The sequence below is a fragment of the Sedimentibacter sp. genome (assembly GCF_033447055.1).
Taxonomy (GTDB): domain Bacteria; phylum Bacillota; class Clostridia; order Tissierellales; family Sedimentibacteraceae; genus Sedimentibacter.
The window spans coordinates 1-57,671 of sequence record NZ_JAWQJF010000061.1; the positions used below are offsets into that span (position 1 = coordinate 1).

Annotated in this window: 51 protein-coding genes and 1 pseudogene (1 of these 52 running past the window's edge); 35 read left to right on the forward strand and 17 right to left on the reverse strand. The window is 31.4% G+C overall.

The annotated features are described in order from the left end of the window. The coding region (gene yedE, locus SA378_RS03775) for a YedE family putative selenium transporter (protein WP_318524652.1) at positions 1–1,039 on the reverse strand (1,039 nt) is incomplete at its 3' end. A 197-nt stretch (positions 1,040–1,236) separates the two neighbouring features. Here yedE and SA378_RS03780 point away from each other — a divergent pair. The 9 genes from SA378_RS03780 to SA378_RS03820 all read left to right on the forward strand — a co-directional run bounded on the left by SA378_RS03780 (position 1,237) and on the right by SA378_RS03820 (position 7,896). Next, positions 1,237–1,965 (forward strand): LytTR family DNA-binding domain-containing protein, encoded by a 729-nt coding sequence (locus tag SA378_RS03780; RefSeq protein WP_318524653.1) that lies wholly within the window; start codon positions 1,237–1,239, stop codon positions 1,963–1,965. Then, complete coding sequence (locus SA378_RS03785) at positions 1,955–3,247, forward strand: sensor histidine kinase (protein ID WP_318524654.1); 1,293 nt, start codon at positions 1,955–1,957, stop codon at positions 3,245–3,247. The genes SA378_RS03780 and SA378_RS03785 overlap by 11 nt, the downstream gene beginning before the upstream one ends. A gap of 117 nt (positions 3,248–3,364) precedes the next feature. Then, the gene (locus SA378_RS03790) at positions 3,365–3,763 is read left to right on the forward strand and encodes a hypothetical protein (protein ID WP_318524655.1); all 399 of its coding nucleotides are present in this window, start codon (positions 3,365–3,367) and stop codon (positions 3,761–3,763) included. 26 nt (positions 3,764–3,789) lie between these two features. Further along, positions 3,790–4,182, forward strand: coding sequence for a hypothetical protein (locus SA378_RS03795; protein WP_318524656.1), 393 nt, complete (start codon positions 3,790–3,792; stop codon positions 4,180–4,182). After that, complete coding sequence (locus SA378_RS03800; protein WP_318524657.1) at positions 4,157–4,423, forward strand: hypothetical protein; 267 nt, start codon at positions 4,157–4,159, stop codon at positions 4,421–4,423. Before SA378_RS03795 ends, SA378_RS03800 begins: the two co-directional genes overlap by 26 nt. Before the next feature lie 112 nt (positions 4,424–4,535). Next, positions 4,536–5,258, forward strand: coding sequence for an MBL fold metallo-hydrolase (locus SA378_RS03805; protein ID WP_318524658.1), 723 nt, complete (start codon positions 4,536–4,538; stop codon positions 5,256–5,258). 338 nt (positions 5,259–5,596) lie between these two features. Beyond that, positions 5,597–6,421 carry a transporter substrate-binding domain-containing protein gene (locus SA378_RS03810; RefSeq protein WP_318524659.1) on the forward strand — a complete coding sequence of 275 codons (825 nt, stop codon included), beginning with the start codon at positions 5,597–5,599 and terminating at the stop codon, positions 6,419–6,421. Between the two features lie 67 nt (positions 6,422–6,488). After that, entirely contained in the window at positions 6,489–7,178 is a 690-nt protein-coding gene (locus SA378_RS03815) for an amino acid ABC transporter permease (protein ID WP_318524660.1), read from the forward strand. Then, on the forward strand, positions 7,165–7,896 hold the full coding sequence (locus SA378_RS03820) for an amino acid ABC transporter ATP-binding protein (RefSeq protein ID WP_318524661.1): 732 nt from the start codon (positions 7,165–7,167) through the stop codon (positions 7,894–7,896). Before SA378_RS03815 ends, SA378_RS03820 begins: the two co-directional genes overlap by 14 nt. A gap of 147 nt (positions 7,897–8,043) precedes the next feature. On the opposite strand, the gene rbsB is transcribed toward SA378_RS03820, so the two are convergent. From rbsB to SA378_RS03850, 6 genes are all read right to left on the reverse strand, one after another. After that, entirely contained in the window at positions 8,044–8,964 is a 921-nt protein-coding gene (gene rbsB / locus SA378_RS03825) for a ribose ABC transporter substrate-binding protein RbsB (RefSeq protein WP_318524662.1), read from the reverse strand. Positions 8,965–8,999: 35 nt separating this feature from the next. Further along, positions 9,000–9,947, reverse strand: coding sequence for a ribose ABC transporter permease (rbsC, locus tag SA378_RS03830; protein WP_318524663.1), 948 nt, complete (start codon positions 9,945–9,947; stop codon positions 9,000–9,002). Beyond that, a complete protein-coding gene (locus SA378_RS03835; protein WP_318524724.1) occupies positions 9,948–11,423 on the reverse strand; it encodes a sugar ABC transporter ATP-binding protein in 1,476 nt (491 codons plus the stop codon). 67 nt (positions 11,424–11,490) lie between these two features. After that, positions 11,491–11,907 (reverse strand): D-ribose pyranase, encoded by a 417-nt coding sequence (gene rbsD / locus SA378_RS03840; RefSeq protein WP_318524664.1) that lies wholly within the window; start codon positions 11,905–11,907, stop codon positions 11,491–11,493. A gap of 4 nt (positions 11,908–11,911) precedes the next feature. Next, complete coding sequence (locus SA378_RS03845) at positions 11,912–12,946, reverse strand: LacI family DNA-binding transcriptional regulator (protein WP_318524665.1); 1,035 nt, start codon at positions 12,944–12,946, stop codon at positions 11,912–11,914. A 163-nt stretch (positions 12,947–13,109) separates the two neighbouring features. After that, positions 13,110–13,742 carry a flavodoxin family protein gene (locus SA378_RS03850; RefSeq protein ID WP_318524666.1) on the reverse strand — a complete coding sequence of 211 codons (633 nt, stop codon included), beginning with the start codon at positions 13,740–13,742 and terminating at the stop codon, positions 13,110–13,112. Between the two features lie 136 nt (positions 13,743–13,878). On the opposite strand from SA378_RS03850, the gene SA378_RS03855 reads away from it, so the two are divergent. Beyond that, the gene (locus tag SA378_RS03855) at positions 13,879–15,336 is read left to right on the forward strand and encodes a DUF4118 domain-containing protein (protein WP_318524667.1); all 1,458 of its coding nucleotides are present in this window, start codon (positions 13,879–13,881) and stop codon (positions 15,334–15,336) included. Continuing rightward, entirely contained in the window at positions 15,336–16,025 is a 690-nt protein-coding gene (locus SA378_RS03860; protein WP_318524668.1) for a response regulator transcription factor, read from the forward strand. Before SA378_RS03855 ends, SA378_RS03860 begins: the two co-directional genes overlap by 1 nt. A gap of 29 nt (positions 16,026–16,054) precedes the next feature. Here the strand turns inward: SA378_RS03860 and SA378_RS03865 are convergent, their stop codons facing one another. The 3 genes from SA378_RS03865 to SA378_RS03875 are packed head-to-tail and all read right to left on the reverse strand — an operon-like array spanning position 16,055 to position 18,560. Continuing rightward, on the reverse strand, positions 16,055–16,705 hold the full coding sequence (locus SA378_RS03865; protein ID WP_318524669.1) for a TrkA family potassium uptake protein: 651 nt from the start codon (positions 16,703–16,705) through the stop codon (positions 16,055–16,057). Between the two features lie 12 nt (positions 16,706–16,717). Next, positions 16,718–18,061, reverse strand: coding sequence for a TrkH family potassium uptake protein (locus SA378_RS03870; protein WP_318524670.1), 1,344 nt, complete (start codon positions 18,059–18,061; stop codon positions 16,718–16,720). 19 nt (positions 18,062–18,080) lie between these two features. Continuing rightward, complete coding sequence (locus tag SA378_RS03875; RefSeq protein WP_318524671.1) at positions 18,081–18,560, reverse strand: hypothetical protein; 480 nt, start codon at positions 18,558–18,560, stop codon at positions 18,081–18,083. 183 nt (positions 18,561–18,743) lie between these two features. Between SA378_RS03875 and SA378_RS03880 the strand changes: the two genes are divergently transcribed. The 7 genes from SA378_RS03880 (at position 18,744) to addA (ending at position 31,463) form a co-directional block, all read left to right on the forward strand. Beyond that, a complete protein-coding gene (locus tag SA378_RS03880; protein WP_318524672.1) occupies positions 18,744–19,184 on the forward strand; it encodes an FMN-binding protein in 441 nt (146 codons plus the stop codon). A 217-nt stretch (positions 19,185–19,401) separates the two neighbouring features. Continuing rightward, positions 19,402–20,931: a histidine ammonia-lyase gene (gene hutH, locus SA378_RS03885; protein ID WP_318524673.1), complete on the forward strand. Its 1,530-nt coding sequence runs from the start codon at positions 19,402–19,404 to the stop codon at positions 20,929–20,931. A 242-nt stretch (positions 20,932–21,173) separates the two neighbouring features. After that, a complete protein-coding gene (locus SA378_RS03890) occupies positions 21,174–21,749 on the forward strand; it encodes a sigma-70 family RNA polymerase sigma factor (RefSeq protein ID WP_318524674.1) in 576 nt (191 codons plus the stop codon). Positions 21,750–21,767: 18 nt separating this feature from the next. After that, a complete protein-coding gene (locus SA378_RS03895) occupies positions 21,768–23,054 on the forward strand; it encodes a DUF4349 domain-containing protein (protein WP_318524675.1) in 1,287 nt (428 codons plus the stop codon). A gap of 286 nt (positions 23,055–23,340) precedes the next feature. Then, on the forward strand, positions 23,341–24,357 hold the full coding sequence (locus tag SA378_RS03900) for a 3'-5' exoribonuclease YhaM family protein (RefSeq protein ID WP_318524676.1): 1,017 nt from the start codon (positions 23,341–23,343) through the stop codon (positions 24,355–24,357). 72 nt (positions 24,358–24,429) lie between these two features. Further along, entirely contained in the window at positions 24,430–27,828 is a 3,399-nt protein-coding gene (addB, locus tag SA378_RS03905) for a helicase-exonuclease AddAB subunit AddB (protein WP_318524677.1), read from the forward strand. Further along, complete coding sequence (addA, locus tag SA378_RS03910; protein ID WP_318524678.1) at positions 27,828–31,463, forward strand: helicase-exonuclease AddAB subunit AddA; 3,636 nt, start codon at positions 27,828–27,830, stop codon at positions 31,461–31,463. Before addB ends, addA begins: the two co-directional genes overlap by 1 nt. A gap of 53 nt (positions 31,464–31,516) precedes the next feature. Here the strand turns inward: addA and SA378_RS03915 are convergent, their stop codons facing one another. Both SA378_RS03915 and SA378_RS03920 read right to left on the reverse strand, forming a co-directional pair. Next, positions 31,517–31,756 (reverse strand): hypothetical protein, encoded by a 240-nt coding sequence (locus SA378_RS03915; RefSeq protein ID WP_318524679.1) that lies wholly within the window; start codon positions 31,754–31,756, stop codon positions 31,517–31,519. Between the two features lie 65 nt (positions 31,757–31,821). Continuing rightward, positions 31,822–32,514 (reverse strand): hypothetical protein, encoded by a 693-nt coding sequence (locus SA378_RS03920; RefSeq protein WP_318524680.1) that lies wholly within the window; start codon positions 32,512–32,514, stop codon positions 31,822–31,824. Positions 32,515–32,731: 217 nt separating this feature from the next. Here SA378_RS03920 and SA378_RS03925 point away from each other — a divergent pair, with 217 nt between their 5' ends. Both SA378_RS03925 and tsaD read left to right on the forward strand, forming a co-directional pair. Then, positions 32,732–33,046 carry a hypothetical protein gene (locus SA378_RS03925; protein ID WP_318524681.1) on the forward strand — a complete coding sequence of 105 codons (315 nt, stop codon included), beginning with the start codon at positions 32,732–32,734 and terminating at the stop codon, positions 33,044–33,046. Positions 33,047–33,202: 156 nt separating this feature from the next. Continuing rightward, complete coding sequence (tsaD, locus tag SA378_RS03930) at positions 33,203–34,222, forward strand: tRNA (adenosine(37)-N6)-threonylcarbamoyltransferase complex transferase subunit TsaD (RefSeq protein WP_318524682.1); 1,020 nt, start codon at positions 33,203–33,205, stop codon at positions 34,220–34,222. A 108-nt stretch (positions 34,223–34,330) separates the two neighbouring features. Here tsaD and SA378_RS03935 read toward each other — a convergent pair whose 3' ends face one another. Continuing rightward, entirely contained in the window at positions 34,331–36,247 is a 1,917-nt protein-coding gene (locus tag SA378_RS03935; RefSeq protein ID WP_318524683.1) for an ABC-F family ATP-binding cassette domain-containing protein, read from the reverse strand. Positions 36,248–36,493: 246 nt separating this feature from the next. Here SA378_RS03935 and glmM point away from each other — a divergent pair, with 246 nt between their 5' ends. Further along, on the forward strand, positions 36,494–37,840 hold the full coding sequence (gene glmM / locus SA378_RS03940) for a phosphoglucosamine mutase (protein WP_318524684.1): 1,347 nt from the start codon (positions 36,494–36,496) through the stop codon (positions 37,838–37,840). A 64-nt stretch (positions 37,841–37,904) separates the two neighbouring features. Here the strand turns inward: glmM and SA378_RS03945 are convergent, their stop codons facing one another. Continuing rightward, entirely contained in the window at positions 37,905–38,405 is a 501-nt protein-coding gene (locus tag SA378_RS03945) for a 2'-5' RNA ligase family protein (RefSeq protein ID WP_318524685.1), read from the reverse strand. A gap of 215 nt (positions 38,406–38,620) precedes the next feature. Between SA378_RS03945 and SA378_RS03950 the strand changes: the two genes are divergently transcribed. Further along, positions 38,621–39,205 (forward strand): TVP38/TMEM64 family protein, encoded by a 585-nt coding sequence (locus tag SA378_RS03950; protein ID WP_318524686.1) that lies wholly within the window; start codon positions 38,621–38,623, stop codon positions 39,203–39,205. On the opposite strand, the gene SA378_RS03955 is transcribed toward SA378_RS03950, so the two are convergent. Continuing rightward, entirely contained in the window at positions 39,202–40,896 is a 1,695-nt protein-coding gene (locus tag SA378_RS03955; protein ID WP_318524687.1) for a BTAD domain-containing putative transcriptional regulator, read from the reverse strand. The genes SA378_RS03950 and SA378_RS03955 overlap by 4 nt on opposite strands. A gap of 262 nt (positions 40,897–41,158) precedes the next feature. On the opposite strand from SA378_RS03955, the gene SA378_RS03960 reads away from it, so the two are divergent. The 6 genes and pseudogenes from SA378_RS03960 to SA378_RS03985 all read left to right on the forward strand — a co-directional run bounded on the left by SA378_RS03960 (position 41,159) and on the right by SA378_RS03985 (position 47,429). Continuing rightward, positions 41,159–43,183, forward strand: coding sequence for a urocanate hydratase (locus tag SA378_RS03960; RefSeq protein WP_318524725.1), 2,025 nt, complete (start codon positions 41,159–41,161; stop codon positions 43,181–43,183). 9 nt (positions 43,184–43,192) lie between these two features. Then, positions 43,193–44,084, forward strand: a pseudogene (gene ftcD, locus SA378_RS03965) (glutamate formimidoyltransferase). A 53-nt stretch (positions 44,085–44,137) separates the two neighbouring features. Beyond that, positions 44,138–45,385: an imidazolonepropionase gene (hutI, locus tag SA378_RS03970; RefSeq protein ID WP_318524688.1), complete on the forward strand. Its 1,248-nt coding sequence runs from the start codon at positions 44,138–44,140 to the stop codon at positions 45,383–45,385. A gap of 1 nt (position 45,386) precedes the next feature. Then, complete coding sequence (locus tag SA378_RS03975) at positions 45,387–46,001, forward strand: cyclodeaminase/cyclohydrolase family protein (RefSeq protein WP_318524689.1); 615 nt, start codon at positions 45,387–45,389, stop codon at positions 45,999–46,001. 72 nt (positions 46,002–46,073) lie between these two features. Then, positions 46,074–46,511, forward strand: a complete 438-nt coding sequence (locus SA378_RS03980; RefSeq protein WP_318524690.1) for a HutP family protein — start codon at positions 46,074–46,076, stop codon at positions 46,509–46,511. A gap of 18 nt (positions 46,512–46,529) precedes the next feature. After that, positions 46,530–47,429: a selenium metabolism-associated LysR family transcriptional regulator gene (locus SA378_RS03985; RefSeq protein WP_318524691.1), complete on the forward strand. Its 900-nt coding sequence runs from the start codon at positions 46,530–46,532 to the stop codon at positions 47,427–47,429. A gap of 228 nt (positions 47,430–47,657) precedes the next feature. On the opposite strand, the gene SA378_RS03990 is transcribed toward SA378_RS03985, so the two are convergent. Beyond that, positions 47,658–48,242 carry a Fe-Mn family superoxide dismutase gene (locus tag SA378_RS03990; protein WP_318524726.1) on the reverse strand — a complete coding sequence of 195 codons (585 nt, stop codon included), beginning with the start codon at positions 48,240–48,242 and terminating at the stop codon, positions 47,658–47,660. Between the two features lie 164 nt (positions 48,243–48,406). Here SA378_RS03990 and polA point away from each other — a divergent pair, with 164 nt between their 5' ends. Genes polA through SA378_RS04005 form a run of 3 tightly spaced genes read left to right on the forward strand, consistent with a single transcriptional unit; the run spans position 48,407 to position 52,378 of the window. Then, positions 48,407–51,130: a DNA polymerase I gene (polA, locus tag SA378_RS03995; protein WP_318524692.1), complete on the forward strand. Its 2,724-nt coding sequence runs from the start codon at positions 48,407–48,409 to the stop codon at positions 51,128–51,130. Beyond that, complete coding sequence (gene coaE / locus SA378_RS04000) at positions 51,117–51,749, forward strand: dephospho-CoA kinase (RefSeq protein ID WP_318524693.1); 633 nt, start codon at positions 51,117–51,119, stop codon at positions 51,747–51,749. Before polA ends, coaE begins: the two co-directional genes overlap by 14 nt. A gap of 2 nt (positions 51,750–51,751) precedes the next feature. Then, on the forward strand, positions 51,752–52,378 hold the full coding sequence (locus SA378_RS04005; RefSeq protein ID WP_318524694.1) for a hypothetical protein: 627 nt from the start codon (positions 51,752–51,754) through the stop codon (positions 52,376–52,378). A gap of 30 nt (positions 52,379–52,408) precedes the next feature. Here SA378_RS04005 and SA378_RS04010 read toward each other — a convergent pair whose 3' ends face one another. Continuing rightward, complete coding sequence (locus SA378_RS04010) at positions 52,409–52,894, reverse strand: hypothetical protein (RefSeq protein WP_318524695.1); 486 nt, start codon at positions 52,892–52,894, stop codon at positions 52,409–52,411. 359 nt (positions 52,895–53,253) lie between these two features. Here SA378_RS04010 and SA378_RS04015 point away from each other — a divergent pair, with 359 nt between their 5' ends. The 4 genes in view from SA378_RS04015 to fsa are tightly spaced (at most 2 nt apart) and all read left to right on the forward strand, a layout consistent with a single transcriptional unit that may run on beyond the window. Further along, positions 53,254–55,404, forward strand: a complete 2,151-nt coding sequence (locus tag SA378_RS04015; RefSeq protein WP_318524696.1) for a DUF5693 family protein — start codon at positions 53,254–53,256, stop codon at positions 55,402–55,404. Continuing rightward, on the forward strand, positions 55,401–56,453 hold the full coding sequence (csaB, locus tag SA378_RS04020) for a polysaccharide pyruvyl transferase CsaB (protein WP_318524697.1): 1,053 nt from the start codon (positions 55,401–55,403) through the stop codon (positions 56,451–56,453). The genes SA378_RS04015 and csaB overlap by 4 nt, the downstream gene beginning before the upstream one ends. 2 nt (positions 56,454–56,455) lie before the next feature. Further along, the gene (locus SA378_RS04025; RefSeq protein WP_318524698.1) at positions 56,456–57,232 is read left to right on the forward strand and encodes a WecB/TagA/CpsF family glycosyltransferase; all 777 of its coding nucleotides are present in this window, start codon (positions 56,456–56,458) and stop codon (positions 57,230–57,232) included. Positions 57,233–57,234: 2 nt separating this feature from the next. Next, positions 57,235–57,671: the 5' portion of a fructose-6-phosphate aldolase gene (gene fsa / locus SA378_RS04030; RefSeq protein WP_318524699.1), read on the forward strand. Its footprint extends 208 nt past the window's final position; 437 of the gene's 645 nt are visible here — the first part of the coding sequence; it begins with the start codon at positions 57,235–57,237; its stop codon lies beyond the right edge, outside the window.

A 57,671-nucleotide genomic window follows, 5' to 3' on the forward strand; every position in this document is an offset into this window, starting at 1 on the left:
CTATTTGTCCGTTTGGAGTTGGGCCTTTTCCGCTTGAAGCAAGAGCAAAATTATGACATATAGCTGCTCCAACAATCATACCAACAACAGAAACAGCTGAATCTGAATTACCTTCTCCAGATAATATTAACTGTCTCAAAGGACATCCACCTAACAATACTGAACCCCAGCCAACTAAAACCATTCCTAAAAAGTTCCACAATCCATCAGTGTGAGCTACAGGTTGATTTGCAAAACCTAAATTAAAATTGCCTGTTACAATATTTCCGACAGTACTTACTACGATAATCGAGATAAAGCCTAACAGTAAATAATTTTGGTTAAACATAATTTTATCTCTCGTGCCACCAACCATGCAAAGCCTTGTTCTTTGTGCTAAAGCACCAACTATAAGTCCTGCTGCTAAAGCAATAAAAATTGAAGCATGTTGACTTCCCGGACCTTCCTTGCTGAAAAATAAAAATGCAGGAGCAGCCATTAAAAGAACCATTAAACAAACAGCAAATACAGGCATTATATAGCCATCAAATGTTGAAGTTTTATAATTTCTTTTGAGAGTGAAGCCCTTGTTTAAAAATATAATACCTACACCTATTCCAATAAAGAAACCAAACAATGCAACAACTGCATTTAAATCTCCTCCGCCGATTCTCAGTATCATTCTCAGCGGGCATCCTAAAAACATAAGTGAACCTACCATTACTGCCATACTTAGAAAAAATCTTGTTATTGGAGAAGATCCTCCTTTAGCTTGAAAATCTTTGCCGGCAATAGAACTGAAAAATGCCCCTAAAATTAATCCGATTATTTCCGGTCTTATGTATTGAACAACTTCTGCCCGATGAAGACCTAAACCTCCTGCTATGTCTCTTTCAAAACATGCAATACAAAATCCCATATTTTTAGGATTGCCAAAAACTACTAGCAAGACTGCCAATATTCCAACAACGCTTCCTGCAAAAACAATACCTTTTTTACTTTCGAAAAAAGGCATTGTTTCTTCCTGTTCTTCTTTTAAATCAATGTCTTCCTTACCCATAATATCCTCCTAGTATATATAATTCCAACACTTGTATTATATTTCACAATTTTAGTAAAGTAAAATAGAAAAAAGTTTGATTCGGCACCTAATGTATAAGAAAATTTTATACAAAAATTAACTAGATGAAAATAAATATGAATTATGATATAATTGCTACTGTAAAATGGAAAATTTTTATATAAGTGGGGATGTTTATGTTAAAAATTGCAATTTGCGACGATGAAAAAATAATATGTCAGCAATTTGAAGATATTTTGGCAGATATAAGCAAAAATATCAATGAAAATTTTGAGGTTGAAGTATTTTATTCAGGGGAAGAATTATGCAGGTATCTTAATAAGGGTAATCGTTTTAGCTTGATATTTTTAGATATTGAATTGCATGAAATAAATGGTGTCGAAGTAGGGAAAAAAATTCGTGAAGAAATGAACGATGAATCTACCCAAATTGTATATGTTTCAGGCAAGGAAAGTTATGCAATGGATTTATTTGAAATCAGACCTTTAAATTTTCTAGTAAAGCCTGTCAGCAAGGTAAAAATTGAATCTGTAATTATAAAAGCAATCAAACTTCAGGAAAAACATAATAATTATTATGAGTACAAGAACGGAAGTGTTAATTTCAGCGTTCCAATAACAGATATATTGTACTTTGAAAGTGAAGGAAGGAAAGTCAATATTGTTCTAATTGATGAAGTCAAGAGTTTTTACGGCAAATTATCAGAAGTTGAAAAACAATTAAATGTTCAGGATTTTATAATGATACATAAATCATATTTAATAAACTTTAACCATGTTATAGAGTATACATACGATTATGTAAAAATGTCAAACAAGGAATTATTGACAATAAGCCAAAATAGCAGAAAAGCAGTAAGAGAACATCTGCTTTTAAGAAAGCAGAGGTTCTGTCATGACAAATAGTGTTACGATTGTATATTTAATTACCAATGCATTTTGTACGTATACTATGTTCAGATTTATGGGAGTTTTTTTTGGCAGAGAAGAAACAGATAAGAAAATCGAGTTTGCATCATATATGCTGTACTACTTTGTAATATGTCTTTTTTACCTGGCATATAATAAGCCTGTATTAAATATTTTATCTAATTTAATTATGTTTTTTTTGCTCACATATAATTATAAGTCAACCATAAAAACAAGGTTGATTGCAACTGTATCAGTTTATACAATTCTTATGATCATAGAAACTGTTGTTATATTGTCATTAAATTATTTTAATATAAGCATTATTTCTCAAAATTCGGATATTGAGATTATTGCAGCTTTAATAATTATGAGAATAATTTCTTATATAATAGTGTTATTTTTATCAAACTTTAAAATGGTAAAAAACAATATGAATGTTTCTTTTCTCCATTGGCTTTCCATATTTGTAATACCTTTCGGAACTTTAATATCAGCACTTATGTTGATTGCAAAAGTTCATGCTGATAATTTGACAGGGATAATAATAAGCATTGTAATTTTATTTGTTATTAATATTTTTGTTTTCTACCTTTACGATGAATTAATGAGATCATATGATGAAAAAGTTGAAAGGGTATTGCTTTTAGAACAAAACAATGCTTATTTAAAACAGTTGGACATTATTAATCAATCACAGGAAAATTTAAAAGTTTTAAGACATGATATAAAAAATCATGTATTGTCTCTCCAGTCACTTATAGAAAATGATGACAATGAAGGTGCTGTTGAATATCTGAAAATTTTGGTTAATAATACTAATTATTCAGATGAATATTCTAAATCCGGAAATCCTGAAATTGACAGTATTTTAAACTATAAAATAAATAAAGCAAATATATTCGGAATAAAAACTGATATCAACCTGAACGTTCCGGAAAAATTAAATATAAGACCCTTTGATTTAAGTGTTATTTTAGGCAATTTAATGGATAATGCCATAGAGGCAGCTTCAAAATCAAAAGATGAAAAACAAATAAATGTTTCTGTGGATTTTGACAGAAATGTACTTTATATAAATATTTCAAATTCGTTTGATGGAATATTAAATTACAAGAATGGCAAATTATCAACTACAAACATGGATAAGGAAAATCACGGATTAGGGTTAAGCAGCATCCGAAAATCAGTGGATATGTATAATGGAACAATGGAAATTCACCATAATAAAAAGAAGTTTTATGTTGATGTTCTTATTTATAATAATTCTTTGGCTTAGCAGTAAAAATGTAAGTTATTACATAAATTCATATTAATTATTACACTTCTTCGCACAAGGCATAATTTTATGATATTATGACAAGTGATATTATTTGAACTATTGGAGGAATAACTTGTGAATTTAAATGAATATTTTAAAAAGATATATACAATCGCTTTCAGATTGACAGGTGAAGAACTTCAAGCAAGCAATATGGCTATTCTTGCAATAGAGCGTACTGCAACAATAAATTCTTCTGAAAATGTTTCTTCAAATATGCTTTTGTACACAGCTAAAGAGGTGTGTAGAATATTCTTGCTTGAATTCGAAGAGCAAAATGAACAATACATAACAACAATTGAACCGATGCAGAATGCATTACTTTCTCTTGAACCATTAAACAGGGCAACAATTGTATGGAGAGATATATTGGGGTTTAAAATAGATGATTTAGCTCTCACAGTAGACTGTTCAAAACAAGAGCTGTACCGTGAACTTAATAATGCACGCATGCAGATAAAAATGCAATTGTAAAGATTTTATATTTGCGGAGGTGTAATATGAAAACAAGAAAATTAATAAATATTTTATTGATTACAGTTATGTTATGCCAGCTTTGTGTGACTTCATGTTCTGATAATAATAAAGAAGATGAAATTGAAACACCAATAACAGAAAATGAAATTAATGAAAATGAAATACCTAAAGCATGGGAAATGAATTTATCATCCTATGATGTAGATGTTCCTTATGAATTACCAAATTATACTCCTAATGTTGAAAAATACGAAATTAATCAGGATTTGTCTAATTTATTTAATGCAGGACAATATTCAGGATTTACGGAAGAACAAACAAAATTAATTTATGAAGATGGGTTTGTTGCTTTAATGCCAAGCTATGATTCTCTTAAAATGCATCATATTTATGAATACTTCTTGGGATTTAATTGACATAACATTTGGGGATTACTTTAATTTAGGATATGATACGGCTGCTGTTTTGGAGAAAAATAAAAGCGGTGAATACAGAGTTGGAATTTATAATTTTGTAGGTTTCGGTTTTGAAAATATGAAAACAAGCAATACTTTCAATAATGTTGAATCTATTAATACAGTCAATGAAAGCAACAAAAACTATATTGAATTAAATTTCTTTGGCTTAAAAAGCAATATTAAATTGAATTATAATTAGTGAGGGGAATAAGAAAGCAGCAAAAGCAGATTCAATTGATGCATTGCGATACGAGTAAGTTTATATTATACTATAACTGCAGAAATTAATGTTTAATATACAGGAGAACAAAATGATTATAAAATTAACAGACAGAATATACTTTATGCCTCATAATGTGGAAACGGACAGACCTATTTTAGGTTATATAAAAGGCGACCAATATTCTTTAATGGTTGATGCCGGAAATTCAAAAAAACATGTTGATGAATTTATGGATGGAATTTCTAAATTAGGACTTCCATACCCGAATTTTGTTGCCATAACTCATTCCCACTGGGACCATACCTATGGACTATTCAGTGTAAATGCAGTATCCATAGCATGCAAAAAAACAAATGAGTATTTAAATGAAATGAGCAGCTGGGAATGGACAGATGAAGCAATGGATGAAAGATTAAAGAATGGTGAAGATATTGAATTTTGCGATACAATGATTCGCAAAGAATATTATAACAGAAAAGAAATTTGTGTTAAAACTGCGGATATTGTATTTGATGAAAAATTGTCTTTGGATTTAGGAAATATAAGTTGCGAGCTGTTGAAATTAGACAGTTCTCATGCTGAAGACTGCGTTGTTGCATATGTGCCAAAAGAAAAAATATTATTCATAGGTGATATAATCAGCGAAGATTTCCATCACGGAGAACCAGTTTATTATAAAGACAAACTATATAGTTTAATTAAAACATTTAAAGAACTTGATTTTGAAACGGCTTTGTTTGGTCACATGGAGCCATTTGCGAAGAAAGATTTAATAAGCTGGCTGGAAAATCTTGATGTGACAGTAATTTAATAGATCCTTCATTTTATTCGTATAAAATAAATATGGTTTATTAATAATAGACAGTTATTGCTGTCTTATTTTTATTTTTGATTATTACAGAATGTTAAAATTATCATTTCAAAAATAGGGTAAATACTTTTTTATGCAAGACAATGCACGCTTTTTCGTGTGGGAGGAAAGTACAATAAGAAATAAACAGTATTTATTCCAATTTATTACTAAAGCATAAGAATACATTCTTAGAATAAATATATAATTATACGATAATATGAAAAAATATTTGACAATACATACTAAAAGTGCTAATATACCTTTATGTTAAAAAGACATAAAACTTGGAGGGAAAAATGAAAAAAATAATATCTATATTATTAATTATGACTATGGCATTTGCATTATTAACAGGTTGCAGTACAGAAAGCAAAACAGAACAGCCAGCTGAAAACAATGCAAATCAAGCACCAGTTGCTGAAGAGAGCAAAGATGAGGACAATACATTGGTAATGTATACTAATGCAGAATTTCCACCTTTCGAATATTTTGAAGGTGAAAATATAGTAGGTGTTGACGTTGATATAGCTAACGAAATTGCAAAAGATTTAGGCAAGGAATTAGTTGTCGAGCATATAGATTTTTCAAGCATTATACCAGCTGTTTTAAATGATAAAGCGGATTTTGGCGCAGCAGGAATGACAATTACTGCCGAAAGACAAGAACAAGTAGATTTTTCTATAAGTTATGTAGAATCAATCCAGCATATAATTTATAAAAAAGATGCCGAAGTTAAAACTATGGAAGATTTAAAAGGCAAGAAAATAGGAGTACAGCTTGGTACTACAGGAGATCTTGCAATATCAGATGCTGTAAATTTAGAAGATGGTGATTTATACAATTCCGGAGCAGAAGTAAAAACATATAAAAACGCATTAGAAGCATCTCAGGATTTGCTTGCAGGTAGACTTGATGCAGTAGTTATTGATAAACTTCCAGCTGAAGAAATTGTAAACAACAATGAAGATCTTGGAACGGTTGTGTTCGGAGATATAAGTGAAGCATACGGCATATGTGTTAAAAAAGGAAATGAAGAATTACTGAATTCAATAAATACAACACTTCAAAGATTGCTTGACGAAGGCAAGATTGAAGAATTCATAGCAAATCATTCGAAGTAATGTTATAGTTTCAAAAGGCGATAACTGCTTATGGCATTATCGCCTTTTTAATAAAGGGAGGAAAAAAGTGGAGGACTTTATAAATAGTTTTAATAAAACATTTGTAATTGAAGGAAGATATAAGTTATTTGTTTCAGGTATTAAAAATACAATTTTTATTGCTTTTTTTGCTACTTTAATAGGAATAATAATAGGAGTTTTTATTGCAATAGTAAAAACCAATGCTAAGAATAACAAAAAGTTTTTTGTATTGGATAAATTATGCAGCTTTTATGTAACTATAATAAGAGGAACACCTGTTGTTGTACAATTATTAATTATGTATTATACAATTTTTGTAAATATTGATAACAGTATTTTAGTTGCTATATTAACTTTTGGTTTTAATTCCGGAGCTTATGTTTCGGAAATAGCACGCGCAGGAATTGAGTCCGTAGATAAAGGTCAAATTGAAGCAGGAATGTCCTTAGGTTTGGACAATAAAAAGACAATGATATTTATAATTTTTCCACAAGCTTTAAAAAACATATTGCCTGCTTTAGGCAATGAATTTATTGCATTATTAAAAGAGACCGCTGTTGCTGGTTATGTTCCTATTATTGACTTAACCAAAGCAGGTGATATAGTGAGAAGTAGAACATGGGAGCCTTTTTTTCCATTGTACTCTGTAGCTTTGTTTTATCTCATAATGGTAATTGGTTTATCTTCAATACAGAAAAGGCTGGAGAGGAGGTTGTCTGAAAGTGATAGAAATTAAAAACATAAGAAAAAGTTTTGGAAACAATGAAGTATTAAAAAATGTAAGCACTAAAATAAACAAAGGTGACAAAGTTGTAATTATTGGACCATCAGGCTCAGGAAAAAGCACTTTGCTAAGATGCATGAACCTTTTAGAAACTCCTAATTCGGGCAGTATAATTTTTGAAGGACAGGATTTAACTGATAAAAAGTGTGACATAAATAAAATAAGACAGAAAATGGGAATGGTTTTTCAGCACTTTAACTTATTTCCACATTTAACAGTTATGGAAAATATCACATTGGCACCTATAAAGTTAAACCTTCAGACAAAAGAAGAAGCAGAAGATAATGCTATTATACTTTTGGAAAGAATAGGGCTTGCTGACAAAAAAGATGAATACCCATCAAAACTTTCAGGGGGACAAAAGCAAAGAATAGCAATAGTGCGTTCTCTTGCGATGAAACCTGACATAATGCTTTTCGACGAACCGACATCCGCTCTTGACCCTGAAATGATAGGGGAAGTGCTTAGACTTATGAAAGATCTTGCTTTAGAAGGAATGACAATGGTTGTTGTAACTCATGAAATGGGTTTTGCAAAAAGTGTTGCTAACAGAGTTTTGTTCATGGACAATGGGGAAATATTAGAAGAAAATAACCCGCAGGATTTCTTTACAAATCCTACACATGAAAGAACTAAAGAATTTCTTTCTAAAATATTATATAATATTTAAAACAAAACAAAAATCCTGAATATAAATGTTTAGGTTTTCTGTCCATAAAAAAATACCTCCAAATAGATAATCTAATTTTAATTAATTAGACTGTCTACTTTGGAAGTATCATATCAAAATAAAGGATATTTGTCCTGATAATTATTTTTATTTTTTAACAAGTTGTAAATTTACAGGTATTATACTTTCTACTTGTTCATTGTTTAATATTTTTACTGCTGTTTGAATACCAAGTGAGCCTATTTCTTTTGGAAGCTGTTCTACAGTAGCAGCCATTTCACCGCTTTCAACTGCAGCCTTTGCATCATCTGTTGCATCAAATCCAACAACTAATATATCTCTTCCGGAAGATTTTATTGCTTCTATTGCACCCAATGCCATTTCATCATTGTGAGCAAAAACAGCATCTATTTCAGGTTGTGCCTGAAGAATATTTTCCATTACTGACAATCCTTCAGCTCTATCAAAATTAGCAGTTTGTTTTGCTACTACCTCAATATCGCTTTGTGCAATTGCAGAGTTAAATCCCTCGCCCCTGTCTCTGGCAGCTGATGCACCAGGAGTACCTTCTAATTCAACAACTTTTCCTTTGCCCCCTAATAATTCTATTACATACTCCCCAGCAAGTTTTCCCCCAGCTACGTTATCTGAAGCAATGTGAGAAACAACTTCACCGCCGCTAGCACTTCTGTCTAATGTAATAACAGGAATTCCAGCTTTGTTGGCAGCTTCAACTGCACTCTTAACAGCATCAGAATCAGTAGGGTTAATCATGATAACATCTACGCCTTGGTTAATTAAGTCCTCTACGTTGGACATTTCAGTAGCAGAGTCGTCCTGAGAATCAAGTGTAACCAATGTAACACCCAGCTCAGCAGCCTTTGCTTTTGCACCTGCCTCCAGATCAACAAAGAAAGGATTATTCAATGTTGAAATAGCAAGACCGACTGTTTTGGGCTCCTCTTTGGCTGCTGGTTCCTCATTGGTTGTTGTATCTTGTGTGCTGCATCCAACTATCAATGACAACAACATGATAGAAACAACCAGTAAGCTTAAAAACTTTTTCATAAATTTTTCCTCCATATATTATATTTTTTTATTTATTACCTTGAAGATTTTTGCTTTCTGTCCAATAAAACTGCAATTAGTATAACTATTCCTTTAGCCACATCCTGATAGTAGGATGAAACTTGCATAAGATTAAGGGCATTATTTAAAACACCTATTATTAAAGCGCCAATGGCAGTACCTGCAATTGTACCAATTCCTCCTGCCATACTTGTTCCTCCTAGTACAACAGCTGCAATAGCATCAAGTTCATATCCTGAACCTGCAGTTGGCTGCGCAGAACCCAATCTTGCTGTAATCAAGATGCCTGCAAGTGCAGCCATCATACCTGATACGGCATAAACAAAACGCTTTACCCTGACTGTTTTAATTCCAGAATACATTGTTGCTTCTTCATTTGACCCCGTTGCATATATGTACCTTCCTATGCGAGTATGATTCAAGATGTAATATGCAAATAAAAATACTAAAATCATTATATACACAGGAATTGGTATTGGGCCGATAAATCCTGTTCCTATTTCGGAAAATAATTCAGCATCTGAAGTATTTCCTATACTTATTGGCCTTCCTTGTGTAAATACAAGTATAAAACCTCTTAAGAGAGTTAAAGTTCCCAATGTTGCAATGAAAGGCTGCAAGCCTCCGAAAGTAATCAAAGTCCCATTTAAATATCCGATGAATGTTCCTAAAAGCAGAGCAGCAAGAACAACCACAATAACATTTGTTCCTGATGAAATCATTGTTGCAGCTATAGCCCCGCAAAATCCAAGTACAGAACCAACGGATAAATCAATTCCGCCAATTAAGATGGCAAACGTCATTCCGGTGGCGATAACAGCATTTATAGAAGTTTGCCTTAGTACAGTCAATATATTTCCCCAAGTAAGAAATCTTGGATTTAACACTGCCACTACTATAGAAGTCACAAGAAGAACAATCAGCGGTTTATTTTTAAGTATTTTTTTTATATATGTATTCAATTAATTCACATCCTTTCCTACTGCAAGGGCCATAATGCTTTCCTGTGTTGCTTCATGTCTGTTTAAGAATCCGGAAACTTTACCTTCATGCATAACCATAACCCTGTCACAAATTCCAAGAATTTCTGGAATATCAGAAGAAACAATGATTATACTCATACCTTCAATTTTAAATTTGTTGATAAGGTCATAAATTTCTTTTCTTGCTCCAACATCAACACCTCTGGTTGGTTCATCCAGAATAAGTATTGTAGGATTTGTCATTAAACTCTTTGATATAGATACTTTTTGCTGGTTACCTCCGCTTAAAAATCTTAATAATTGGTTGGTTCCTGCAGTTTTAATAGACATCTTTTCTACATATTCTTTTGATAAAATTTCTTCTTTACCTTTATAAATAAAGCCAAGTGGACCTTGAAACAATTTAAGGGAAGACAAAGTAATATTTTCTCTGACATTCATCTCACTGATAATTCCATTGGATTTTCTATCTTCGGTAACATAAGCGATACCAAGATGTAAAGAATCCATTGGAGAATGAATTTTCACTTTAACACCATTTAAGAAAATGTCTCCTTTAGAATAAGGATAAATTCCATAAATAGTTCTCATGAGTTCTGTTCTTTCAGAACCCATCAGACCGGCAACTCCTAGCGTCTCGCCTTGTTTAAGAACAAATGAAATGTTTTTTACAAATTGATTTGACAAATTTTCAACCTTTAATATATCTTCTCCTATTCCAGTTTCAATTCTTGGATACTGCTCACTTAATTTTCTTCCAACCATCATTTCAATTATTATATCTTCATCAATATTTTCGATTGCTTCTTCGCCAATAAGTTCACCGTCTCTTAACACGGTCACATCATCACATATTCGAAATATTTCCTGCAGTCTGTGGGAAATGTATACTATGCTTTTTCCATTATCCTTTAAATCTGTGATAACATTAAACAACTTTTCAGTTTCAGTTGGTGTTAAAGCCCCTGTTGGCTCATCCATTATAATAACTTTTGCATCAATTGATAAGGCTTTAGCTATTTCTACAAGCTGTTGTTTACCAACACTTATGTTTTTGACAAGCTCCTTTGAATTTTCATTTAAGCCTAACTTATCCAGCCAAAATTGCGCATTCTCAAAAAGATTTTTCCACAATATTCTTCCTCTTGATGAAACAGGTTCTCTGCCTAGAAATATATTTTCACCTATTGAAAGATCTTGGACCAAGTTTAACTCTTGATGGATTATAGCAATTCCTGCTTGCTGAGAAGAACGTGTGTCATTGAATGTTACAGACTTATTATCCAGGTATATTTCTCCTTCAGATTTTAAGTAAACTCCGGTAAGGATTTTCATTAATGTGGATTTGCCTGCTCCGTTTTCTCCAACAAGTGCCATAACTTTACTTTTATATATATTAAAATTTACATCTTTTAATACGTTTATGCCGGAAAAGTTTTTTGAAATATGTTTCATTGATACTACTATGTCTTTCACATAATCACCGCCTAGTGTCTAATAATTAATACGTTGAATCTCTAACTTAAAATGTTACGCCAGAAACAAGAATGATGTTAGCAAAAGATTTATATTCGCCTGTTCTTATAACGGCTCTAGAATAATGAGTTTTTTCTTTAAATTCTTCATGAGGTATATATTCAACTGATATTTTTTTGTTTTCTTTTTCTTCAACTTTTTTGAATATATCAATAATGCTTTTGTTTAATTCAGGGTTGTTTTTAATTTCTTCTGCAAGTATTATTTTCTCTATTGAAAGCTCTTCAAGCACAGTTTTCAAGACCGGAATAAACTCCGGCAGACCTTTTGTTACAGCAAGGTCAATTCTTTGCACACCATCAGGAATTGGAAGCCCACAATCGCAGATTGTGAGGCTGTCAGTGTGCCCCATTTTGCTGACAACATATGAAATTTCAGAATTTAACAATTTGCCTTTTTTCATTAGTTCACCTTCTTATAGCTATAATAGAATCTCTTTCAACAATTTCTGTTTCAAGTGTAATTGTTTTTATATCGCTGAAGCGATTATTATGGTTTTTTCCTATCTGATTGAGGTTTTCCAGCAACAGTTCCATTGCTTGATAGCCCATTTTGTAATTTGGCTGCCTTATTGTAGTGAGTGATGGTTCCACAAGACTAGCCATGTAAATATCATCATATCCCATAACACCAAAATCTTCAGGGATTGAATATCCATTTTCCTTAAGTTCCTTCATGGCGCCAATGGCAATAAGGTCATTTCCGCAAAAAATTGCATCGAAATTTTCATTTTCCTGCAATAAATTATTTACTCCTTTTCTGCCCCATTCAATTTTATATTCACCGAATTTAACCAACTTTTCATTATAGGTAAGTCCGTTGTTTTTTAAAGCTTTTTTGTAACCGTTTAATCTGTCTTGAGCAGTTCTTGTTTTTAATGAACCCGAAAGATAAGCAATATTCTTATAACCATTACTAATTAAATATGATATTGCTTTGTAAGCTCCTTCTAAATTATCAACAAGAACTTTGCCACAAACATTTTCTGAGTAAAAATCTCTGTCTATCAAAATAATAGGTACTTTGCACCTCTTAAGTATTTCAGACATTTTCTCACTGTTTGATGAATGAGCAATTATAATTCCATCTGCCATTTTGCTTGTCAGTGACTCAATATATTTTTCTTGAACATCAACATTGTCATCCGTATCGCAGAATATTATGCTATAACCTGATTCGTTGGCCTTATCTTCTGCACCTCTTGCTATACCGGGAAAAAATGGGTTTGTAATGTCAGGCAATATAAGACCAATAATATGAGTTCTTTGAGTAACAAGGCTTCCTGCCATAGAATTAGGTATATAGTTGTATTTCTCAACAACTTCTAAAACCTTATTACGGGTTATATCAGTAATATTTTTATCTTTTTTATTAATAACCAATGAAACAGTTGCTATTGAAACGTTTGCTTCTTTTGCGATTTCTTTTATTGTTATTTTCATAATATGGCCCCAAATTTATTTAAACGTTTAACTAAATTATAAAACTCATTTTAAGAAAAGTCAACAATATTTGAAAACATTTACTCAAATTAAAAATTGCAACATTTACGCAAATCTACCAACTCTAAAGAGTGAGAAAACGCAGATTTATCTGCGCTTTTGTTTATCTTATGAAATTTGTATATATTTTTCTTTCTTGTTCCGGTTTTTCAATTTTTCCTTCTCCAAGTTCAATTAATTTCATGAGCCATGCCATATTTTTACCGAGAAGTTTCATTATCTGAACCCCTTCTGCATCTTCTAAAGCTTCCCCAGGTTTCTGGCCATAAATAACATTCCAATAATTTGACGAAGGCATGAGCATTTCAGAATAGTTTATGTATTTGTTTAACTGTTCAAATGCAGGAATTCCTCCGGCACGTCTCACTGCTATGACTGATGCACCTACTTTGTGTCTGAATAATGAATTGTTAGCACTTCCAACATACATGGCTCTGTCCATAAATGCTTTCATAGTGGCTCCTATGGATGAGAAATGTACTGGTGATCCAAAAATAATTCCATCTGCTTGTTTCATTTTTTGAATCCATTCATTAACTTCATCATCAATAATACATTTTTCATTTCGGGTTTTAAAACATGTATTGCATGCAGTGCAACCTTGAATTTTTTTATTGCCTACGTGGATTATTTCAACTTCTATATTTTCTTTTTCTAATTGCTCAGCAACAATTTTAATAGCTTGAAATGTGTTTCCTTCTTTTCTTGGACTCCCGTTAAATGCAACTACCTTCATATTTTCCTCCAATTTTAAATTAAATTAATTATACTAAAGTAATATGGCGATTTCAAGATGAAATGATTTGAAATTATTATTTAGTTTTTTCTTCTGTGTGGTATAATGAATTATATTATTTGTGTAAGGAGCTAAAATGAATTACAATAATAATTTAGAAAAAAGTAAATATTATAAATATGAAAAATTAAAGTCTTTCTTAAAAGTTTTTTTGATTTGCGCTGTATCCACTCTCCTTTCGATTATTATGAATGATTTAGGAATTGGAAAAGAAAACACGCTCATGGTGTTTATAGTTGGAGTTTTAACTGTTACAACAGTAACCAGAGGATATATTTACAGTGCAGTTGCAGCTGTTTTAAGCGTTATATTATTTAATTATTTTTTCACTGAGCCCATACATAGCCTTCAGATAATCAATACACAGGATTATATTCTTATTGTGTTCTTTCTGATTGCATCTTTAATTTCAAGTACTATGACTTCTAAACTGCAGAATCAGACAGAAATATCAAAACGAAATGAAAGAACAGCACAATTACTTTATGATATAACAAAAGGTTTTTTAAATGTAACAGGAAAAGAAAATATTATTTTAAAGGGAATAAATTATATAAAGGATTATGTTGGATATGACTGCTATGTTAAATTAGATTATGATGAAAAAGTATTTTGTGTTGAAGGGATGCCTAATTATGATAACACAGTTAAAGAAAATGTTCGATTAATACCAATTAAAGGGGTTAAAAAGAAAATAGGAGTTATGGAATTAATTGATGCAAAGTCTTCATTATCAGTTGAAAATGAGATGATTATAAAAGCAATTGTGCATCAAATGGTCATTGTGCTTGACAGGGAGTTTATATATGAAGAAAGGCAAAAAATAAGAATAGATATGGAAAGCGAACATTTAAAAAGCACGCTTTTACGAAGCATTTCACATGATCTCAGAACTCCTCTAACCGGAATAAAAGGTGCAAGCGAGCTTATTTTAGACAGTTATGATAATTTGGATGCAAAGTCTGTAAAAAAATTAGCGTCTGATATATATGATGAATCAACATGGCTTATTAAAACTGTGCAAAATATACTTGACATGACGCGTTTCAGTGAAGGAAGACTTACTGTAAACAAAGATTATGAAGCTGTTGACGACATTGTAAATCAAACACTGACTCATATTCCTCATCTAACATCTTCTGACAGATTCCATGTATATGTTCCTGAAGATATTATATTAGTGCCGGTTGAAGGTAGACTTATAGTACAAGTGCTTGTAAACCTTTTAGATAATGCGTACAAACATGCAGGGGAAGATGCTCAAATATATTTTAAAGTATATAGTCAGGATGATACAGCAATTTTTGAAATTTCAGACAATGGTGTTGGCATTGATCCATTAATAATTGACAAAATATTTGATGGTTTTGTCACTTTGCATAAAAACAATATTGTTGATTCAAATTTCGGAGTAGGTCTAGGTCTTACTATTTGTAAGGAAATTGTAACTGCCCACAAAGGAACTATTACAGTAAAAAATTCAAAAACAGGTGGAGCAGTATTTAAGGTAGTACTTCCTTTGGAGGTGGTATAATGATTTCGAAAATATTGGTGATTGAAGATGATAATAAGATAGTAAATTTTATGACTATGGCTTTAAAAGCAAAGGGATATTCTATCTTGACTGCAAAATGTGGCAATGAAGGTATTTTAAGTTTTTGTACTGAAAATCCTGATATAATTTTGTTGGATTTAGGCCTGCCTGACATGGATGGAGTTGAAATAATAAAACAAGTTCGTCAGGTTTCGGAAATTCCCATAATAATTGTTTCAGCAAGAGAACAAGACAGCGATAAAATTGCAGCTCTTGATGCTGGTGCTAATGATTATGTCACAAAGCCATTTTCAATGGGAGAATTGCTTGCTCGTATTCGTGTTATGGAAAGACTCATTGAAAGGGAAATTGGACATCTGCCTGAAACGGTTTATAAATTTGACTATTTGATTGTTGATTGCGACAAACATAGAATTTTTGTTGATGAGACAGAAGTTCATCTTACACCAATTGAATATAAACTGTTGTTATTATTGATTGCAAATCGAGGAAAAGTTGTAACTCACAGCCAAATATCCAAAGAAGTTTGGGGATATGGGGAGACAGGAGATTCTAAAAGCATAAGAGTTTTCATGGCAAGTTTGCGAAGAAAAATCGAAAAAGATAGTTCTAGCCCGCGTTTTATACTCACAGAAATTGGTGTTGGATACAGATTTGCTGATGAATAAAGAAGATGCCCTCATGTGGGCATCTTTAACTAAATATTTTCGGCAAGTCTAAGAACATCCTCTGACTTGCCGATAACAATAACTATATCATCTTCTTTAAAAACATAATCTGCTTTTGGCATTGTCATTATGTTGCTGCCATTTTTTATCAAAAGAATATTTATATGATATTTTTTTCTCACATTTATTTCTTCAATGCTTCTACCTGTCCAACTTTGCATAATTGGTATTTCAAATATTGAGTAATCATTTGTTATAGAGAAATAGTCAAGAACATTATTAGCACTGCAGCGTATGGCAAGTTTTTCAGCCATATCCTTATCAGGATAAACAACTTCATCAGCTCCGTTTTTTAAAAGAAATTTTGCTTGAATATCCCTGCTTGCCTTGGAAATGACGTATTTTGCTCCTAAATCTTTTAATAGCGAAGTTATTTCCAATGATGACTGGAATGTATCTCCAATAGTTACAAAGCAAACATCAAAATTGCTTACCCCTAATGCTTTAAGAACATCTTCTTTTGTGCAGTCACCAATTTGTGCATCAGTTACAAGAGTAGACATTTCTTCTATAATAGCACTATCTTTATCAACTATCATAACATCATTTTTAAGATCTATCATTTTAAGTGCCAAATGACGTCCAAAAGCACCCATTCCTATTATTAAAATTGATTTCATATAAATTCTCTCCTATCCAATAATTATTTTTTCTAAAGGCCGACTGAGAAGCGAAGGTTCTTTTTTTTCAGCTAGTACTATTGCTATTGATAATACACCAACTTTGCCTCCATACATTAGCAATGTTACGATTATCTTCGATAAAATGTTGAGTGAAGGCGTTATGCCTAATGACAATCCAACAGTTCCCAATGCTGAAAATACTTCAAACATTATTTCCACTAATGAAAATTCTTGCATAACGCTGATTAGCATTATAGAAATAAATGCAGTGAACAAATATATAACTGTAATGGCGCTGGCCTTTTTCAAAGAATCACTTTCTAGTCTGCGTTTAAAGAGTGTTATTTCGTTGCTTTGTTTTGCTGTTGTCCATGCACCTATAAGAAGTACAATAAAAGTTGTTGTTTTTATACCTCCGGCTGTAGAGCCTGGACTTCCTCCAATAACCATCAATAGCATTGTCATTAGGATGCTGCCTTGTGACATTTCGTTAAGATTAACAGTATTAAATCCTGCTGTTCTTGTTGTTACAGATTGAAACAGGGATGCAGTTATTTTTTCAATAAAACCCATATTTATCATGCTGTATTTCCCTTCAAGTAAGTAAAAAATTAAAGCACTTCCGAAAATTAATACAGCAGTAGTTACAAGCACTATTTTAGTGTGAAGTTGATATTTCTTGAACAAAAAACGGTTATTTGCTACGTCATCCCACACAACAAACCCGATACCGCCTATTATTATCAAAAGCATTATAGTAAGATTAACAGTAATGTCGTTGAAATATGATGTAAGGGAAGAATTTTGACCATATTTGCCCATTAAATCAAAGCCTGCATTACAAAATGCTGAGACAGAATGGAATATTCCATTATACAATCCTTCCTTAAGCCCCATCTGCCCATAGAATCTAAGCGTAAGTACTGTTGCTCCAATACTTTCAAAGATAATCGTTCGTATAATAATTTTTTTTACAAGAAGAACTATTCCACCTATTTTTAATGTATTAGCTGATTCCATTAACAATCTTCTTTCCTTAAGTCCTATTTTTCTTCTTAAAAAAATTGAAAACAAGGTGATTACTGTCATAAAGCCAAGACCGCCTATTTGTATCAATAATAGTATTACGGTCTGTCCAAACATGGACCAATGTGTATAAGTGTCATAAAGCACTAATCCTGTTACACAAAAAGCAGAAGCAGCAGTAAATAATGAGTCCATAAAAGGTGTTGAAATTTCTTCTCTAGATGAAATCGGCAAGCTTAAAAGCAATCCTCCTATCAATATAATTCCAAAGGTGCCGAATACTATAATTTCTGTATAAGTCAATTTTATTTTTTTTATTGCATACATATTATGCCTCCTATGCCTCCTATTCTGCGCGAAGATTTAACAACGTATGTGCAATTTCATTTGCCGATAGGATATCTCCTGTTAAATACGCAATGTGATTTTCTTCATATATTTTTTTGTTGTATTTTTGATTGCATATTGCAAGTATATTATTAATATCCATCATTTTTCTTCCTATAGCGCAAATAGTGAGATTGTCAAGATCGGATTTACTGACAGCTACTAAATATTTGTATGAGCTTGAATTATCAAGAATATTTATATCATTTAGTATTTCTGAATTAATATTGTATTGTTTTAAAACATCAGAAATAGCAGTACAAAAATCAGAATTTTTGTCTCCATATATTAATGCGCCTGTTAAACTGTTGTAATCACTAAACTGATAAAATGCATTTTTATTAAACTCAACAGGATTTGCTATATTGTAAATTTTATCAATAAAAACAAAACCTATTAGAAAAATTATTATCATTAAGACTGCAATAATGTAATCCATATTTACACCTCCTGCTTGTTTTACGCCTTGATTTTAGCACGTTTAATATAAAATTTGTGTTAAGGTTTTTATGTGAATGTAAAAATTTTATAAGTAACACATAAAAAATCTTAACATGTTTTTAATGATTGGAATTATTTTGGTTATACTAAACTCGAATTAAATTAAAACATGGAGGCTATTATGAAAAAATTAGCATTGATATTATGTGCTGTATTGATTTTCAGTATGAGCGCATGTACTGATGACGACATTGATAATGTTGGTGATAACGGTACAAATGACACAGGAACAAATGACACAGGAACAAATGACACAGGGACAAATGGAACAGACACAGATATGACAGGTGCAAACGGAGGTGCCGATAAGGATACTTTAACTGGAACTGCTCAAGGTTATGGTGGCGAAGTTAAAGTTACTGTAACTGTTGATGGAGATGATATTGTATCTGTTGAAGCAGTTGGTGAAAAGGAAACTAAAGGCATTGGATCAAATGCAATTGATGAATTGCCAGATAAAATTGAAGAAGCAGATTCAACTGATGTTGATGGAATATCCGGTGCAACTGTAACAAGCAATGCAATAAAGGAAGCTGTTGACAAAGCAATGGGAAATAAGTAAAAAACAAGACCAGCTTGATAGCTGGTTTTTAAATTGAAAAATTTCGGGTAATTTGGAGTTGATTTTAAAAAGCAGAATGATTGACAATATAAGTTTTTTATAATATAATTAATTTATTAGAATAAGCCTAAAGATATTAGATATGAGGAGGCAAGTTTTGGTGTACTTGGTGTGTGCTGAAATTTGTCTCTATTTTTTTAAAAAGAAGGAGAAAAAGATGAAAAAGGTTATCATAACAGGCAACACATTGACTCTTGAAGAAATTGTAGGAGTTTGCAGGAATTATTATGAAGTTGAATTATCAGATTCAGCGGTTGATAAAGTTTTATTGTCCAGAAAAATCGTAGATGATTTTGTGGAAAATGGAGATGTTGTTTATGGTATAACAACAGGATTTGGTAAATTCAGTGATGTTTCAATATCAAAGGATGAATCAAAACTGCTTCAGAAAAATTTAATTGTAACACATGCAGTAGGAGCAGGAAAACCTTTCGATACTGAAATTGTCAGAGGAATAATTCTTCTAAGAATAAATAATTTGGCAAAGGGTTATTCCGGAGCAAAACTTGAAACAATTCAAACAATGATAGATATGCTTAATAAAAAAGTGCATCCGGTAGTTCCACAAAAAGGTTCTCTGGGTGCAAGTGGAGATTTAGCTCCGTTGGCGCACATGGTTCTTCCGATGATTGGTCTTGGAATTGCAGAATATGGCGGTGAAGTTATGAGTGGGGAAGAAGCAATGAAAAAAGCTGGTATTCCTGTCATTGAACTGACATCAAAGGAAGGACTTGCACTTATTAACGGAACACCAGTAATGACTGCTGTAGGAGCTTTGGTTGTTTATGATGCATTAAATTTAGTAAAGATATCAGATATAGCTGCATCACTCAGCTTTGAAGCACAGAATGGAATTGTTTCTGCTTTGGATCATAAGATACATGAAGTAAGACCTCACAAAGGTCAGATGGATACTGCCAGAATAATGCTTCAATTGTTGTCTGAAAGTAAAATGACTACAAAACAAGGCGAAATAAGAGTACAGGATGCTTATTCTTTACGATGTACACCGCAAGTACACGGGGCCAGCAAAGATGCTATTAATTATGTAAAAGAAAAAGTAGAAATTGAAATAAATTCAGTAACTGATAACCCTATTATTTTCCCGGAAACTAAGGAAGGAATTTCAGGAGGAAACTTCCATGGACAGCCAATGGCACTAAGTTTTGATTTCTTAGGAATAGCTTTGGCCGAACTTGCAGATATTTCGGAAAGAAGACTTGAAAGACTTGTAAATCCATCACTTAGCGGACTTCCTGCTTTTTTGGTTGAACATGGTGGTATAAATTCGGGATTTATGATTGTGCAGTATTCAGCTGCATCATTAGTTTCTGAAAATAAGATTTTAGCTCATCCGGCATCAGTTGACAGCATTCCTTCTTCTGCTAACCAGGAAGATCATGTATCCATGGGTACTATAGCTGCTCGTAAAGCCAAAGAAATAATGGAGAACGTAAGAAGAGTTTTAGCTATGGAAATAATGTGTGCATGCCAGGGCATTGATTTGAGAGGAAACAAAGGTCTTGGCATTGGAACAGCACCTGTCTATGATGCTGTAAGAAATTGTGTGTTAACATTAACAGAGGACAGACCTCTTTATGAAGATATAAATAAATGTGAAAAACTTATTGAGGATGATACACTTATAAAAGTATGTGAGGAAAAAGCGGGCAATATTTTATTTTAATATATTGTAAATTAAATGAAGCGTTCAAAAACATGAACGCTTTTTTTATTGATAATGAACATTTATAATGTTATAATAATTAACAAATAACTGAAGTGTTGATGTCAAAAAAATCGCAGAGCAAAATGTAGATAGAATAGGTTGAACTGCAATGCAGTTTATAAAAACTGTAATTAATAAATATTTATTGGAACAAATAAAAAAAGTTAACGTCTTATAATATAACCGAACGGAGTGAGAAAATGAAAGGCAATGAACTATGGCTTGTAGAACAAAGCCGGAGTGGTGATGTTGATGCTTTTGAAGAACTTATAAAAGATTACAAAAAAACAGCATATAATATTGCCCTTAGAGTGCTTCGAAATGTTGAAGACGCTGAAGATGCATCTCAGGAAGCGTTAATAAAAGTGTATAAAAGCATACAGAACTTTAACATGCAGTCTTCTTTTAAGTCTTGGATGTACAGAATTGTTGTGAATACATGCATTGATTTTAAACGTAAAAAGAGCATAAATGTTGTTTCTATTGATGAAAATATTGATTTAGGCGGTAATATAGAATTTCAACGGGAAATAGCAGATGACTCAAACAATCCGGATGCGTTAGTCGAACAAAATTATAATAATAAGTTAATAAAAGATGCTTTGAATAAATTAGAAGATGATTTTAAAATGATTATTGTATTAAGAGATATTCAAGGATTTTCTTACAGTGAAATATCTGAAATACTTTCCTGCAACCTGGGAACAGTGAAATCCAGATTAAACAGGGCAAGAAAAAGTTTAAAAGAATTACTAGAAAGAGAATTAAATTTTTAGTGACAAGGTGGTGATTAGATGAACTGTGATGAAATAAAAGATTTACTTTCATTATATATTGATGATGAATTAGATGAAGAGGAAAGACTTTTAGTTGAAGAACACTTAAAAAAGTGCGAAGATTGTCAAAAAGAGCTTGAAGAATATAAGAAAATTATAAATGTGTTGAAAAATACACCTGATGCAGAACCACCTGTTGGCTATTGCAAAAGGCTTCACGAAAAACTTTTGATTGCTGAAGCCGCTAAGCTAGTTTCTGACGATGAAGTTTCAAAGAATATAGTAAATGCTGACGTTCCTAAGAAAACAACAAACAACAAGTTCAAGTGGGTTAAATACGGAGGACTGGCTGCCGCATTGGTTTTAGTGTTTGTGGTGTATGGCTTTAATAATTTAAGAATGGGTAATTCTAAATCTGAAGAAATTGCTTATGATAATAACTTAGCAGCTCCTGCAACAGAAGCTCAATATGCACCAGCTGAAGCAGACAATGGCAACTATGAATATTCTATTGCAGCTGAAGAAAAAGGAAAGTCTATCATGGGTGTTGACACATATGGAGTTGAAGATTCAGCAGCCTATGGGTTAATTCAAGATTCAACAAGGGAAATGAAAGTAATCAAGACAGGCAGCATTTCCGTTGAAACAAATGATTATGAAAGATTTTTGGATGAACTTACAGCCAAAGTACAATCCGTGGGAGGCTTTTTAGAAAGCAATAACACGGAAGTATATCAAGTATACGAAAATGAAAAATTAATGCATGGAAATATGATACTTCGTGTACCTGAAGAGAATTTTTATGGGTTAGTAGCTTATTTAGAAGAATCTAGTGAAGTAAGAAGAAAAAACATTAATGAAACTGATGTTACTAAAGAATATTATGAAAAAGACAATAAAGTGAAAAATCTTGAAGCACAAGAAGAACATTTAAGAACATTGTATGAAAAAGCTTTGACTGTTGAAGAAATGCTTCTTATTGAAAGCGAACTTACAAGAGTAAGGACTGGAATTGATGCTCTTAACATAAGCTTAAGTGACATAGATGACAGAGCATCAATGTCAACTTTGAATTTAGAAGTTCAAGAGGTGCTTACAGCTAATTTTGAAATAACCGATCAGGACAGTGTGTGGCAAAGAGCTAAAGAAGGCTTTATTAACACTGTAAATAAAGTTTTAAGAACAGTTGAAAATCTTTTGATATATATTGTTTCAATAGCTCCTGTATTAATTCCGGTTATAATTATTTTTATAATATTATTGGTTAAATTTAACAAGTACAGGAAAAGTAAAAATAAATTATAGGGCGTAAGCCCTTTTTTTATGCCCTAACCCCATTTTTTAGAGTTTTTTTCTAAAAAATGGCAGGTAGGTCAAACGCAACGAAATCCAAATTTACGTGAGCGGTAGCGAACGAATAAATTTGTGATTGAGACTGCGCTATTTTTTGAGTACTGAATATGGTACATATTTTGCGATAGACTTAATAAGTGATAATGATGGTGCAAATTTGCAAATACATAAATAATTATTTATGATTTGTTATCAGTATGATATAATAAAAGCATAAAATGATGAAAAGAGGCAAAATATGAGTCAGGCTAGTATTGGAGACATGTTAAACGATAAAGCTAGGGAACAAATGATAAGCATGTCAAATAATAATAAAAACATATCAGATCTTAAGGCGGGGGAGAAGACCGACGGTTTTTATTTGATTAAAAGTTTCGAAGTTAAGAAAACAACAAATGGAAAGCAATATATAGATATTGATTTGGTAGATAAAACTGGTGAAATAAATGCAAAAGTTTGGGATTATTCAAAGGAAATTGAAACAATAGTTGCAGAAAACAGCATTGTTAAGGTAAGAGGAGAAGTTCTTGAATGGAACGGAACGAAGCAGTTGAAAATAAATAAAGTAAGAGGAAAGCTTCAAGATGATGTTATTAAAATTAATGATCTCATACCGTCAGCTCCTATAGAACCTACAGAAATGCTTTCTGAAGTTAAATCATATGCAAAGAAAATAAAGGATGCAGAAATAAAATTATTAGTTGAAAATATAATGAAGAAATTCAATAGCAAACTTATTTATTATCCTGCTGCAAAGAAAAATCATCATTCTTACATGGGCGGTCTTTTGTATCACACTTTACGCATGCTCAGGTCCGGAGAAAAACTCGGTCAGGTATATGAATACTTGAAAATGGATTATGTTTATGCGGGGGTGATTCTTCATGATATTTGTAAAATAATTGAGATGGATTCTGATGAATATGGAGTTGTGTCTGATTACACAATGGAAGGTAAATTGCTCGGTCATATTATTCAAGGAATCAAGGAAATTGAAATTGAAGGAGATAAAATAGGGCTCAACAGGGAGAAAAGTATAATTTTACAGCACATGGTTTTATCCCATCATTATGAACCTGAATTTGGTAGCCCTAAAAAGCCTATGACACCTGAGGCTGAACTGTTGCATTTTCTTGATATAATTGATGCGAGAATGTATGACTTTGAACATGCGCTGGATATTGTTGAACCTGGTCAGTTTTCTGATAAAATATGGCTACTGGATAATAGAAATCTTTATAAACCAACAGAATAATATATAGAACGGTAATTTAGCATGGATAAAGAATTCTTTATCTATGTTAAATTTATTGTTATTGGAGGGCCTATGGGATTTAAAATTGTTGCTGGACGTGCTAAGACCGGAAAATCAACATATATATATGATGAGATATATGAAGAAATCAAATTAAATAAAAAAGTTAATTTAATACTCATTGTACCTGAACAAATGACATATCAAGCTGAATATGAAATTATCGACAGGATAAGAGACTATGGGATAATGTCTGCTGAAATATTGAGTTTCAAACGATTAGGCTATAAAGTATTTGAAGAAGTTGGTGGATTAAAGGTTCAGGAAATCAATAAATATGGCAAAATAATGCTGTTGAAAAAGGTTTTTGAAGAAAATATGGATAGTTTGAGACTTTTTAAAAAAGTTTCAATGCAAGATGGTTTTCTTAGAGAATTCGATGAATTAATCAGTGAATTAAAACAAAATTGCATCAGTGTAGAGTATCTTCAGCAAATTTTGAAATATAAAATAAGTGACAAGCAAGACCATCTGCTCAATACAAAACTCGAAGATATAATTACCATATACAGTGAAATAAACAAAAATACCAAAGATAAGTTTTTCGATGAAGAAGATAAAATGGACTTATTTATTTCTGCTGTCGCTAAATCAGATTATATAAGAAATTCAATAATATGGATTGACGGTTTCGAGAGTTTCAATGGGCAAAGACAAAGACTTATTAAGGAACTTGTAAAGCATGCAAAGCATGTAACATTATCTTTGAATATTGATGCTGTATCTTTAAAAAATCTCAAAAATTCAGATGATTGGGAAGCTTTTAAAATAGTGCATGATACATACAAATCGTTAACTGAAGATATTGAATGTGATGTAAATATTGTTCCTGTAGAATTTAATCAGTTCAGCCATGAAATGAAGACAATAGAAAAAAATATGTTTTCCATCAGTACTGAAGAATTTAGCCGTGACACAGAAGTTATTCAAATATTTTCATCTCTTAATGCATACACAGAAACAGAAAAAACAGCATCTGAAATTATTTCTCTTGTAAGAGATTGTGGATACAGATGGAAGGATATTGCTGTTGCTGTAGGAGATATAGATAACTACAGCATTAATATTAAAAAGGTTTTTACTCAATACGAGATACCATTTTTTTTGGACAAGAAAAGAGACATTGCAGGAAACCCTCTTACAAAGTTTATTTTGTCCTTACTTGACATGTTTGTTTTTAATTTTAAACATGACAGTGTATTTGAATTTCTTAAAACAGGATTTTCTCCATTGAATTATGATGAAGTGAGCAGGTTGGAGAATTTTGCTCTTCAATATGGAATTGAGGGTGAAAAATGGTTTAGACCATTTAAATTTAATTCAGATGGAATTGATTATTTCAATAAATTAAGAGAAAAGTTTGCAAGTAATTTAAAAGAAGAAAGAAAGAAATTCAAAAAATTAAATAATGCACTTGATATAACATTATTTTTATTTAGTTTCTTGAAGGAGTATAAAGTACAGGAAAAAATCGAAAAACAAGTGAGCGTATTCAAAAAATCTGAATTGTACGAGCTGTCTAGTGAAAATGCTCAGGTATGGAATTATGTAATAGAAATATTAGAACAAATAATTTTAACAGGCTCAGATATTTTAATAACTCCTTATGAATACAAGAAAATGATAGAAGCAGGATTTGACGAAGTAAAAATAAGTATCATACCTCCAACATTGGACAAAGTTACTGTCGGAGAAATTGATAAAATTTCTTTGAAGTCATATAAAGCAGTATTTGTTATGGGAGCAAATGAAGGAAAAATTGATTCGAAAAATAACGAAAAAGGGCTGCTCCTTGATGATGAAAGAGATATTCTTTTGAAAAATGGAATTAAAATATTAAAAAATTCAGATTATTATTTATTTAAGGAAAAACATTTGTTGTATAAAGTGTTCTCAAGTTCAACAGAAAAGTTTTTTATGAGTTACGCTCTTGGTACAACTGAAGGAAAGGCTTTACAGCCTTCCATGTATGTGGAAAGACTTAAGGAAATATTTCCAAATGTAATGGAAAAATCTGATTTAAGCGACGTTTTGGAGATAAGCAAAGTATCAAATCATAAAGGTACCATTGACTTCTTTGTTTCAAATATGAGGGATTACACAGAAGGAAGAGAAATAGATTCAATTTGGAAAGATGTATATAAGTGGTATGATAAAAACGACAAAGATGTTTCCTATATTGTAAAGCAAGGTTTGTGCTATGATAACAAAGCAGAAAATATTAACAAAGAGAATCTGAAACAAATATACCAGCTGCCTGTAACCATGTCAGTATCAAGACTTGAAAGTTTTGCTTCTTGTCCATTTAAGTTTTTTATGGAAAATATTATTAAACCTGAACCGAGGTTAGTTCAAAAAGTAGAATTTTATGACCTGGGAAATATTTATCATCAGGCGGTTGAAAAATTTACCAATGAAATAACAGCTTCTGAAATAAATATTATGAATTTGGATATTGACAGTGTTAATGCATTGGCTGAAATGTGCACTGAAAAGGTATTGGTTGAAGGAGAACTGGATTATTCAGCTTTAGATGCAAATGAACGAAACAAATATATGAAAGAAAAAATAAAGAGGCTTGTGAACAGGGCTGCAAACACAATTGTTAAGCAGCTTAAAAAAGGAAACTTCAGACCTGAATTTACTGAGCTTGTAATTGGAAATAAAAATGGAGAACTGACTATCGAACCGGTTGAAATAAAGCTCGATGACGATATGAGCATCTATTTCCAAGGAAGGATTGACAGAGTTGATACTTTAAAATGTCAAGATAAGTCATATATAAATATTATTGATTACAAATCTTCATATAAGGATATTGACTTATCAGATGCAGTTCAAGGGCTACAGTTGCAGCTTTTTGTTTATATGTCCGCTATTATTAAAAATGGTAAAAAATTATTGTTATCTCAACCTGAAATTGGAGGAGCATATTATTTTTGCATTGATGATCCAATGATAGATGGGGATACATTATCGGATTCTGCAGTTGAAGATGAAATATTCAATAAGCTTTCATTAAAAGGGTATATTTTAGAAGATGCAGAAATTATAAATAATATGGATAATGAAATAAATGAGAAAAAATCATCAGATATAATTCCTGTAACGTTCAATAAAGACGGCAGTACTTCAAAATTTTCAAAAACATTGACTGCAAATGAATACAAAGCTCTTTTAAATAAAACAGACAGGGTTGCCAAGGAAATTGCGGAGAAGATAATTCATGGCAACATTGACATTCAGCCATATAGAAAAGATGCAGGAAATAAAACTCCATGTTCTTACTGCGATTTCAAAGGTGTTTGTCAGTTTGACACATCTGTTGACAAAAATAATTACAGAAGGATTAAAAAACTTAAAAAAGATGATATTTTGCTTGAGATTATGAAAGAAGGCGGTGAGCAGTAATGAAATTCAGTCCCAGTCAACAAGAAGTTATAGATATAAGGAACAAAAATATATTGGTTTCAGCTGCTGCCGGATCCGGTAAGACCACGGTATTAGTAGAACGCATAATAAATTTAATTATCAATGAAAATGAAGATATAGATAAATTTTTAGTAGTCACTTTCACAAATGCAGCTGCAAGCGGAATGAAACAAAAAATTCATAGGTCTTTAATTAAAGCAGCACAGGAAAGTGAAAACAGGGACCATTTAAGGCGTCAGCTGAATCTTTTGTATAAAGCAAATATTTCAACAATACATTCATTTTGCATAGATGTTGTAAGAAAAAACTTTCATGTTATAGGAATTGACCCTAATTTTCGAATTGGTGATGTAAATGAAGTTGAAATATTGCTTAATGAATCAATTAATGAGGTTGTGGAAAAAGCATATGCTGGGAAGCCGGAAGGCTTCATTAGACTGGTGGAAAGTTTTACAAGCAACAGAGGAGACAGTGAACTCAATGATATTATCAAGGATGTTTACAAGTTTGTATTAAGTTTTCCGGACCCGCTGGATTGGCTTAAAAATTCTGTTGAAATGATGAATTTGTCTGAAGACGATTTAGGAAATTCAGTGTGGATTGAATCCGTTCGTGAAAACTCCGAGTTATTTTTAGATGGTGCCTTCGAAGCGCTGTCATCAGCTATAGCACTTTGTAATGAAAGTGATGGGCCATATACATATGCTGATGCTGTTTCAGAAGACTTGAACAATATAAATAATCTTAAAGTACTGGTTAAAAGTGACTTTGAGAAATTTATATATTTTTTGCACAATATAACTTTTTCTTCCCTCAAAGCTTTAAGAGGCAAAGCAAAAGATGAAGTGAACTTAGAAAAACAAGAAGATGTAAAATCATACAGAGAAGAGTACAAGAAAGTAATTTTAAATTTAAGAAAAATGGTTCCAAACAGATTACTATCTGAGTTTGTGAATGATATTAAATATATGTACCAACCAATGAAAGCTTTGTACAATATTATTTATGAACTGAATGAAAATTTTAGAGTTAGAAAAATAGAAAAAGCTATTGCTGATTTTAACGATGTTGAGCATTATGCTCTTCAAATATTGAGGCAAATTGAAATAAGCGAAACATATAAAAATAAATTTAAATATATTTTCATCGATGAGTATCAGGATAGCAACAGGCTGCAGGAAGAACTGTTAAGCCAACTTAAAAAGCAAGACAACTTGTTTATGGTTGGAGATGTAAAACAGAGTATTTACAGATTCAGGCTTGCAGATCCAAGTATTTTTAATGAAAAGAGCAACAGCTATCCAAACATTGATGTAGCAGGATTGAACAGACGTGTAGACTTGAATCAAAATTTCAGAAGCAGAAAAGAAATTTTATATGGGATTAATTATATATTTAATAATATTATGTCTGTGAACATAGGGGAAGTTGATTATAATGAAGATGTGTTTTTAAACAGTGGAGCAGTTTTTAAAGAAAGCGAAGATTGTTTTATTAAACTTAACATCATAGACAAAAATTCTTTAGAATCAGAAGATTTAGATGAAGAAATAAAGTCTATGAAAACAGCGGAATTAGAAGCAATGATTGCTGTACAAAATATAAGGGAATTACTAAAAAAAGATAAGAATGTTCCAATAAAAGAAAATAAAGAACCAGAAATAACTAAGACAGAAAAAATTCAATTTAAAGATATCGTAATTTTGATGAGGTCCGTTTCTTCATGGGCAGGTATTTTTGAAGAAATATTTAACAATGAAGGAATTCCATTTTATTTTGATGGGGGAGCAGGATATTTTGAAACAATTGAAATACAAGTTGTTTTAAATTTATTGAAAATAGTTGACAATATCAGGCAGGATGTACCACTGCTAAGTGTAATGAGGTCTCCCATAGGCAGCTTCACAACAGAAGATCTTGTGAGAATAAGGATTGTAAGCCCGAAATATAATTTTATTGATGCAGTTTATGAGTACAAAAACAAATGGGATGACAATCTTTCAAAAAAAATAAGTAACTTCATTGAAAAAGTTGAAAATTGGAAAAGCAGAAGCAGATACGCTCACTTGAATGATTTTATTTGGGAAATATTGATGGAAACAAATTATTATTATTTTGTTGGATTACTCGCTAAGGGCAACATGAGACAAGCTAATTTAAGGCTTTTGGCTGATAAAGCTTTCGAATTTGAAAAAACTTCCATGAGCGGATTGTTTAACTTTTTAAGATACGTTGAAAAACTAAATGTATCATCAGGAGAAACAGGAAGTGCAAAAACATTGGGAGAAAATGATAATGTTGTAAGGCTCATGTCTGTTCATAAAAGCAAGGGTTTGGAATTCCCTGTTGTTATAATGTGTGGGCTTAACAAAAAGTTTAACAGAACTGATGTTGCAAAGAGTATTTTAAAGCACAGGGTTTATGGAATAGCTCCTAAATATATAAATCCGGATGAGCGAATTTACAGAGAAACATTTCCAAGAATGGCAGTTAAAAATGTAATTAAGGTTGAGAATCTATCTGAAGAAATGCGTGTTCTTTACGTTTCAATGACAAGAGCAATCGACAGACTGATTTTGATAGGAACAGTTGATAACTTTGATAATAAAATCAAGAAGTGGCAGAAAAGTCCTTCGCTTTACAATATTTATATGGAAGAATCATACTTGGATTGGATATGCACATGCTTGTTCAGCGGAGATGATTCAAGCAAAATCACAGAAGCAGTTAATAATAATGAGTTCATTTATAAAAAGAAATATAAAACAAATAGCAATACTTATTCAATAGATTGGAATATAGAAAGAATAACATTATCTCAAATAAGTTTAAAAAAACTGGAAGCTGTTAATTTGAAACAAGAAAAAGTCGATGAAATAATTAGATTTAAAAATCATGAAAACAGTGATTTAACAGATGAAATAATGAAACGTTTAAGCTACGAATACGATTTTAAAAGTTCTGTAAATATTCCGACTAAACTTTCTGTTACTGATATAAAAATTTTAAAACAGGAGAGAATCGAAAGAATAAAGTATAAAATACCTGTATTAAGGGATATCCCTCAGTTTAAAGAAGAAAATGAAAGTTTTACCAAAGCCGAAATAGGTACTATTGTGCATTTTGTTATGCAGCACCTTAATATCAGCGGGAGTTTGACGACAGATAATATTTTAACTCAAATAAATACTATGGTAAATAAACAACTTCTTACTGAAAAAGAAGCGAGTGTTGTTGATGTGAATATGATAAATGAATTTTTCAAAACTCCTGTGGGAAAAAGAATGAAATCATCCCCTGTTGTAAAAAGAGAAGTTCCTTTTGTAATTAAAAAGAAAGCAAATGAAATAATTAATACATTAAACAACAATGATATAATTTTAGTTCAAGGAATCATTGATTGCTTTTTCTATGAAGATGATGAAATAGTGATTATTGATTATAAAACAGATGAAATAATTGACGGGGACGTAGAGCTGGTAAAGAAAGAATACAGTTCACAAATTCTGTCCTACAAGGAAGCAATAGAGAAAATAACAAATAAAAAGGTTAAAGATTGTTTCTTATACTTATTTGATATAGGAAAAGCGGTAGCCATCTTTCATAAAAAATGACAGTAGGGACAATCTTCCTCAACTGTCATAGTTTTTGATTTTTATTCTATTGACTATTTTAAATTATTTTTAATGTTATTTTCTTTATCATATTCGTTTTCAATATCTTGTTTCATGTTTCTGAGAGATTGTTCTCTTCTGAAGTTTTTAAGCTCAAGTTCTGTCTTTAAAACTTCATCATCGACTTGATTTGCTAATTTTTCTGTTTGCCTGTAATTGAATTCTGTATTTTCAATATCATTTTTCATTTTATTTATTGTATCTCTTTTATCCTCTGAATTGTGCTTTGACATAAATATCTCCTTCTTTTTCTATATATAAATATTATGTCATAAATTATTCATAAAATTCATTGTTTTTACCTTCTTCGTCTTTGTTTTATACGAATTGGTTTGTGATTGTCAACAGTGTTTGAAATTGTGTGATTTTCATTTGCAGATAGTTTTTGATTATTTTGGTTTTCTATATTTTCCGTTAAATTAATTTCATTTTTTAATTCAGTATTTGATAAATGGGATTCTTCATTTTTTGACTGTTCAGTCGAATTTGATGCAAGGTTGTTTAAAAGAGGCATGAATGTTTCCATAAGACTGTTTAAATCAAAATTTTCGTTTCCTTCATCTTGATTGTCACCTGAAGCTTGATTAGCCATTGATGAAAGTATATCATTGATGTTGCCGTTCTTAAACATGTTCATAGCCATTGTTCCCATAATTTTATCCATATTATTTGATAAAAGTGGTTGAGTCAGCATTTTACCAACTGGAAGGTTACCGTTTTTTATTATTGCAGACATTTTTTCAACGGGTGATTTTGCATTTAAAGTTTCTATAGGTCTAAATGTTTGTGCTCTGTTTAGAAATGAGTACATGCCCAGAAGAGTGCTTACTTTTTCCATAGCAGGCAAATATGTATTTACTTTTGTCACTGTTTTTGATGATGTTAACGGTGCAAATGTGCGGACCATACTTATCATGTTCTCCACTTTATGAGGGTCTGTCATTAAAGAAGAAGCAACATTTTTAGTGGATCCGGAAAGCTTTGAAACCATGCCCGGAAGTTGGCTACTACTAAATATGTACTTTGCAGCCAAAGCATATAATAATATTTGAACAGGAATAATATCACCTTCTTAAATTAAGCATATTTAATATTATATTTTATTCAGCTGAAACGATTATGTTACATATTAAAAACAAAGGCACAAATTAAATAGTAATTTATTAACTGCCACAGCATATTATGTAATATGAAATGGAGGTAAATGAATGGCTAATTTTTTTAAAAGTTTTGATGACAATGATATTGATAAAATAGCTGAAAACAAAGAATTCAAGAAAGTTGCAAATAATAAAAACATAAATGATTTTGTCAATAATAAGCAGTTTAAAGAATTTAGGGATAAATATGATGGTAAGACTGAAGAAGAAATACTTAATGATGCTAAAAATATGAGTAAAAAACTTAAAGAACAATATGGGGAACAGGAATACAACAAAAAACTTCAAGATCTTAAGAATTTTGAAATGTTCTTAAATCCTGAGCAAAAAAAGAAAATGAGAAAATTTTTGGAAAATCTATAATATTAAGTATCAAAAATTAAAATGCATCATCTGTATCAAGATTAAATTCTAAAAGGAGGAGGAAAACCTCCTTTTTAAATATAAAAAAATGCAAAAAAGTTGCGTAAAGCAATCTGCAGTAGTATAATCTAGGCAATGTAAAACGTGGAGGATAAAATGAAGGATAGCGTGTTAATACTTTCTATAGAATCATCTTGTGATGAAACGGCAGCAGCTGTAGTTGAAAATGGCAGAAATGTTTTATCAAATGTAATATCATCCCAAATAGAAATACATAAACAATTTGGTGGTGTTGTTCCAGAGGTAGCTTCGAGAAAGCATATTGAAAATATAAATGATGTTGTTTCAGAAGCATTAATTAATGCAAATGTAAGCTGTGAACAATTAGATGCTGTGGCAGTAACTTATGGTCCTGGATTAGTTGGAGCACTGTTAGTTGGCGTTAATTTTGCTAAAGGTTTGTCTTATGCATGGAACAAACCATTAATTGGGGTTAATCATATAGAAGGACATATAAGTGCCAATTATATAGAAAATAAAAATTTAGAGCCTCCTTTTATTTGTATGGTTGCGTCAGGAGGGCACACTCATTTAGTATATGTTAAAAATTACGGAGAATACGAAATACTTGGTAAAACAAGAGATGATGCTGCAGGGGAAGCCTTTGATAAAATTGCAAGAGCAATAGGGCTTGGCTATCCTGGAGGGCCATTGATTGATGAAATATCTAAAAGAGGGAACAAGGATGCTATAAAATTTCCAAGGGTTATTATTGATGATGATACTTTGGATTTCAGTTTCAGCGGCTTGAAATCAGCAGTTCTAAATTATATCCATAACAGTGAGCAAAAAAACGAAAAGATTGTTATAGAAGATGTTGCTGCAAGTTTTCAGGAAGCAGTTGTAGATGTACTAGTTTTAAAAACAATTGAAGCTGCCCAAATTAAGAATTGCCATACTATTACACTTGCAGGGGGAGTTGCATCTAATTCCCGGTTGAGAGAAAGAATTATGGATGAATGTATCAGATTGAATTATAAATTTACAAAACCATCACCTATTTTATGCACTGATAATGCAGCTATGATTGGTTGTGCAGGATATTATAAATATTTAAATAAACAATTTGCAGATTCTTCATTAAATGCAATGCCAAATTTAGAACTTACAGAGTAATCAACAGATTAATAAAAAAAAGTATCAACAGCTGTGGATAAAGCTGTTGATATAGTAATATTGCGAAAAAGTTATACACAGCTTACAAACAATACGTGGATAACTTTTTTAATTTTCTAGAATTTTTGTCCATTGATTATATAATATTTCCAATTCATTTTTAGAAATGTTTAATTTTTCATTTAAATCTATAATTAGAACTTTGTCGTTATAAGTCGAAGGTTGACATAATTCATGTTCTAAATCAGAAATTTTATTTTCATACATTTCAATTTGCTCTTCAAGTTTCTTTATAGTTTTTTCTCGTTGCTGTCGATCTCTGATGAATTCTCGCTCTTTTTTCTTTTCTGCATTAATTTGTGTCTTTGTTTTTGAAACATTTACTTCATCGTCGGTTTCATCTAACTCAGCTTTCTTTTGTACATAGTAATCATAATTTCCTAAATACTGAAAAATTCCATCACTTGACATGTCATAAATTTTATTGGTTACTTTATTTAAAAAATATCTGTCGTGTGAAACTACAAGTACAGTACCTTCGTAATTTAACAGAGCATCTTCTAAAATTTCTTTGGAGTCAATATCAAGATGGTTAGTTGGTTCATCCATTAACAAGAAGTTTGCATTTGATGTCATGAGTTTTAGAAGTGATAATCTGCCTTTTTCACCACCGCTTAAATCTCCGACAATTTTATACATATCATCACCGTTAAATAAAAACTGTGCGAGCATTGTTCTTATATCATAATAATTTAATGTCGGGTTTTCATCCCATATTTCATCAATAACTGTATTTTCGCTGTTAAGGTTTGTTTGTTCCTGATCATAATAACCTGTATGGACATAATGTCCCAAAGTTACTGTTCCGTCATATTCCTTTAATTTGTCCGCAATTGCTTTTAAAAGCGTTGTTTTACCTATGCCGTTAGGACCTATTATTCCAACTCTTTCTCCTTTGTACACTTCCATTTCAATATTTTTAAATATTTGCAGATCACCGAAACTTACAGACATATTTTCTATTTTTAAAACATTTCTTCCACTGTTAATTTTAGGGGTAAATTTCAACTTAACCTTTTTACTTTCCCCAGAAGGTTTATCCATTTTTTTTATTTTATCCAGTGCTTTTTGTCTGCTGAAAGCCTGCCTTATATTTCGTTTGCTTCCATATGCATGAAGGCGGCGTATCATTTCTTCCTGTCTTTCTATTTCCTTTTCATATTCCTCATATTGTCTGATTTCTTGTTCAAGTTCAGTTTTTCTTTTTTTCATGAATTCAGTATAATTTCCATTGTAGGATTTTAAATTTGTATTTTCCATTAAGAAAATTTTGCTTACTGTATTGTCAAGGAAGTATCTATCATGGGATATGATTATTACTGAACCTTTAAAATCTTTAATATATTTTTCAAGCCATGTAGTAGCTTCAATATCCAAATGATTTGTAGGTTCATCCAAAAGAAGTATGTCAGCTTTTTCCAGAAGAAGCTTTGCAAGCATTACTCTGCTTTTTTGCCCGCCGCTTAATAAATTTATTTGTTTATCAAATTCATTTTCAGAAAAACCAAGGCCTCTGAGAACTCCTTTAATTAAGCTCTTAAAACCGTATCCGTTTGCTTCTTCAAATTGTTCATTCATTTTTGCATAGGAGTTCATAAGTTCTTCAAGTTCAGATAGATCATCTTGTTCTGTAAAGCTGCTTATTTTATGAGATAAGTTGTGAAGTTCTGTTTCTAATTTAATCACATCATTAAAAATAGTAAGCATTTCATCCATAATGCTCATATTGCTTTCTATATTAGTATTTTGCTTTAAATAACCTAGTTTTTTTCCTTTTGCTTTGAAAATTACACCCGAATCCGGTTCTAAGTTTCCAGTCAATATATTAAACAAGGTAGTTTTTCCTGCTCCATTAAGACCTATTAATCCAACTTTTTCGTTGTCATTTACTGTAAAAGAAATATGTTCTATAATATTTTCAACTACATAGGCTTTTGAAACATCATTGCATGATAAAACTATCATATTAGTATTCCTTTCTAAATAATTCATATAACGCTATATGATTATATCAGTTTTAATTATGTTTATCAATTTGTTTTATTTTGATAAATGTTTAATATTCATCTTATCTAAAAGATGCATGTTTTCTTAAATACCTATAAGAAAAATTTTAATAATAGCAGCTAAATTTTAAAAATATTTACGATACCTTTTTTTTTGAATTTAAATGTGGTAGAATAAGAATAATTAATATTTATGGAGGAATATATGGGTGAATTATTTGGAACAGATGGGGTCAGGGGCATTGCAAATGTTGATTTGTCATCTGAATTAGCTTATAAACTTGGACGTGTTGGAGGTTATTTTTTAACTAAGGGAAAAAAAAGACCTAAGATGGTAGTGGGAATGGATACAAGAATTTCAGGGGATATGCTGGAAGGTGCTTTGTCAGCTGGATTAAACTCAGTTGGAATTGATGTTTTATATCTTGGTATTTTGCCTACTCCTGCAGTTGCACGCATGATTAAAATATTGGAAGCTGACGGAGGGGTAATGATTACTGCTTCTCACAATCCTGTAGAATACAACGGAATTAAATTTTTTAATGAAAAAGGATTAAAACTTACCGATGAAATTGAAAATTCAATTGAAGAATACATAATCAACAATATCGATATAGATTATTTACCAGTTTCGGGAGAAGTGGGAAGAAAAATAAGAATTGAAAACCCTGTTAGAAAATACATGGATTTTTTGAAGGAAACGATTGATGTTGATTTCAAAGGTCTTAAGGTTGCTGTTGACTGCGGAAACGGGGCAGTTTACAAAGCAGCACCGGAGCTTCTTCATGAACTTGGTGCACAAGTCTATGTACTACATAATGATCCAAATGGAATTAATATAAACGTAGACTGCGGCTCTACAAGGCCTGAAGAAATTCAAAAACTTGTACTTGAAACAGGAGCTGATATCGGTCTTTCATTTGATGGAGATGCAGACAGATTAATAGCGGCAGATGAAAATGGTAATATTGTTGATGGGGACCATGTTTTAGCAATATGTGGAATATCCATGAAAGAAAAAGGAATGTTAAAAAGCAATGCAGTTGTAGGAACTGTCATGACAAATATGGGTCTTGATATTTGCCTTGAAGGAAAAAATATAGATATTATTAAAACAAAAGTTGGAGACAGATATGTTCTGGAAGAAATGTTGAAAGGGCATCATTCAATAGGGGGGGAACAATCCGGACATATAATTTTTCTTGATTACAACACCACAGGAGATGGACTGCTAACAGCAATACAGATTTTAAGTGTAATGAAGGAAAAAAACACCAAGCTTTCAAAACTTGCCAATGTCATGAAAGTAATGCCTCAAGTGCTTGTAAATGCTCGTGTCTCTGAAGATAAAAAGAAAGCATATTTAGAAGATGAAATGATAAAAAATAAAATTGAAAAAATAGAAAAACACTTTGACGGAAAAGGCAGAGTTCTTATAAGACCTTCTGGTACTGAGCCTCTTGTAAGAGTTATGATTGAAGGGGAAGATTTAGAAGAATTAAAATTATATGCCAATGAATTGGCAGAATTAATAGAAGAAAGATTGAAATAAACATACAAATTTGGAGCAGTTAATGAGAATCTATTATTCATCAACTGCTTCATATTTTTCCAATCTATTGTCCTAATGGTATTTTCATATATGGTATGTACATAAACTTTTCTTTTGGCTGACAATAAATTACTATTGAATTCAATGTGTATTCAGGGTAGGGAACTAAAAGTTTTCCGGCTCTTTTTTTTATTTTTTCCAAATCAATTTTTCTGTTAGGTCTTTGTTTTGCAATAGTTAAATGGGGAGTATATCCTCTTTCTTCCTTCTGAAGATTTAATGATTCATAAATATTGTTGTATAAATTTATTAATTCAGGCGCTTCAACATTGACGAATAAAACACGATTGCCAAATTGCCCAAGATCATTTAATTTAATGTTAAATGCTTTTGTTTTTCTGCATACATCAATAACATCCTTAATAAATGAATCATCATCGGGAAGGGCAGGAGGCGGAACCAAAGTAATGTGTGGTTCAGTTGTTAAAAATCTAAATTCTGCACGAATCATTTCAATTTTATTTTTATAACTTTTTGGAATTGGAACTCCAATGAAATATTTCATATAACTAATCCTTTCTGAAATAATAATATTACTATACAGTTTGATGACAAAGAATAATCGCTTAGTTTGTTTATCTAATGACATAAATGTGTTTGTCAATAGTCTGAATAATATTATTATATTTTATATAATAAAATAATCAAGTGTTAAATAATAAATCATAATAAAAAATAATGGCATAATAAATGTAATCAATAAGTACTAAGGATGATTTTATGGACTATGGAAATTTTACGGATGTTTTTTTAAAATATGTTGAACAGGGTGGCCCGGCTGCAGGCGTACTGCTTCCTGTTATTGAAGCATTTATACCAATATTGCCGCTAGTGGGTTTTGTAATAATTAATGTAACTGTTTTTGGATTCTTCTTTGGATATCTTTATTCTTGGATTGGAAATTGCATTGGTTCTTTTCTTTTGTTTGTTCTTATAAGAAAAGCAGGCAGCAATAAATTTGAGAAAAAAATTGAGAAAAGCAAATACAGAGCAACTTTGGAAAAAATTAAGAAGAAAAATCTTACAGTGATGTTTTTTCTTTATTGCTTTCCATTTACACCATCTTTTTTAATAAGTGGCACAGCTGCATTAACAAACATGAATACACAGCGGTTTCTTTTAACATTGCTTCCTTCAAAATTTGTAATGTTACTATCTCTTGCGTTCATAGGACAGAATGTGAACTCATATTTTGAAAATCCTGCAAAATCAGTATTTTTTATAATATTTATATTGCTTGTTAATTTAATAAGCAAATATTTTCTTAAAAAATATGAACAATACCATAGAAAATTGCCTCATTAAAATGCTTCTAATTTTTTCTTTATTTCTTCTGTTAAGCTTAGAGATTTTGGATTGTTGAGTTTTTTTGCCAGTTCATATGCTTTTTCACAATGAATTTTTGCATTTGCGTAATTTTCTTTCTCTATTTCAATTAAAGCTTTATGACATTCAGCAAAATCTCTGCCCCATATTACATTATATTTATCAAAATATTCAATTGATTTATTTATGAAACTTTCCGCTTCTGCATATCTTCCCATATTATAAAGGGTTTGTCCTGCATTTGAATAGAAAATCTCCATACCCTTAAACATTGAATTATCTAGGCATATATTTATTGCTTTAATAAAATAATCATATGCAATTTCATAATTTTCTAAATCTTTATTCATTTGTCCTAAATAATTGTAGCATGCTGAAATATTGATACTGTATTTGCTGTTAAAATTGTTTAAACTTGAAAAAATTTTGATTGATTCCATTAATACATTTGTTGCCTGTTTATAGTTTTCAGTTTTTATGTAGTAAAGACCTTTTAATCTTAAAATAATTCCTCTTTCTTCGATAATATCTTTTTTATCAAGGAGTTGAAGGCTTTTTACAATATAATCATTCATTATTTCATTGTTATCAACTTGTATGGCATAAAATATCATTTGCTTGTAATTGTTTAACAAATACATAATATTATCCAATTTGTTTGCAAATTTAATGCTTATATAAATATTGTTTATTCCTTGTTCGTATTTTCCAATGGATATGTAGTATCTTCCTGCTAAATAAGATGCTTCCATTTTGATTTTTATATAATCAGTATCCAAATCATCTAAATTGTTTAAATCTTTCTCAATGTTTAAAAGTTCTGCTTCCACATTATATATTTCAGTAGAGTTACATGTTTTTATTGTTTCAGACGACAGTATAGGGTATGTTTCATGATATATTGTATAATAATCAGTTAAATTCTCAACTTTATTTTTCAGGTTGATGTAGTTGCTGTTTTGTTGATCATAATTAAATGTGTTTTTTAATTCTAATATTTCTTTGAACATTTTTTTTGTTCTCTGTTCTGGTTCAATTTCTAAATCCTGTTTCAAAATTTTAGTCAACTCATAATATAATTTTATTGACATATTGTAATTACCTGACAATGCAAATATCTTCATCAAGTATCTGTAAGTTTTTTCATTGTAAGGATCATTTTGTGTTAATATATTGCTGTATTTCTGGATGCTGATAAAATCTCCCACACTTACAAGTTCATTAACTTTATCGTAAATTGATTTTATATAAATATCCTTGTAATAATTCCTTTTTTCAAGCATCCAATTTTCAAAATCTCTGCAATTTTTTACCGAAAAATTCAACAGAAAATCTCCGATGTAAATATTTCGGGCATTTAGAATTGTAATATTGTCTATATCTGTTTCTACTAAAATTTCATCAGAAAATTCAATTACGGATTTTGATGATGCAAATATCGTGTCGCATACATTTGTTTTAATTTTATATATGGCATCTCTTAAATTTTTACGCCCTGTTGTTTCATCTGAGTCAGTCCAAAACATATTTATTGCTTCTTCTCTTGGAACCCTTTTATTAACGCAGACATAATAAAATAAAGCCTCTGCTTTTTTATAAGGGAAAGATATTTTATTATTATTGAATTTAACTATAGGATTTCCAAGCATTTTTACCGAAACAATATCCATTGATATCTCCTGCTTATGTAATTATTACTTAATTAATGATATAGTATATTTAGAAAATAATCAATGCAAAAAAATTATGCCTTATAACGTATAAGGCATAATAAAATATTTATAAAAAAACAAGGGGGAGAATCAATAAGTATTAACTTATTAACTATATTTAGTATAAAGAAAAAAGCTTTAACTAATCTTAAGCTTAGACGAATTATCGACGGATAATTATTATAATATTATTAACGATATAATTGGAGGTATTAAGATGATAAATAATTTAGACATATCAAAAGCAATGACAATTAAATTAGATGATGTTCTTCCCGATTACCCTGTTTTTAAGGAAAATATTAGAAGGGCACCTAAAAGAGAGCTCACATTAAATGAAAGAGAAATAAAACTTGCTTTAAAAAATGCATTGAGGTATGTTCCGGAAAGTTTACATGAGAAGCTGGCACCTGAATTTTTAGATGAATTGATGACTCGCGGTAGAATTTATGGATACAGGTTTATGCCTAAGGAAAGAATTTATGGGAAATCAATCGATGAATATAAAGGAAAATGTGTTGAAGGCAAAGCTTTTCAAGTTATGATAGACAATAATTTAAACCATGAAGTTGCTCTTTATCCTTACGAATTGGTTACTTACGGTGAAACAGGTCAAGTTTGTCAAAATTGGATGCAGTATCAATTGATTAAAAAATATTTGGAAGAATTGACTGATGAACAGACACTTGCAGTTGTGTCAGGCCATCCTCTCGGTTTGTTCGCTTCTCATAAAACAAGTCCAAGAGCGATTATTACAAACGGTTTGATGATTGGTATGTTTGATAATCCTCACGATTGGTCAAAGGCAACCGCAATGGGATGTTCAAGCTATGGGCAGATGACAGCAGGGGGATGGATGTACATAGGACCTCAGGGAATAGTTCATGGAACATATAACACTTTAATAAATGCAGGTAGAAAAGAATTAGGAATTCCTGATGATAAGGACTTGGCCGGGCATTTGTTCATAACTTCAGGCTTGGGAGGAATGAGCGGCGCACAAGGCAAAGCAGTGGAAATTGCCAATGGAGTAGGAATTATTGCTGAAGTTGATTATTCAAGAATTGAAACAAGATTAAAACAAGGATGGGTATCTAAAGCAACTAACAATTTAGAGGAAGCATTTTCGATTGCAAAAGAATTCATAAATAAAAAACAAGCTATTTCTATTGCTTATCACGGGAATATAGTTGACCTTTTGGAATTTGCAGTTGATAATAATATTCATGTTGATTTATTATCTGACCAGACATCTTGCCACGTTCCTTATGATGGAGGATATTGTCCTAAAGGTCTTACATTTGATGAGAGAACAGAATTGTTGAATACTGAAAAAGAAAAATTCAATGAACTTGTAAATAAAACATTAGTCGAACATTTCACGGCTGTTAAAACATTGGTGGAAAGAGGCACATATTTCTTTGATTATGGCAATGCATTCATGAAAGCAGTGTTTGATTCAGGTGTTAAAGAAATTGCTAAAAACGGTGTTGATACAAGTGAAGGCTTTATATTCCCATCTTATGTTGAAGATATTATGGGACCAATGCTCTTTGACTATGGCTATGGACCTTTCAGATGGGTGTGCTTAAGTGGAAAACCTGAAGATTTAAGAAAAACAGATCATGCTGCTATGTCAATTATCAATCCTGAAAGAAGAGGTCAGGACAGAGATAATTATATTTGGATACGCGATGCTGAAAAAAATAAATTAGTTGTTGGTACACAAGCTCGTATTCTGTATCAAGATGCTATGGGTAGAAGAGATATTGCACTGAAGTTCAATGAAATGATAAGGAACGGTGAAATAGGTCCTATTATGCTCGGAAGAGATCATCATGATGCCGGAGGAACTGATTCTCCATTTAGGGAAACATCAAATATTTATGACGGAAGCAATGTTACATCTGACATGGCAGTGCAATGCTTTGCAGGCAATGCATCAAGAGGGATGAGTTTAGTTGCACTTCACAACGGTGGAGGAGTTGGAATAAGCAAAGCTATTAACGGCGGATTTGGAATGGTTCTTGATGGAAGTAAAAGGGTTGATGAAATATTGTATAAGTCCATGCCTTGGGATACAATGGTTGGAGTATCAAGAAGAAGCTGGGCAAGAAACGAGCACTCAATTGAAACAACTGTTGAATATAACAAACAGTATGCAGGTCGTGACCACATAACAATACCATTTGTTGCAAGTGATGAATTAATAAATAAAACATTGGACAATTACAATAAGAACTAGGAGAAGATTATGGGAAAAATTATAGAATGTGTTCCAAATTTCAGCGAAGGAAGAGACTTGAAAAAATTAGAAAAAATTCTTGATGTGTTCAGAGGAAGACGTGATGTTAAACTTTTGGATTATTCAAGTGATGAGGACCACAATAGAACAGTTGTAACACTAGTGGGAGAACCGGATGCGTTAAAGCAAGCAATGGTAGAAGCAATTGGCAAAGCTGTAGAATTAATTGACTTAACACATCATGAAGGACAGCACCCTCGTATGGGTGCGGTAGATGTTGTTCCTTTTATACCTATAAAAAATGTTACAATAGAAGAAGCTGATGAATTAGCGAAATCAATTGCTAAAGAAGCATCTGAAAAGTACAATCTTCCATTCTTTTTATATGAAAAATCAGCAACAGCTCCTCACAGAGAAAATCTTGCGAGCATTAGGAAAGGTCAGTTTGAGGGAATGGCTGAAAAAATGAAAGATGCTATGTGGAAGCCTGATTTTGGTCCTGAAACTATTCATCCTACGGCAGGAGTTACAGCAATTGGAGCAAGGATGCCTCTTGTTGCTTACAATGTAAATCTTTCAACCAACAATTTGGAAATTGCCAGTAAAATTGCAAAACAAGTAAGACATATATAACGGCGGCTTCAGATATGTAAAAGCTCTTGGCATAGAGCTTGAAGACAGAGGAATCGTCCAGGTATCCATGAATTTAACTGATTACACAAAAACTTCCATATATCGTGTTTTTGAAACTATAAAAATGGAAGCAGCAAGATATGGTGTTAATATTGTAGGAAGTGAAATAGTGGGACTTGTACCAATGCAAGCTTTGGTTGATACAGCAGATTATTATTTGAGACTGGAGAATTTTACAACGAACCAGGTTCTTGAAACAAGACTCTAGTAAAACTTTTCCCTCCGCATTTTGCGGAGGGAATTATATGTGAAAGGAGAAACATGAAAAGACTAATTATAAAGAATGCATCTGAACTTATTACATGCAAGGGTAAAAGTCCTAAGCACGGAAAAGATATGTCTGATATCGGTTTAATCAAGAACGGATGCGTAGTTGTTGAGGCGGACAAAATAGTTGATGTTGGCGCAACTGATGATATTTTAAAAAAATATGATGAATATGATTATGCTGTAATTGATGCCAAAGATAAAGCTGTTTTGCCTGGATTTATTGACTCACACACGCATTTAATATTTGGAGGTTACAGGGCGGATGAATTTTCGTGGAGGATGCGCGGAGATAACTACATGTCTATAATGGAACGTGGAGGAGGAATAACAAGTACGGTAAGAGCAACAAGAAATACATCTCTTGAAGAATTTGTAGAAGTCGGCAAAAAAAGACTGGACAAAATTTTGGATATGGGAGTCACAACCGTTGAAGGAAAAAGCGGTTACGGACTTGATTATGAAACAGAAATAAGACAGCTTGAAGCTATGCAAAAGCTTAACGAAATTCATTCTGTTGATATTGTCCCCACTTTTCTTGGACCTCACAGCGTATTGCCTGAATATAAGGGTAGGGAAGATTTTTTTATTGATTTCATGATTAATGAAGTGTTAAACAAAGTTGCAGAAAAAAATCTTGCTGAATTTGCAGATATATTTTGCGAAAAAAATGTATTTTCAATTGAGCAGTCAAGAAAATTTTTAACTGCTGCAAAACATGCAGGATTGAAATTGAAAATACATGCCGATGAAATGGTACAGCTAGGTGGAACAGAGCTTGCTGTTGAACTGGGTTGTGTCTCTGCAGATCATTTGCTTCAAGCATCTGATGAAGGCATAAAAAAACTTTCTGCATCTAATACTATTGCAACACTTTTGCCTGCAACAGCATTTTGCTTAAAGGAAGAATATGCAAGGGGAAGGCATATGATTGATTCCGGATGTGCTGTAGCTCTTGCTACAGATTTTAATCCCGGAAGCTGTTTTACAAATTCAATTCCTTTAATAATTGCACTTGCTGCATTGCATATGAATATGTCAATTGAAGAAATAATAACCGCACTGACTGTAAATGCAGCTGCGGCAGTAAATAGAAGCGATACAATAGGAAGCATTGAAATAGGCAAAAAAGCAGATATCATAATATTGGAATATCCATCAATTAATTTTCTGCCGTATCATGCAACTGTTAATATTGTTGAAACTGTAATTAAAAACGGACAAATTGTGAGGGGGAAATAACATGAAAAATATGACTTTATATAAATTTACAGAACAGGTTGCTTCTAGTTCTCCTGTTCCTGGAGGTGGCAGTATAGCCGCTGTATGTGGCGCTCTTAGTGTAGCTTTAGCTGAAATGGTTGCTAATCTTACTGTCGGAAAGAAAAAATATATTGAAGCGGAAGAAGAAATGTATGAAATTAAGAACAAAGCAGTTGTTTTAAGAAATCAGCTTTTAGATGATATTGAAAGAGACAGTTATGCTTACAATAAAGTTATGGAAGCATACAAGTTGCCAAAATCAACTGATGAGGAAATAATTGTACGTCAAAAGGCAATTGAAGAAAGTTCAAAAATTGCAGCAACAGTTCCACTTCAAATAGCAGAAACATCTTTTGAAATATTTCCATTAGCCAACTCCGTAGTATCAAGAGGCAATTCAAATGCAGTTACTGATGGTCTTGTTGCAGCAATGTTAGCCAGAACTTCTGTTTTGTCTGCTTTATTAAATGTGAGAATTAATTTGAATTCAATAAATGACAAAGAATTTGTAAATGAGTTTAAAAAAAGAGCAGATATTCTTCAGGAAGATACTGTTGCATATGAGAAAAAAATATTGGAATTATCCCCATTTTAGTGGTATAATTAAATCAATTGATGCTATTGAGGTTATTCAAATGCTCAGAATAATTATTCTATGGGAGCGGTTATGAAAAAAAAGGGAATTGGTAAAATTGCATTATTGCTGGCACTTACCGATGTTGATGTAGAAAAATTGCAACATTTTTATGAAAGCAAGAATTATGTTATTTTCAAGGGACAGGCAGGTTCTATGGATGCTAAAAAAATTGTGGCAGCAATAGAAACAGCAGCGTCACGTGAGGATATAATAAGAGAAAATTATCATGAGGAACATGCTCTTTATCATGCAATTATTGAAGCTCTAAGTGGATACTGCAGAGGTCAGGTTATGCTTGGGGAGGTTTTAAGAACTGCTGGCTTGACATTTACCATAGTCAGGGGAAATTTATTAGAAGATGATATTTCAAGCGGAAATTGGATTGCTGTTGTTCTTTATGGTCAAATAGGTTCTCCAAGAAGAGGATTTGAGCATGAAGCAGTAGGAATGGGAATTCAGCCAATATGATAGAGAGGCAGAAATAATATGAATACATCTTATCTAAGAACTTTTATAGAAGTAATAAACTTGAAAAATATATCAAAGGCTGCAGAAAAACTATTTGTTACTCAACCGGCGGTATCAAAACAGCTTCAATTGCTTGAAAAAGATTTTGGTTCCGAGTTATTCAAAAAAAACGGAAGAGAAATAATTCCAACTGAAGAAGGGTACATGCTTTATAAATACGATAAGAAGTTGCTTAGTGAAGAAAATGAAATTTATTCCATGCTTAGACGAGATGGCGATAAAATGGCTGGAAATTTAACAGTTTACACAAGTTCTATGCCGGCTGACTATTATATTCATGATTTAATCATAGAATTCAGTCATATGTATCCTGACATTACATATATAATTAAAAAAATTGATTCTGACATGGTATTTAAAAATATCGAAGAAGGATTTACAAGTTTTGGTTTCACCGGAACACCATATAAAAATAAAAAGATTAAAAATATATGCATAGCAGAAGATGAGGTTGTAGTTGTTGCTTCTACCCAAAAAAGTAAAGAATTTAATAGTGATACTATATCGTTAAATGAACTTTTGAAGCAAAAATTTATCGTGAGGGAAAAAGGCTCTGCCACATTGCAGTTATTTGAGAACTATCTAATACAAAAACGAGTAAAATTAAATGATTTAAACATTATAATTCAAGCAGAAGACAATGACATAATCAAAAAATTTATAATAAACAACTTAGGAGTGGCAGTTCTTCCTAAAAAAGCAGTTGAAATTGAAATTAATGAGGGTAAAGTATTTATCTTGAATATTGAAGGAATGGAGCTTAAAAGAAAACTATATTATGTTTATGAAGATGACAGGTATTTTTCTAAGGCAGAACAAAAATTCAAGGAATTTATGATTGGAAAGCATAAATGCTAGTTAAAATATAATAAAACAAGGTCTGGGAATCCAGACCTTAATTCATTTTTACAAGTCTATATTGCCGCACTGGCAGAATAAAATTACTAACAGTAAGAAGAAGAATAGTAAATTTGTTCCGCCAAATCCGCCTACATTATTTTCATGGAAACATCCCATAATTGAAACCTCCTTAAGTTCTTATTTAACTTATTATATGAGTGAGGTTTTTTACGGTTACTGGGATTTTTAAAATAATAAACTATTTAGTCTTTTATTAACTACTCCAAAATCTAAATTTTCTAAAAATGCATCAATATAAAGACTTCTGTTTATACCGTAATCTATCATGTATGAATGTTCATAAACATCAAGCACTATCAAAGGTTCTGCATATAGCATTACTCCGTCATCATGAGAGTCCTGCCCGTAAATGTAATATTCTTTGTTATACTTATCGTAACAAAACAAAACCCAACCCCTCATGGACATCGCAATGCATTTGAATTTGTCTAGGAAATTGTCGTATGTTCCAAAAACATCTTTGACTATTTTTTCCATAGGTCCTGAAATATTTGTGTTGTTTCCTGTTAAATTTTCAAAATAAAGTTCATGAAGTTTTATGGCGTCACAGCAGAAAGATTTTGACTTTTGGGCGGACCTTATATTGCTGTAGTTTTGGTTGCAGTCGGAGTATATATTGTTTTGCTTTAAGTCAACATTAACTTTATTCAAACAATCTATGTACTTGGTATATAAAGCATAATGTTCACTGAGTTGCATAGGGGAAAAGAATTTTACATTAGAAAAATTGTAGTTTTTTGGTTCAATCATATTCAAAAATATTTCACCTCCGTATCAATAATAAATTATATGTTTGAGGAATCAATATATGATAAATGAAAATATTCCTTTACCCTTGTAATATTAATTGTTATAATAAAAATAATAATTGAACATCAAACAGCTATGCAACTATAAAACACAAAGGAGATTTCATGGAAAATAAAATTATGATATTGGACGGGAATAGTTTGCTTTTCAGAGCATTTTATGCAATGCCTCCTCTAAAAACTAAAAAAGGACAATATACAAATGCTGTTTATGGATTTTTAAGCATGTTGTATAAACTTTTGGATATATATTCTCCTGAGTATATTTGTGTTGCTTTTGATCCTAAAAAACCTACATTCAGGCATGAACAATACAAAGATTACAAAGCTAACAGAGCTAAAGCTCCTAATGAATTAGTTGAACAATTTCAGCTTATAAGAGACGTTCTTGAAATACATAAAATAAAATGCATTGAAATTGAAGGATTTGAAGCCGATGATGTTGCAGGTACTTTTGCAAATGCTGCGGAACAAAATGGTTCACAGGTTCTTTTAGTAACAAGCGATAAGGATTATTTGCAGTTAATCGATGATAACACTAAAGTAATTTTGACAAAAAAAGGGGTTACCAATATTCAGGAAATGAACATGCAATCCATGTGGGATGAATATGGCATAACTCCTACACAGTTTGTGGATTTAAAAGCTTTAATGGGAGATCAGTCTGATAATATACCTGGTGTGGGTGGAGTTGGGGAAAAAACCGCCCTTAAACTTGTACAGGAATATGGAAGTCTGGATAATATTTATGACAATATTGACAATATAAAAGGAAAATTAAAGGAAAAACTTGAAACAGATAAAATGCAGGCATACATGAGTTTGAGTTTAGCGCGCATCGTAAGAGATATTCCCATTGATTTTAATATGCAGGATTACAAAATTCAAGAACCTGAAGAGAAACGGCTTTCACTTTTGTACGATGAACTGGAATTCAGAACATTTAAAAAAAGAATTGCAGAAGAGCAAAGCCAAGGTGATTTACAATTTTCCATGTTTGATGCAGTGGAAAACAATGAAAATAAAAAAAATTGCGAAGTGACAACAATTAAAAGTGAAATTATATACGTTGAGAATGAAAGTGAAATTGATGAAATAGTTAAAAATGTAAATAAGGCTGGAAGGGCAGCATTGAAGTTTATACTCGATTGTGAGAGAACTTTGGACAGCGAAGCTGTAGCATTAGGAATTTCAGATGGCGATAATATTTATTATATAGATTTTCAAAAGATAAATGAAAAGATTGTTTTGGAAAAGCTAAAAAATATTTTTCAAAATAAGGATATTTTAATTTTAGGTCACAATATTAAAAATGAAATAATTTATTTAATGAAAAAAAATATTGAGCTTAATGGAATTTCATATGATTCTGAAATTGGAAAATATATTTTAAATCCATCAGAAAGTTCATATTCAATTGATAAAATTGCGTATGAATATTTAAATGTAGAAATTCTTTCGGAAAATGAAATTTTAGGAACAGGAAAAAAGAAAATTTCATTTAGGGAATTGGAATTGGAAAATAAAAAAAGGTATTTGTATAATTTTATAACAACTGTAATCAGAACAGAAAAACAAATTCTTTCTGAAATAGATGAGCTTGAAATGACGGATCTTTACGAAAATATTGAAATTCCTCTCATTGAAGTTTTAGCATACATGGAATTTATTGGATTTAAAGTAGATTTTAATGTGCTTGACAATCTTGGAATTCATTTTCAGGAAAAAATTACTCAATTAGAAAAAGAAATATATGAATTTGCAGGTGAAAGCTTCAATATTAATTCTCCAAAACAGCTTGCATCAATACTTTTTGAAAAACTGGGTCTTAAGGTAATTAAGAAAACAAAGACAGGTATTTCAACGGATTTTGAAGTTTTAGAAAAACTTAAGGCAGAGCATAAAATTGTTGGCTTAATAATTGAGTACAGACAAATGGTTAAGTTCAATTCAACATATGTCGAGGGTTTGAAGAATTTAACAAACAAGGAAACAGGCAGAGTGCATTCTGTTTTTAATCAAACTATTGCTGCCACAGGAAGAATATCAAGCACAGAGCCAAATTTGCAAAATATTCCCACACGTACTGAAGAAGGAAGAGAACTTCGAAAAGCATTTGTTGCCGATGAAGGTTTTGTACTTTGTGATGCAGATTATTCGCAAATTGAGCTTAGGGTTTTGGCACATCTTGCCGATGAACAAAATCTTATTGACGCTTTTCGTAACAATGCTGATATACATACGAAGACTGCTTCACAGGTATTCCACGTCAATGTCGAAGATGTAACTTCTACAATGAGAAGCAGGGCAAAAGCTGTTAATTTTGGAATTGTATATGGCATAAGTGATTATGGATTAAGCAGAGATTTAGGAATTCCCAGAAAAGAAGCAAAGCAGTATATTGATAATTACCTTTCTTTTTATAGCAATATTGAAAAATATATGAAAGATATTGTCGAACAAGGCAAAAGAGACGGGTATGTTAAAACTTATTTTGGACGGAGAAGATATATACCTGAGCTTGCTTCAAGAAATTTCAACATTCGTTCATTTGGTGAAAGAATAGCTCTTAACACTCCTGTTCAAGGTACTGCAGCAGATATAATAAAAGCTGCCATGGTCGGAGTTTACAATAGACTTAAAAAAAATAAAATGAAGTCTCGACTAATTTTGCAAGTTCACGATGAGTTGATTATAGAATCATATAAGGGAGAACTTGAAGATGTTAAAATAATCATAAAAGAAGAAATGGAAAATGTGGTTAACAATTTAAAAGTTCATTTGGAATCAGATGTAAATGTGGGCGGTAGTTGGTATGAAGCTAAATAAAATCCCCAAAATTATTGTTATTACCGGAAGTATTGGAACCGGGAAATCCACGGCAGTTAATATAATTAAGGAAATGGGTTTTAAGGTCCTTGATTCGGATAAAATAGTTCATGAAGGCTACAATATAGGTAATACACTTTACAACAAAGTAGTTAAACATTTCGGGAAGGAAATACTTAATAAAGACAACACAATCGACAGACAAAAATTAGGGCAAATAGTTTTCAATGACAAAGTAAAACTTATATTTCTTAATAATTTAGTCCATAATTCCGTTGTTGAAGAATTAATAAAAGGTATTAATGAATGTGAAGATGAAGTTATATTTTTAGATATACCCTTGATTTTAGAGGTAAAAGAAAAAAATGAATTCTATGATTTAAAGTTTGATGAAATTTGGCTTATTTATGTAAATGAGCAAACTCAAAGAGAAAGGCTCTGGAAAAGGGCAATAATTGAAAATAAAAATCCTGATGATGTATTAAAAATAATCAGTAAACAAATATCTATTGAAGAAAAAGTATCCATGGTTGATGAGGTTATAAACAACGAGGGAACAGTTGAGGAACTTGAACAAAAAATTCAGGAACTTCTTAAAACAAAAGGTATAAGGTGGTAATTATGGCAAGAAGACGAAGCAATATGTATGGTAAAAAGAGAAAAATGAAATACGGACGTATTTTCGGTTTAACTGCAGTAATTATTTTGATAGTGTATTTAATTTTTGCTGTATTTAAAAAAGACGATTACGTGACAGCATTAGATGATGTTTTAAACTCTGAAATTGTTGAAATTTCAGGTACAGTCAGCAGCGTTTCCGCAGTGGATATCAATGTTTATTCAAATGATGGAATAAGGTATAAAAATCAGCATAAAAACATAAAAAGATTAAACAGTTTTGATGGGACTGTTTCTGATGACTTAGATAAAGCAGAAACTGCAAAAATTTTAATGGAAAATTTGACTGATGCTAAGGAAACTTCCTTAATTACAGCTCTTCCTGAAAAAGAAAATGGTTATTATTGGCTGGAAGTAAATTTTGTTATTGAAAACAAAACATTAATTTTTGAGAATAATGAAGAGTACAACTTTGATTTGTATTATGACATTGAAGATGAAAAAATATATGTAAAAGAAAAATATTACAATGAATACAGCAAGAAAAACAATAAATTAGAACTTCAAGGGTACGAAGCTGATGAAGAATTTAAAAAATTAATTACCGAGCTGACAAAGACGGTACAATAAAATAAGATAAAGGAATACTATTCCTTTATCTTATTTTATTATTTCATACGTGCCGCGAACCATAAATAATGCAAAGTTTTCAGCGTAAACGCCTCTGCCGTCATCTCTTGGTACTATCATAAGATTATTTGGAACTACAGCCATACCGGAAACAAACTCTTTTCCCATAGTTATGTTTGAAATTCCACCTAGTTCAGAACCGATAACATTAGCTTCTCCCTGCCTTAAAATCAGTTCTGTTCCTGCACCTGCTATTAATTTTTCACCTGCATTAACTTCTACAATTTCCAGGGTCTGTCCGACTTCCGATGTGCTTCCTTCTGATGAGCTTAATTTATCTATTTGTACCTGCATATTTTCGATGTTTTCCAAATTGTAATCATCAATCAAAGCAGTTAAACGATCATTGAGGTAGCTCAACACAACTATTGGGTCAGTTGTGTCTCCTGGGGAAGCGAAAATAACCGTTGTTAGAGCAAGTGATAATATCAATATTAAAATAAAAACTTTTTTCAAATATAACAACTCCCTTAATAGTATAAATACATTTTATCTTAAAATAACAAATATTTCAACATAAACTGACACAAATTTCATAACACTATTTGGAATAAATGCTTTCAGGAATATTTCCGAGGTAATAAATAGTTAGAATGATTTGTTGCATAATGAAAAATGTGGACGTTTTACGAAACAATGTAACAAAATATTGAATTTAATAAAATGAAATGATATAATTGCAAAGTGGAAAAAACCATATGAGAAGGTTGGTACGCATAAATAAAAAAATTAGAAGAACTTATATTGATTTTAAGATATTAATATGATATTGTACTTAGATTAGATATTGGATATTGCACTGAAAGGGAGATAAAATGAAGTTAAATAAAATTGATAAAATAGTGCTCTTATTGATTTGTCTTACACTTGTTGTTGGCGTATTTACGATATATCAGAGAGTTCAAATAGAAAAGCAATATAAGGCTGCTGAAATTGTTCTTGATTTTAATGAAATGAAGAAATTTTCAGACAGCTCAGAAGAAGAATTGAGCTGGTGGCTTAAAGAATTTAAAGATTATAAAGCTCAGTCGGTTGCAATACAAGAAGAAACAATAAAACTTCTCATAGAAAGCGGCAAACCTCTGAGAGCAACATTAGTTTCAGAACTGATAAATAATTATAATTGGCAAAATGATTATAACAGTGAAATAATATCTTTAATCGAAGAAGGAAAAATTGACTCGAATGATGTTATTGTAACGACAAAAGATAAGTATTTGTTTGATTATATTACTTCGGGTTTAAAAGAAAGATATATAGATGAATTTTACGACATATATGATTTAGATGATGCTTATTACATAACATTAAATGGTACAAATGATGACTTGTATTATGGTCAAACAGAAAAAGTTGTTAACCTTGCAGGCGATGGTATATATGAAACTAAAAGTGTTGTGGATTCCAGATTGCTTAATATTGGAATTGGATATGATGAAGAAAAAATAAATTTAGTAAAAGATGCAGGATTGGATGTTATATTGAGACCAATAAATTTTTCTACATACAGTGAAAAATTAACAGAGGCGTATATAGCTGCTAATGAGAAATATGGGTTAGAGCCTAGGATGTATATTCTTAACGGTAGTGAAGTACTTGGATATCCTGACAATGAAGTCAGTTTATTGAATTACATAAATGAAGAAAATATTTCCATTGTTCTTATTGAAAGTGCTACTCAAAGAGAGCATTTAGAGCAGGAAGGGTTAAATGATTTAGTAGAAGATTCAGGATATAATGCTTTAAGAGCATTTACAATGTGGGATTACATCAGAGAGAGAAATAAATACTATAATTATGAAGGTGCGGAAGAAATTGAAAACACAATGTTCAGAGCAATAACTGAACGAAATATAAGAGTTATATATTTTAAACCGTTTTTTGAAGAAGAAGGAAGCACTAAATATTTAACAGATGCGCAGGAGTATGAAAGAACATTTGCAAGTTTAGAGAACAGATTAAGTGAACATAATATAATACTTGGAAAAGCAAAATCTATTCAAGAATTTCATATAGGGGCAAAAAGGCTTGCTGTATTATCATTTGGAATTACATTGGCTGGAGTATTTTTGTTTATAAAAATGTTTAATATAAAATATAAATATGCAGATTATTTATATTTAGCAGCGCTTCCTGCAACGGTATTACCGCTGGTTATGAGAAGTATCGCAGAAAAAGGATTTGCATTTGCAGCAGCTGTAATATTTTCAAGCATAGCAATATATTTCTTTATGATTCAAATTAAAGAAATATATTATTCAGCAAAAGAGTATTCAAAGCTTCAAATTATGATTCGTTCTGCACTTATTTTAACAGGTGCTGTTGCAATTTCTTTGATTGGAGCTGTATTTGTCGATGCAATGCTTGCTGATGTAAAGTATTTTTTAGAAATGGATATTTTCAGAGGAGTTAAACTTGCCCAAATTATTCCTTTTGGAATTTTTATGATAATGTATTTAATATATTTTATAAATAATGAAGAGAAGGACCAATTAAAAAGTGCAATAAACGCTGCTGTGAAAATTTTAAACAAGGAAGTTAAAATTTATTACGGAATAATTGCAGGAATTATAGGAGTGGTAGGTTATATTTATATATCTAGAACAGGGCATGAAACAAATATTCAACCTTCTAGCATCGAAATGATTTCCAGAAACTTTATGGAATATGTGTTGCTTGCAAGACCAAGAACAAAGGAATTTTTAATTGCATTTCCGGCAATATTTGCAGCTGTTTATGCAGCAGGTAAAAAATCTGAGTTTTTTACGGCAATATTTATGCTGACATCAGCAATTGGAACATCATCTGTAATTAATACATTTTCGCATTTAAGAACCCCTATTTATTTATCATTTGCAAGAACAATTATTGCTCTTGGATTTGGAATAATAATTGGGTGTATTACAGTGATTATTATTGATTGGGTATACAAATTATTTGTGAAAGTGCAGGAGAGATTGCAGTGAAAAAGGTTTTGTTGGCAGGATATTATGGTTTTGGCAATTTAGGAGACGAAGCAATATTGGAGATGGCACTAGAGCAGATCCTGGAAATAACAGAAAGAAATAATATTACAATATTATCTGGAAATAAAGAAGCAACAAGAAAAAAATACAATATTGATACTATAGACCGTTACAATGTGTTTTCTATAATTAAAAAATTAAAATCATCTGATGTTCTTGTTTTTGGTGGTGGAAGTCTTTTGCAGGATGTTACAAGCAAAAGGAGTATTTATTATTATTTGTTTTTAATAAGGCTTGCAAAATTCATGAATAACAAAATTGTTATGCTTAGCCAGGGAATTGGGCCTATAATAAATGAAAAAAGCAAGAGCGCAGTATCAAGCACTTTGAGAATGGTTAATTATATAACAGTGAGAGATAAGCATTCAAAAGAATTTCTCGAAAGTTTAGGCGTAGATAAAAAAAAAATATTTCTTTCCACTGATCCTGTAATAAACTTAAGAACCGGAAAAATCATAAAAAAACAGCAAAATTGCACAAAGAAAGTTTGCTTTTCACTGAGAAATTGGAAAAATGCCAATGTAAGTGAAAAAATAAGCCAGGTTGCAGATAAACTTATTAAAAATGGGATTGAATGTCATTTTATACCCTTTTATTACAATGAGGATTTAGAACTTATCAATGAAGTTGAAAAAAATATAGGTACTAAAGCTGTTTATTACAAAGAGAGGCTTTCTACAAGAGAAGCTTTTGATATAATCATAAATATGGATGTTATGGTGGGAGTGAGACTACATTCGTTAATATTTGCAGCAGCAGCAAATGTACCCTTTGTGGCGGTTTCATATGATCATAAAGTTGATCATTTTGTAAACAGCGTAAGTATGAAAGTAGCATGCAAAATTGACAATATTGATGTCGAGCTTTTATGTGATGAAATTATTAAAAAAATTGAAAATGAAGACGAAGAAAAGAAAATACTTCAAGAAAGCGTATTGAAGTTAAGAGAATTAACAAATATAAATTATAAAATATTAAAGGAAATATAGTGATGGATAAGTTAAGCATAATGGGCGTAAGGATTGACAATAAGTCTATGGATGAAGTACTTCAGACGGTAGAATATAAATTGTCAAAAGGAGAAAAATATATTATATATACTCCTAATACAGAAATTATTATGATGTGTCAAAATGATGCTGAGTTTTTAAATTATATGAATAAATCTGATATTAATATTCCTGATGGAATAGGGCTTGTATATGCATCTAAAATTAAAAATCATCCTTTGAAGGGAAAAGTAGCAGGGTTTGATTTGTCAATGAAATTATTGGAATTGGCTGAAAAAAAGTCACTAAAGCTTTATGCTGTTGGCGGGAAACCTGGTGTAGCAGAAGATGCATTGAAAAATATTCATGATAAATATCCAAATATTAATATAGCAGGCAGTCATCACGGATATTTCAAAGGTGCTCATCTAGGCCAGGGTGGACACGAAGAAGAACTCAAAGTTGTTGAAGAAATCAACAAACAAGAACCGGATATTTTATTTGTTGGTTTTGGAGCTAAAAAGCAAGAGCAGTGGATAGAATATAATAAAGATAAAATTAACGCTAAAATTATTATAGGAAATGGCGGAACCATAGATGTTTTAGCAGGTAACGTAAAGAGAGCTCCTGACTTATATGTAAAATTAGGTCTTGAATGGTTTTATAGACTTATTAAAGAGCCAAACAGAATATCGAGACAAATAGTGTTGCCGGTATTCATGCTTAAAGTAATTTTTGGAAATAAAAATATAGTAGAAGAAATCAAATATGGAGGATAAAATTGAAATTATTTATTGATACAGCAAATGTTGATGAAATTAAAAAAGCAAATGACATGGGTGTTATTTGCGGAGTTACAACAAACCCATCTTTAATAGCAAAAGAAGGAAGAGTGTTTAAGGAAGTTGTAAAAGAAATTACTCAAATTGTTGATGGTCCTATAAGTGCTGAAGTAATAAGTCTCGACTGCGAAGGAATGGTAAGAGAGGCAATTGAGCTTGTTAAAATGCATAAGAATATAATTATTAAAATTCCAATGACGATTGAAGGATTAAAAGCTGTAAAAATTCTTCATAGAGAAAATATTAAAACAAATGTTACATTGATTTTTTCAGCAAGTCAAGCTCTCTTAGCAGCTAAAGCAGGCGCAGCATATGTTAGTCCTTTTGTTGGAAGGCTTGATGACATAAGTTGCGACGGAATGGAACTGATTTCTGA

Coding starts and splice junctions, on each gene's coding strand:
- SA378_RS03780 (WP_318524653.1), top strand. CDS start 1,237: ATGTTAAAAATTGCAATTTGCGACGATGAAAAAATAATATGTCAGCAA.
- SA378_RS03785 (WP_318524654.1), top strand. CDS start 1,955: ATGACAAATAGTGTTACGATTGTATATTTAATTACCAATGCATTTTGT.
- SA378_RS03795 (WP_318524656.1), top strand. CDS start 3,790: ATGAAAACAAGAAAATTAATAAATATTTTATTGATTACAGTTATGTTA.
- SA378_RS03800 (WP_318524657.1), top strand. CDS start 4,157: ATGAATACTTCTTGGGATTTAATTGACATAACATTTGGGGATTACTTT.
- SA378_RS03805 (WP_318524658.1), top strand. CDS start 4,536: ATGATTATAAAATTAACAGACAGAATATACTTTATGCCTCATAATGTG.
- SA378_RS03810 (WP_318524659.1), top strand. CDS start 5,597: ATGAAAAAAATAATATCTATATTATTAATTATGACTATGGCATTTGCA.
- rbsB (WP_318524662.1), bottom strand. CDS start 8,964: ATGAAAAAGTTTTTAAGCTTACTGGTTGTTTCTATCATGTTGTTGTCA.
- SA378_RS03835 (WP_318524724.1), bottom strand. CDS start 11,423: ATGAAACATATTTCAAAAAACTTTTCCGGCATAAACGTATTAAAAGAT.
- rbsD (WP_318524664.1), bottom strand. CDS start 11,907: ATGAAAAAAGGCAAATTGTTAAATTCTGAAATTTCATATGTTGTCAGC.
- SA378_RS03845 (WP_318524665.1), bottom strand. CDS start 12,946: ATGAAAATAACAATAAAAGAAATCGCAAAAGAAGCAAACGTTTCAATA.
- SA378_RS03850 (WP_318524666.1), bottom strand. CDS start 13,742: ATGAAGGTAGTTGCATTTAACGGGAGTCCAAGAAAAGAAGGAAACACA.
- SA378_RS03855 (WP_318524667.1), top strand. CDS start 13,879: ATGAATTACAATAATAATTTAGAAAAAAGTAAATATTATAAATATGAA.
- SA378_RS03860 (WP_318524668.1), top strand. CDS start 15,336: ATGATTTCGAAAATATTGGTGATTGAAGATGATAATAAGATAGTAAAT.
- SA378_RS03865 (WP_318524669.1), bottom strand. CDS start 16,705: ATGAAATCAATTTTAATAATAGGAATGGGTGCTTTTGGACGTCATTTG.
- SA378_RS03870 (WP_318524670.1), bottom strand. CDS start 18,061: ATGTATGCAATAAAAAAAATAAAATTGACTTATACAGAAATTATAGTA.
- SA378_RS03875 (WP_318524671.1), bottom strand. CDS start 18,560: ATGGATTACATTATTGCAGTCTTAATGATAATAATTTTTCTAATAGGT.
- SA378_RS03880 (WP_318524672.1), top strand. CDS start 18,744: ATGAAAAAATTAGCATTGATATTATGTGCTGTATTGATTTTCAGTATG.
- hutH (WP_318524673.1), top strand. CDS start 19,402: ATGAAAAAGGTTATCATAACAGGCAACACATTGACTCTTGAAGAAATT.
- SA378_RS03890 (WP_318524674.1), top strand. CDS start 21,174: ATGAAAGGCAATGAACTATGGCTTGTAGAACAAAGCCGGAGTGGTGAT.
- SA378_RS03895 (WP_318524675.1), top strand. CDS start 21,768: ATGAACTGTGATGAAATAAAAGATTTACTTTCATTATATATTGATGAT.
- SA378_RS03900 (WP_318524676.1), top strand. CDS start 23,341: ATGAGTCAGGCTAGTATTGGAGACATGTTAAACGATAAAGCTAGGGAA.
- addB (WP_318524677.1), top strand. CDS start 24,430: ATGGGATTTAAAATTGTTGCTGGACGTGCTAAGACCGGAAAATCAACA.
- addA (WP_318524678.1), top strand. CDS start 27,828: ATGAAATTCAGTCCCAGTCAACAAGAAGTTATAGATATAAGGAACAAA.
- SA378_RS03915 (WP_318524679.1), bottom strand. CDS start 31,756: ATGTCAAAGCACAATTCAGAGGATAAAAGAGATACAATAAATAAAATG.
- SA378_RS03920 (WP_318524680.1), bottom strand. CDS start 32,514: ATGGTTTCAAAGCTTTCCGGATCCACTAAAAATGTTGCTTCTTCTTTA.
- SA378_RS03925 (WP_318524681.1), top strand. CDS start 32,732: ATGGCTAATTTTTTTAAAAGTTTTGATGACAATGATATTGATAAAATA.
- tsaD (WP_318524682.1), top strand. CDS start 33,203: ATGAAGGATAGCGTGTTAATACTTTCTATAGAATCATCTTGTGATGAA.
- SA378_RS03935 (WP_318524683.1), bottom strand. CDS start 36,247: ATGATAGTTTTATCATGCAATGATGTTTCAAAAGCCTATGTAGTTGAA.
- glmM (WP_318524684.1), top strand. CDS start 36,494: ATGGGTGAATTATTTGGAACAGATGGGGTCAGGGGCATTGCAAATGTT.
- SA378_RS03945 (WP_318524685.1), bottom strand. CDS start 38,405: ATGAAATATTTCATTGGAGTTCCAATTCCAAAAAGTTATAAAAATAAA.
- SA378_RS03950 (WP_318524686.1), top strand. CDS start 38,621: ATGGACTATGGAAATTTTACGGATGTTTTTTTAAAATATGTTGAACAG.
- SA378_RS03955 (WP_318524687.1), bottom strand. CDS start 40,896: ATGGATATTGTTTCGGTAAAAATGCTTGGAAATCCTATAGTTAAATTC.
- hutI (WP_318524688.1), top strand. CDS start 44,138: ATGAAAAGACTAATTATAAAGAATGCATCTGAACTTATTACATGCAAG.
- SA378_RS03975 (WP_318524689.1), top strand. CDS start 45,387: ATGAAAAATATGACTTTATATAAATTTACAGAACAGGTTGCTTCTAGT.
- SA378_RS03980 (WP_318524690.1), top strand. CDS start 46,074: ATGAAAAAAAAGGGAATTGGTAAAATTGCATTATTGCTGGCACTTACC.
- SA378_RS03985 (WP_318524691.1), top strand. CDS start 46,530: ATGAATACATCTTATCTAAGAACTTTTATAGAAGTAATAAACTTGAAA.
- SA378_RS03990 (WP_318524726.1), bottom strand. CDS start 48,242: ATGATTGAACCAAAAAACTACAATTTTTCTAATGTAAAATTCTTTTCC.
- polA (WP_318524692.1), top strand. CDS start 48,407: ATGGAAAATAAAATTATGATATTGGACGGGAATAGTTTGCTTTTCAGA.
- coaE (WP_318524693.1), top strand. CDS start 51,117: ATGAAGCTAAATAAAATCCCCAAAATTATTGTTATTACCGGAAGTATT.
- SA378_RS04005 (WP_318524694.1), top strand. CDS start 51,752: ATGGCAAGAAGACGAAGCAATATGTATGGTAAAAAGAGAAAAATGAAA.
- SA378_RS04015 (WP_318524696.1), top strand. CDS start 53,254: ATGAAGTTAAATAAAATTGATAAAATAGTGCTCTTATTGATTTGTCTT.
- SA378_RS04025 (WP_318524698.1), top strand. CDS start 56,456: ATGGATAAGTTAAGCATAATGGGCGTAAGGATTGACAATAAGTCTATG.